The following is a 57671-nucleotide window of genomic DNA, read 5'->3' as shown; positions in this document are numbered from 1 at the left end:
CGGCTACACACGCCGGGTCTGGTTCAGCGACGACCCGGAGTGGGTCCGGACTCACCTCGCCGCACCGCACGACCGGATCTGCGCCCCGGGCCTCACCTCTGCGGACGGCGGCGAGATCGCGCTCATGGCGGCGTGCGGCGCGCGGATCGTCGCCAACAGCAGCTTCAGCTGGTGGGGCGGATTCCTCGGCCGGCCGAGCACCCCGACGCGGCCCGTCGTGGCACCCGTGGTGTGGTTCGCCGGCGGTCACAGCGACGCGCGGGATCTCATCCCCGACGGATGGATCCGAGTGTGAACAGTACGCGGGAGTCGTTCGTGGTCGTGTCGGCCGGCACGTATCACCTGCCGTTCGACCGGCTCTCCGAGTGGATGCAGCGCTGGCACGACGAGCACGCCGACGTGCGGCTTCTCGTGCAGCACGGACCGTCGAAGCCCGTCGAGGGCGCCGAGAACGTCGCCCTCCTCCCCTACTCCGAGCTGCTCGCCCGCTGCGCCGAAGCCGACGTCGTCGTGCTGCAGGGGGGAGCCGGCGGCGTCATGGACATGCGGGCACTCCAGATCGTGCCTGTCGTCGTGCCTCGCGTGCCCGGTGGCGGCGAGGTCGTTGACGACCATCAGCTCGTCTTCACCTCCGAGATGGCCAGGCTGGGGCTGATCCGCCGCGCGACGACCTACGACGACCTGGCGTCGCACCTGGCCTCCGCCCTCGGGCGGAGGGTGTCGTCCGGACCACCCACCGCCGAGGTCGCGACCCCCGGCGCGCACCGGGTGGATGAGCTGCTCAGCCGGCCGGTGCGCAAGCTCCCCTGGCCGTTCCTCGTGCGTCGTCTCGCCCGCAGCGGCCGCGCGCTGCTCGCGGCCCGCTTCACGCGAAGCGTCCGATGAATGGCACGCGCCGCCAGAGACCGGCGAGCCCGAGTCGCCGCCTCAGCATCCACAGCACGGCGGCGTAGACACCCCCGAGGATCACCACGGCAAGAACCAGCGTGGCGATGGCGATCCCTCCCCAGAAGGTGAACGCCGCTCCACCGACACCGAACACGAGCACCGGGAGGATCGAGGGCACGATCAGCCGGCGGGGCGCGAGGTGAACCCCCATCCGGCGATGCACCTGATGGGCGGCGAGCGCGTTGTCGACGACCATCACGAGCACCCAGGTGATCGCCGCACCCCACACGCCGAGGAAGGGCACGAGTGCGAGGTTGCCGCCGATGCTGAGCCCCACCGCGAGCGATTTGTTGTACATCTGCCACGTGCTCCGGCCGCCCTGCAGCAGGATGCTCTGCAACATGCCGGCCGCCGTCTGCATCATCGTGGCGGCTGCGATGAGGACCATCGGGCCCCAGCCGCGGACGAACTCCGACCCGAAGATCAGGAGCACGGAGCCCCCCATCGAGATCAGCAGCAGGAAGAACGGCCAGTTGAGCAGGATCATCGCCCTCACCACGCGCGTGTGCAGGCGGCTGGACTCCACGAGCTGGTCACGAGCGAGCAGCGCCGACGTCGTCGGCGCCACGGCGACCCTCATGGCCTTGTCGACGATGCCCCCGGCCCGGACGACCCTCGTCACGACCGCGTAGACGCCGGCGTCCGCGGGTGACGCGACCGCGGCGATGATGAGCACGTCGGCCCATTCGAGCGCCGCCTCCAGCGCCGAGTTGACGGCCCGGGGAAGGTTGAAGCGCCAGAAGGCACGAGCCGTCGGGGAGGCGGTGCGATCGAACTCGCCGCGCCGGCGGAGATCGCGCCAGAACGGAGGGGCGATCACAAGGGCGGTGACGACGAGCCAGAACGGCAGCGGCCACAACCATGCGCTGAAGGCGGTCGACGCGGTGAGCACACCGAGCGCGGCGACGACCACGGCCATGACTCGCGAAGCCGGGAGCAGAACGCTCTGCAGCACGGTGAACGTCGCGACGCCCCGCAGCATCCGCGATGCGATCTGCAGCACGCCGATCAAGGCCCCGCACAGGACGAACGGGCTCATGACCCGCAGCAGCCCCTCGAGCGCCGGCTCCTCGCCCGGCGCCGAGAGCCATACGGCGAGCGGCTCGGCGGTGAACCACAGCGCGACCGACGCGCCGATCGACACCACCGTCACGGGGACCACGGCGTACAGGACGATCCGCCACTCCGAGCCCACGCGATCGAACGCGCGTTCAGCGGCGATGAAACGCACGATCCCGCTGTTCGTGCCGAGGCGGAGCACCTGGGTGAGCACCGTGAAGATTCCCACCGCCTGGAAGAACACCCCCGTGCCGCGCGAGCCGAGCACGTTCCCCACGATGGACGTGAGCACGAGTGCGGCCAGTGCCGCGAACGCCGAGCCGAAGAGGCTGATCAGTCCGCCCAGGGCGAGCCGCTCACCGCGCATTCCCTATCCGTCCGAACGGCGTCGGCTGGGCCGCCCAATAGAGCGAACCGCCGAGATACTTCTCCCTCAGCATCATCGCCAGTGCGATGCCGACGAACACGAGCTGCCGGTCGAGGCCGTAGAAGACCGAGAGGCCGCACGCGACGACGACGCTGGCGTGCAGCCACAGGGCCGACAGGTTCGGCGCGTCGATCGTGCGCAACGCGCCGTTGAGCAGCATCAGGGCGAAGAGGGCGAGGCCGACGAAGCCGAAGCAGAACATCGCGTTCCAGATCGCTCCCTGGGTGCCGATCGAGATCTCGCTCCAGTAACTCGGGCGCGGCGCCCCGTAGCCCAGGATGGGTGAGCCCAGCGTGCGCTCGAACGTCTCGGCATACAGGTTCCCTCGTCCGGTCGTGGTGTCGGCCGCCTCCTGCCTGGCGATGATCTCGTCGAGAAATCCCGACATCGTCAGGATCAGCGCGCCGGCCACCGAGAGGATCGCCACCCACAACAGCGCCATCCACTTCCCGCGCAGGATCAGGCGGAGCATGATGTAGGCGATCGCGCCTGCAAGGCCCAGGAACAGTCCGCGGTTGCTCGTCGCGACGGCGGGCGGGATGATCGCCACGAGCCCGGCGACGAGGAACCACATCGCGCGTGCGCTGCGGTGCGCGAGCGCGGTCCCCACGGCGATCGGGGTCAGCACCGCGATCGCCGCCCCCCACCCGTTCGTGTAGGCGAACGGGGCTGACGGCCGCTCGAACGGTTCCTGCCCCCCCCACGGGGTTTGGATCTCGGCGAGCGGCGGGAACACGAGGTCGTTGACGTAGTCGTTGGACGTGAAGAAGTCGGGGAGCAGGATGCCGACGGTGTAGGTCAATCGCTCCTCGGGGAACAGCATCCCGAGGTAGCCGCCCACGATGACGAACACCCAGATGAACGTCAGCCCGTCCATGATGCGCCGTGGGGTGAGGGTCCGGCGCGCGTTGACGATGTAGATCATCGTCGTAGCCAGCGCCAGGAACTGGCTGAAGCGGATGCCGGTGCCCAGCATCCTGCCGAGGTTGTCGGCCATCAGCGAGGCCGGGATCATCCATACCGCGAACCCGATCCAGGGCAGAACGCCCGGAACGAAGCCGAGCCGGCGCCGGAACGTCAGGAAGGCGATCATCGGGATCGCCATCAGCACCACCGCGAACGGCAGCAGACCGAGCGCCCAGAAGACGGGGTACCCCCACAGCAGCACGAGCACCGGCCACGCGGGCAGCGCCCTGCTGTCGGGGTCCGCTGCTGGCCGCTCCCCGGTCGCCCGCGCCAGGGATCGGCTCCGCGGCCGGGCGAGGGACGTCACAGCGACCTCAACTGGCGGTACTTGCGACTGAGGGAGGCCCCGAATGTGAGCAGGTGCCAGAGGAAAAGGAGCGGATAGAGAAGAGCGAACACGACCGGCAGCCCGAGGAGCGCGATCACGACGTACGTCGTGGAGGGATCCTGCGGCTGCTTCACCAGAGAGTCGACGAACCCCGGCCGGCCGCGCGCAGGGCGCGCCGTGCTCTTCGGCAGCAGCTTCTCAGCGAGCAGCTGCGAAAGGAACCACGCGGAGACCAGCACGGAGAAGAGCACCGCTACGGCGATGAGGCCCGGTGGCGACTCGGCACGGAAGAGATGCGCCGCGACGGCGATGTGCACGAGCGGGGCGCGTACGCCGTCGACGACGTGATCGAGCCACTCGCCGGCGGGGCTCCCCCCACGCTGGATGCGCGAGAGCTGGCCATCGGCCGAGTCGAAGACGTAGCCGGCAAGGAGGAGCAGCGCCCCCAGCACCGGTGCCCAGGGTCCGGGCGCCAGGCCGATGAACAGCACCCCGCCGGCGCCCAGCGCGGCGCTCACGGCGGTGAGCTGGTTGGGCGTGGCGCCCAAGGTCGCCGCTTCCACGGCGACGCGCCCGCCCAGCGGCCGGTTCACCCATCTGAGATAAGCGGGGACACCGGCCGCCGGCTTCTGCGCCGAACCGAGTGCTGCCAGCGCCTGCCCCCGCGCCAGCCTCTCCATCATCTGGGCATGTTCAGCGCCAGATCGAAGCTCAGATCCGGCGTGCTGCGGTAGTTCGCGTGCGTGGATGCAGAGATGACGTTCTCGCCTTCTACGAGGAGGGCAGCCGGCACGGCGAATGTCGAGCGGCTCGCGACGGCCGTCGCGTTGCTGACCACCGCTGTCGCATAGGAGTTCTGCGTGATGGTGCCCGCCGGGAGGCGGGTGCGACCGAGCTCGACGCCGTTGAGGTACACGATGACGCCGTCGTTCGCTATGACGGTGACGGTGCCGTCCGCCACCCCCGCGGCGTCGACCACCGCGAACGACTTGCGGAACTGCGCGCTCAGCGGCTTCGTCGTGAGCCCGGTGGGGTCGATGTTGGTCGCCGCGCCGGCGACGCCGCGGGCGAGCAGGCCGTTGCCCGACGCCCAGGCCGAATCATCGAACGGGATCGCGGTCCAATCCGCCGGCAAGGGGTCGCTCGAGTAGCGGTACGACCACGTCGCACCGTTCTCGATGACGACCGGCGGTTCCCCGGGATCGGGTACGGCGGGCGTGTGCACCTGCACCGTCGCGGCCGCCGACGACCCTCCGGCACCCACCGCCACGACCCGGTAGACGTACGTCGTGTCGGCGGTCAGCCCGCCGTCGGTCCACGAGAGCTGAGACGCCGGCACCGAGGCGACGCCCGCCCCGTCGCGGCTGACCGCATACGACGCGACCGGACCGCCGGTCGACGGCGCCGACCAGTTCAGCGTGACCGAATCCTGAGTCACGTCGGTCGCTGTCAGTCCGCTCACCGGACCGGGGGGTGCAGCCGGCGCCCCCCGCTCGGCGACGAAGGACAGGTCGAAGCTCATGTCGGGTGTGCTGCGGTAGTTGGCATGTGCGGACGCCGCGATGACGTTCGTCCCCGACACGAGCATCCCCGCGGGAACGGCATAGGTGACGCGGCTTGCGGCCGCCGCCGCGTGCGTGACCACGCTGGTCGCATACGTGTTCTGGGTGATGGCGCCGGCGGGCATCCTCGTCCTGCCCAGCTCGACGCCGTTCAGGTACACGATTACGCCGTCATTGGCGATGACGGTGACCGTGCCGTCGGCGACGGTGGCGGCATCGGTCACAGTGAACTCGTGCCGGAACTGGGCGCTGAGCGGTCGGGGCGACAGCGCGGTCGGGTCGATGTTCGTCGCCGCGCCCGCGACGCCGCGAGCCAGCACGCCGTTGCCCCCGGCCCACGACGAATCGTCGAAGCCCACCGAGGCCCAGTCGGTCGGAAGCGGGTCGCTCGAGAACCGGTAGGACCACTGCGCACCGTTCGGAATGAAGGTCGTGAAGGTGTCGGCGGCGGTCTTCACCGTGACTGCGGCCGTGCTCGCCGAGCGGTTGCCCCCGGCATCCCTCGCCCTCACGAAGTACTTGGTCGCGGTGGCAGTCGCCGGCACGGTGAAGGCGGTCGATGTCGTCGAGGCGATCACGCGGTTGCCTCTGAGCACCTCATAGGTGACCCCGCCGGGGTCGCTCGACGGGCTCCAGGTGAGATCGGCCCGCGTTCCGCCGCCGGTGATGGCGACGGAGACCGGACCCGGCCGCGTCGGGGCGGCCGAGTCGCGCGGCGCGAAGCGGGCGAACCCGCCTGACCACTGGTTGATGAAGCCCGACCGGATGGTGCGCGAGATGTCACCGCCCGCCCAGACGACTCCCGTCGAATCGACGAAGAGCCCCCAGACGCCGTAACCCGCACGCGCGGTCACGATCGGGGAGAACTCGTGGACGTAGCGGTGCGTCTGCGCGTCCCATGCGCCGAACAGGCTGATCTTGTCGGCCTGCGTCCAGTTTGTCCCCACGTTCGACCACGCGTACGCGTCCTGGTAGACGAAGTCGCCGCAGTGGCAGCCGCCGTACACCAGGCCGTTGCCCGCAGCTACCGCCTGAAAGTCCCCACCGGCCTTCGTGATGCTTCCGCTGGTGAGTGCGAAGTTGCTCCGGTTGTAGGAGAACATCGAGTGCTCAGACCCGCCGAGCCAGACTTGATCGCCCGCCTCGATCACCCCCAGCTGCCACACGTTCCCGGTGATGTTGCCGGACGCATCGACCGACGACTTGCTGAACGTCGGGTTCCACTGCGGAACGGTGAGGGCGGCACCCGCCCCCGTCTGCAGGGCCGTTCCACTGGTCGCCTTCGTGTTCTCCTTCATCTTGAAATACCCCGAGTAGTAGGCGCGATCACCTTGAGCGGACGCGTCGACCGACACGGTGGTGCCGTTGAGGAAGGCGTTCCAGTCGACGTCCGGCGTGCTCGTCGCCAGCGCCACGCGCCCGCCGTTCCAGGTGCTGGCACTGGATGCGGAGCCGGCGCGTGTCAGATGCGTGAACGAGCCGGCGACGTAGAGGAGGTTTCCCTGGACGTCCAGGTCGCGCACGTACGGAACCCCGCCCGTCGTCCGATTCTCGACGACCACCTGCTGCCCGGTCAGGGCGCCGGTGGCCGGGTTGACGAAGGCGATGCCGGGCTGCGGGGCGCCGTTCACCGTGGCGAACTGCCCGCCGAGGGCGAGCCGGCCGTCCGGCAGCGCGTTGATGGCCTTCACCTGGCCATCGAGCGCCGGTCGGAAGGTGGATATCCACTCCCCTGTCGCGATGTCGAAGGCCGCGACGAAGGGCTGCTCCACCTGCCCCGATCCTGCCTGTGTGCGCTGCACGTAGCGGAAATTGCCGCCGACGTACACCTTGCCGGCCATCTCGCCGAAGGCCGCCACCTCGGTGTTGAGCTCACCGGTCGCGCCGTTGCCTGAGCCGGACACGCCCCATACGGTCCGCATCGCGTCGCTGTCCGGGATGGCCGACACCGTCGTCGCCGGTGCACCGCCATCAGGGATCGAGCCGAAGTTCATGTCGGCGAGCCGAAGCGTCGGGCGCAGGAACAGCTGAGTGAACGGGAACGCCCCGGCCTGGTTGTTGTTGGGCGTCCAGAGGTACGACGTGGCCGCGTTCTGCCCCGTCACGCTGTTCCCGTAGCCCCACCCGGCGAGCCAGTTGTGTGTGGACTTCGCCGTCGTGTCGATGCGGTTGAACGAGGTGTTGTTGCCGAAGTTGCTGGTCAAGCCCCCGCTGCCGTTCGTGGTGCCGAAGCGCCACGTGCCGACCCGGTGTTCGGCGTTGAACGTCCACACCCAGCGGTCGCGGACGACCATCTTGAAACGCGCCTCCTGCCACGTCGAGCCGGCGACGTTGGTTGCGCGACGGACGCGGATGCCGTCGGCCAGCGCGTCGACGCGCCCCTTGTTCAGCAGTCCGTCGATCGTCAGCGAGGGCAGTTGCGCGACCTGGAAGGCAGCCGTCCCGGACGGGGTGTTGGCGATCGTCGCCGCAGACTGGAGCCCCTGGTAGTAGTTCTTCCAGCCCTCGCGGCCCCGGGCGATGAGCACCCAGCCACCGCCCTCCGACTCCTGGTCGCAGTAGAACTGCTGCGGGTACACCAGTGTCGGCGTCTGCAGCCAGTACACGCCGTTCGTCGACGCGGGGTAGTTCTGCTTGACCTCCCAGCACGACCCCGCGGCCGTGGCCTCGGTCTTCCCGTCCGGCAGCGGATCGGCCGCCGTCGCAGTCACGGGCAGCGACAGGGAGCCCACCAATGCGGCGACCGCTATCGCGGCGGCCACGATCAGCCGGTGCCGCCTGCGCGTCGTGGTGCGAAGTGAGTGGAGTCCATCCGGACGGGCGATCTCGTTCATGGCAGCGGGCAATCCTGGTCATCGGGTATCTCGTGGGTGGCGAGCTTCCACACGTCGTCGGCGAATACGGCGCCGTAGACGTGCTTCACTGGCCGGCCGGGGTTGTACAGCGACGCTTTGAGCGACTTCCCGGTCTCGTCGAGCACATCGATGCCCGAGACATCGACGCACACGGTCAGGATCATGGTGGCGGGGTCGGCACCGAGGTCGACGTTCGAGGCGGTCGTCTGGGTGACCTTCGCCTCGCCGACCTGCCGATATCCGAGGTCGAACTGCTCGCGTGCAGCGGACTCGAGCTCGCCGAGCACGAACCCGGTCGCGATCTCGTCGACGCCGATGGCGGACCCGTCGGCGCGCTGGGCGATCTCGTTCGCCGCGGCGACAACGGCGACGGCGGCGGACTCGGCGCGCTCGACCTCGTCATCCTGGCTCGGGCTCAACGGTGCGGCGGTCGGCGGATCGAAGCGCAGCGGATCGGTGGAGGGCTCGTTCTCCTCGTCACCGGTGTCTTGCGGATCACCGGTCTCCGACACCCCCGTCGGCCCGTTCGGGGCAGGAGCCGACGGGGGCGCGCTGACGAGGACGACGACGGCGACGAGCGTCGCGACGAGAACCAGGAGCCCCAGGGCCACCAGCAGCCCGCGGCGCCGGCCTTGGCCTTCGGCGCGTCGAGTCTGCGCGGAGGGGGCGGTCATGCCGTCACCGCGCTCGCACGTCCACAGATGGACACCATCCGAGCACCTCCCCAGTGCTCAGCGGCGGATTCGGGTTCCGCCGTGGTCGGATGCGTCGACCGGCGCACGGACCCCAGGATTCGTGCGCCGTCGGGTGTCGACGCATGCAACATCGTAATCCGATGCCCCGGCGCGTCAAGAGGTTGTGCGGCAGCCTCTGATAGGATCCGCGGCGGTCACAGCCCGCAGGCCAGGCTCACGGCTCTCGCGGTGTGATCACAGCTCGCCGGGCTGCACGGCCTCGGCGTCGAGCTCCTCGACGAACCGGCGTGCGCGCGACGGCTCCACCCCCGGCTTGCGGGGCGCGTACACGACGAGCGAGTGGAACAGGAACCGGACGAAGAACGCGACCACGAGCGTGATGGCGGTGGCGAGCACCGCCGAGACGTGCCCCGTGGACACCATCATCGCGACGATCGGGATGCGCACCAGCGCCTCGGCGTTGTTGAAGGCGAAGGACTTCGCGAACCGCAGCCAGACGCCCGAGGCGGACTCGCGCATGTCCTGGAAGACGAAGCGCTCCTGCAGCAGGAAGTTGCCGACGATGGTCGCCTCGGCGGCGACGATCGCGGCCACGATGTAGTCGACGCCGAGCTGCGTCAGCGCCCACACGATGGCGACGTTGGCGATCGCCCCGAGACCGCCGATGATCGCGAAGAGCGACATCTTGCCGAAGCGCAGCGCCGTGAGCTGGGCGAGGAAGTGCACGCCCTGCCGCACCGACGCCTTGGACTCGCCGGCGTGCCGGTCGGCGAAGTCGAACGGGACCTCGGCCACGCGCAGCGGGCGGCGGGCGAGGATCTCGAGCAGGATCTTGAAGCCCCGCGGCTTGAGCTGCTCGGCCTCGACGGTGCGGCGATCGATGAGGAAGAACCCCGTCATGGGGTCGGAGACGTCCTTGAGCCGGATGGGGAACATCGCCCGTGTCACGGCGGTGGACGCCTTCGACACCATCACGCGCGTGCGGTCGGCGAGCCCGCTCGACGTGCCGCCGCCGGCGTACCGCGAGGCGATGACCACGTCGACGTCACCGCGCGAGAAGCGGTGCCACAGCGCCCGGATCTCTTCCGGCGGGTGCTGCAGGTCGCCGTCCATCACGACGCAGGCATCCGCCTCGGCCGCTTCGAGACCGGCGATCACCGCGCCGCCGAGGCCGCCGACGGCGCGCTCGCGGTGGATGAGCCGGACCGGCAGGGGCGCACCGGCTGCCACTTCGCGGATGACCTCGGGCGTGGTGTCGGTGCTGTCGTCGACGAAGACGATCTCGGCGTCGAGCCCCATGCCCGCGCGCCCGTCGACCACGGCCGCGACGCGACGGACGAGCTCCGCGATGTTCGGAGCCTCGTTGTACGTCGGCACGACGATCGACAGCTGCATCGTGGTTCATCCTGCCATGCGGGTGCGGGGTTCTCCCGGCGTCCAGCGAACGCTGGGGAGACGCACGGCACGCGCTCGGGCCGGCGCCGGTCCCGACCGGCCTCCACCCGGCCCCCGCCCAGGATTCCCGGGCGAGAATGGAACGATGACCTCCCCCGTCTCCTCCACCATCACCATGTTCGGCGCGGACTGGTGCCGCGACTGCATCCGCACCAAGAAGCAGCTCGACGCGCTGGGCATCTCCTACACCTACGTCGACCTCGTCGCCGACCCGGCGGCCGCCGACGTCGCGCGCGACATCTCGGGCCGGACGAACATCCCGGTGGTCGTGTATCCGGATGCCTCGCACCACGTCGAGCCCTCCAACGCCGACGTCGAGGCCAAGCTGCGCGAGCTCGCCCTCATCTGAGCCTCGCAGGAACAGCACGCGTTTCGTCTCGCGTCGCTCACTCAACGACCGGTACTCGCGTCCGGTCGTTCAAGCGACCCGACCCCAGTCTCCGGTCGTTGAGCGAGGGAGCGCAGCGACCGAGACGAAACGCCCCCGGGCCCCGGCCTCCGTTGTTGAGCGAGGGAGCGCAGCGACCGAGACGAAACGGCCCGGGGTTCGCGCAGGCCCTGACGCCGCGGCATCCGTCCGATCTAGGCTGAGCCCGTGAGCGTCGAACGCAACACCCGCGCCATCGAGGGATCGGTCGTCACCGACTTCGAGGACCGCATGAGCTACGGCGGCTACCTCGACCTCGGCACGCTGCTGTCGGCTCAGCGCCCGCTGAGCGGCGCCGACGGCCGGCCCGAGCACCACGACGAGCTGCTGTTCATCGTGCAGCACCAGACCACGGAGCTGTGGCTGAAGCTCGTGCTCCACGAGCTCGCCGCCGCGTGCCGGCTGCTGCGCGACGACGAGCTCGCACCGGCACTGAAGTGCATCGCGCGGGTCAAGCACATCCAGAAGACGCTGACCGAGCAGTGGTCGGTGCTGGCCACCCTGACGCCGGCCGAGTACGGGCAGTTCCGCGGCGTGCTCGGCAACGCCAGCGGCTTCCAGTCCGCGCAGTACCGTGCGGTCGAGTTCACGCTCGGCAACAAGAACGCGGCCATGCTCCGGGTCTTCGCCGCCGATCCGGCCGCTCACGAGCTGCTGAAAGCGGCCCTCGAAGCGCCGAGCCTCTACGACGAGTTCCTGCGGCTGCTCGCGCGCTCGGGCTACCCGATCCCCGCTGCCGTGCTCGACCGCGATGTCACGACGGCATGGACGTTCACGCCGGAGCTCGTGCCGGTGCTCGTCGAGATCTACCGTGACCCGCAGGCTCACTGGGCCGCGTACGAGACGTGCGAAGAGCTCGTCGACCTCGAGGACAACTTCCAGCTGTGGCGCTTCCGTCACCTCAAGACGGTCGAGCGCATCATCGGGTTCAAGACCGGCACCGGCGGCTCGAGCGGCGTGCCGTTCCTGCAGCGCGCGCTCGACCTCACGTTCTTCCCCGAGCTGTACGCCGTGCGGACGGAGTTGTGATGACGAACGATCCGCACGCGCTCCGCGCCCTGCTCGGACCGGGGGCCGCGCTGTGCCACCGTGCCATCACCGGCGAGCACGGCGTCTCGCTCCCGCCTTTCACCGACCACCACGTGCATCTGCACCTCATCGACGAGGCCCGGCTCGCGGAGGGGGGCATCGCCGGTGTCGTCGATCTGGGCGGCGATCCCGTCGAGCACGCGCGCCGCGAGAAACGCGGCATTCCGCGCGTGGCATATGCCGGAGCGTTCCTCACGGCGCCGGGCGGCTACCCGGTCGGAAGGTCGTGGGCACCCCCCGAGATCGCCCGCGAAGTGACCGACGCCTCGACCCACCCCGGCGTGCCGGGTGGCGCGGCCACGGCGGTCGACGAGCAGGCGTCGTTCGGGGCATCCGTGATCAAGGTCGCGCTCAACAGCGCCGCGGGCCCGGTGTTCGACGCGGCGTCGCTGGCGGCCGTCGTCCAGGTCGCGCGCGAGCGCGGACTGCCGGTGCTCGCCCACGCGGAGGGCGACGGGATGCCGCAGCTCGCGCTCGACGCGAAGGTCGACGGCTTCGCCCACACGCCCTTCACGGGGTTCGTCGGCCGCACCTTCACGGCGCACGCCGTCGCTGCGGGGCAGGTGTGGATCTCGACTCTCGCGATCCACCGCGATGACCCCGAGGCCGCCGAGTTCGCGCGTGTGAACCTCGCCGGCTTCGCGGCCGCCGGCGGCCGGGTGCTGTACGGCACCGATCTCGGCAACGGCGAGCAGCCCGTCGGCGTCAATGCCGCCGAGGTCGCGGCGCTCGATCGCGCCGGGGTGCGCGGCGCCGACCTCATCGCCGCGATGTCTGATCCGTGGCCGCTGGCCGAGCCTCCCACCGGGGTGAGCACGTTCATCCCCGGCCCGCCGCCGACGCGGCTCGACCAGGTCGCCGCCTGGCTCGCGTTCGCCACCGTCGTCCCGACCGAGGAGCTGATCCATGACGAGCACTGAGTCCGCCGGGACGGCGGTGCGGCACGGACTGGCCGCGGCCGCCGACGCCCTCGACGCGGCCGATCCGCTGCGCGCGCACCGCGACGCCTTCGTCGGCGCGGAGTCGTCGCTGGTGTACTTCGACGGCAACTCGCTCGGGCGCCCCCTGCGCGCGACCGCCGAGCGGCTGTCGGCGTTCGTGCGCGAGGAGTGGGGCGGGCGGCTCATCCGCGGGTGGGACGAGTCGTGGATGCAGCTGCCGTTCGAGCTCGGCGATGCGCTCGGCCGTGCCGCGCTCGGCGCCGCCGCCGGTCAGACGGTGATCGGCGACTCGACGACCGTGCTGCTGTACAAGCTCGTGCGCGCGGCGTTCGATGCGGCGGCCGCAGACGACCCGGCGCGCGTGGAGATCGTCGTGGACCGCGACAACTTCCCCACCGACCGCTACCTCGTCGAGGGCATCGCCGCCGAGCGCGGCGGCCGCGTGCGCTGGATCGAGGTCGACCGGGCGAGCGGGGTCTCGGCGCAGGCGCTGCGCGAGGCCGTCGGCCCCGAGACGGCGGTCGTGCTGCTGTCGCACGTCGCCTACCGCTCCGGATATCTCGCGGATGCCGCGACCCTCACCCGCATCGCACACGACGCCGGCGCGCTCATCCTGTGGGACCTCTGCCACTCCGCCGGCTCGGTGCCGGTGGAGGCCGACGCGTGGGAGGTCGACCTCGCCGTCGGCTGCACGTACAAGTACCTCAACGGAGGGCCGGGATCGCCCGCCTTCGCCTACGTCGCGTCGCGCCTGCAGAATCGGCTCGCGCAGCCGATCCAGGGGTGGATGGGCACCGCCGACGTCTTTGCGATGGGGCCGTCGTACGAACCGGCGCCGGGCATGCGGCGCTTCCTTTCCGGCACCCCGCCGATCCTCGGGATGCTCGCGATGCAAGACACCGTCGCGCTGATCGACGAAGTCGGGATCGACGCCATCCGCGCCAAGTCGGTCGGGCTCACGGAGTTCGCCGTGCGCGTCTCCGACGAGCTGCTCGCCCCGCTCGGCGTGACGGTCGCCTCGCCACGCGACGCGGCGGCCCGGGGCGGTCACGTGACGCTGTCGCACCCGGCGATGCGCTCGGTCACGGCGCGGCTGTGGACGCAGGACGTCATCCCCGACTACCGCGACCCCGACGGCCTGCGCATCGGCCTCTCGCCCCTCTCCACGTCGTTCGCCGAGACGCTCCGCGGCCTGGAGGCGGTCGAGGCCGCCGTCCGCGCCGGGTCCTGACCATCGGGCCCGGCGGATATCGCGGGTTGCGGCATCCATGTCCCGAATTCGGCCGCAAGGCGCCTCGCTATCGGTCGAAATCGGGACATGGGCGGGAGAAATCGGGACATGCCCGACGTGATCATGCCCGACGTGATCAGGGCCGACGTGATCAGGGCCGACGTGACCAGGGCCGACGTGATCAGGGCCGACGCGGCGTACGCATGGTGCGCTGTCCACAGGAGCGATCAGGCTGACGCCCTCTCACCTACACTGGCGCGATGAGCAATGAGGCTCCGCCGGCACCTGGGGCTCCGGCCGCCGTCACCTCCCGCCTGTCGCGCGGCACGATTGCGCGCTACACGACCGGCTCGCTGGGGACCGGCGGCTTCGCGACGCTGCCCGGACTGGTGCTGACCTACTACCTCACCGACTCCCTCGGGGTCGCGGCCCTCGCGGCCGGCGCGGTGATCGCGATCGCCAAGGTGTGGGACGTCATCATCGACCCCGTCATCGGCGCCCTCACCGACCGCGACCGGACGCGGCACGGCAGCCGGCGCCGCCTCATGCTCATCGGCGCCTGCGCGCTGCCGGTGCTCTTCGCCCTGACGTTCGCGGTTCCGCCGTCGCTCGGTCCTGCCGTTGCCGGAATCTGGGTGCTGGTCACGTTCATGCTGACGGCGACGGCGTTCAGCCTGTTCCAGGTGCCGTACATCGCGCTGCCCGCCGAGCTCACCCGGCGGTACGACGAGCGCACGCGCCTGCTCACGTGGCGGGTGGTGGTGCTGACGTTCGCGATCCTGCTGTTCGGTGCGGGCGGCCCGGCGCTGCGCCGCGTGTCGGACGACCCCTTCCTGCAGTACCTCGTGATGGGCGTCGTGTGCGGCCTCGTGATCGGGATCGGGATGCTGGTGGCCACGGCCGTCGCCGGGCGCGCGGCATCCGTCCCCCCTTCACCGATCGCCGAGAGTACGACTGGTCGCCGAGAGGTAGGGAACGAACCAGCATCTCGGCGACCAGCTGTACTCTCGCGGGACGATGGGGCGGCGGACGGCGGGGCCGCACCGGACGGGGGGACGGATGCTGCGGCCCCGGGCATCCGGGAGCACTTCGCGGCGGGCATCGCGGCGCTCCGGCGCAGCGCGCCGTTCCGTGCACTGCTCGGCACCTTCGTGCTGCAGGCGCTGGCGACGGGCCTCATGCTCGCCGGCGCGCAGTACGTCGCGACGTGGGTGCTGCACTCGCAGGCGGCGGTCGAGCTGCTGTTCGTCGCGCTGATCGCCCCGGCCCTGCTCGCCGCTCCGGCGTGGGGCGTGGTCGCCCGGCGCATCGGCAAGGAGCGCTCGTTCGCGATCGCGAGCGTCGTCTTCGCCGCGGCCGCGCTGTCGATCCTCGGCGTGCTCTGGGTGCCCGGTGACTGGATCTACGTCCCGGTCGGCATCGCGGGCATCGCGTACGCGGGCATGCAGTCGCTGCCGATGGCGATGCTGCCCGACGTCATCTCGCACGACGAGCGCACGAACGGCGCCGGTCGCGCCGGGGCGTTCAGCGGGGTGTGGACGGCCGGTGAGACGGTGGGCTTCGCGCTGGGCGCGACCACCCTGTCGATCATCCTCGCGGTCACGGGATACGTCTCGTCGACCGGCGGGCAGATCGTCGAGCAGCCGGATGCCGCGGTCACCGGCATCGTCGTGAGCTTCAGCGTCGCCCCGGCCGTGCTGATCGCGCTGAGCCTGCTGACGCTCGCCCGCTACCCGCTGCGCCGGGCCGACATCGAGTAGGGCTGACGACCAGCCGGCCGGGATCGAGTCGCACTCCTCCTGAGACCCCGTGCCACCCTTCGGGTGCCGTGACATAGGATGCCCGGTGACGCACTCGCCGACCCGAGTCCCGCGCGAGTTCGAAGGAGAACGCCATGTCGCCCACGTCCTCGACGACTCCGGCCACGCCACCGAAGACCGTGCGCAAGCCCCGCAGCACGGCTCCGGTGCACACTCCCGACGCGGAGCTGCCGGACGACGAGGGGCAGGCCCTCGACGACGGGATCACGCAGCTCGAGGCGGGCGCCCGCATGTGGGCGGCGCTCACGCTCGATCAGCGCGCACGTCTGCTCGGGCGCGTGCGCGACGCCGTCGGCATGGTCGCCCAGGAGTGGGTCGACGTCGCCACGACCTCCAAGGGCCTGGAACCGGGGCATCCGCTCTCCGGCGAGGAGTGGCTCGGCGGCCCCTATGGCGTGATCGGGCTGCTCGACGCACTCCGCGAGACTCTCGAGACGCTCGCGAAGGGCGGCAACCCGCTCGACGGCGTGAAGCTCGGCCAGGCTCCGGGCGGACGGCTGCGGGCGCACACCTTCCCGCTGAACGGCACCGAGCGCTTCCTGCTGTCGGGCTTCACCGGCGAGGTGTGGTTCGAGCCGGGTGTGACGGCGGCTGACGCGCGCCGCGAGGCGGGGCTCGGCCAGCTGACCCCGACCCAATCCGGCGGTGTCGGACTCGTGCTCGGCGCCGGCAACGTCACCTCGATCCCGGTGGCCGACGTGCTGTACGAGCTCTTCGCCCACAACCGCGTCGCGCTGCTCAAGGTCAACCCCACGCAGGACGCCCTCGTTCCGGTGTTCGAGCGGGCTCTGGCACCCCTCATCGAGCCGGGCTTCGTCCGCATCGCGCGCGGCGGCGCCGCCACCGGCGCGTACCTCACGTCGCACCCGCGCATCGCCCACGTGCACATCACGGGTTCGGCCGCCACGTTCGACGCGATCGTGTGGGGTCCGTCCGCCGGCGCGGAGAAGGGGACGGATGCCGCGACCCGCCGCGAGAACGCCGAACCGCGCCTGCGGGTGCCGATCACGGCCGAGCTCGGCGGCGTCTCGCCGATCATCGTGGTGCCCGGGCAGTGGACGGCCGCCGACCTGAAGTACCAGGCCGAGCACGTCGCCACGATGCGCCTCGTCAACGCCGGGCACAACTGCATCGCCGGGCAGGTCGTGATCCTGAGCGCGGACTGGCCGCAGCGCGCCGAGTTCCTCCGAGAGCTGCACGCGGCGTACGCCGCCGCGCCGCAGCGGCCGGTCTGGTACCCACGCAGCGACGAGCGACTCGCGGATGCGGCATTTGCCTATCCGGGCGCGGTGTGGTGCGCCGACCGCACCCGCGCGATCGTCGAGGTGGGCGCGGGCGAGAGGCGGGAAGCCGTCGAGACGACGGAGTACTTCGCGCCGGTGCTCGGGGTCGTCGAGCTGGCCGGCACGGGGCAGGAGTTCCTCGATGCCGCGGTCGCGCACGCGAACGAGCGGCTCACCGGCACGCTCGGCGCCAACGTCCTCATCGACCCGGCGACCGAGGCCGCGCTCGGCGAGGGCTTCGAGCGCGCCATCGCCGACCTCCGCTACGGCGACATCGCGATCAACACCTGGACCGCCTTCAACTTCCTCACCGCACGCCTCACCTGGGGCGGATTCCCCGGCGCGACCCTCGCCGACGTGTCGAGCGGCATCGGCGTCGTGCACAACGCGCTGCTGCTCGACCGCGTCGAGCGCTCGGTGGGCCGGGGCCCGTTCCGTCCCTTCCCCCGCGCGGCGGCCGACAAGGTGCGCGGCCTGCGCCTGGCGAAAGGCACGATCCTGCCGACGCCGCCGTGGTTCGTCAGCTCGCGCACGGGAGCCCAGGTCAGCGCGGGTCTCACGCGATACCTGATCGACGGCAAGCTGCCCGGACTGGTGAAGACGCTGACCAAGGCCATGCAGGCGTGAGCGGCCGGTCGGGTGCCGGGTCCGGTGGGGGCGGGATCGCGGGCGCGGGCGGCGGCTCCGGCGCGGGCGGCGGCACGGGCCCGGGCGGCGGCACGGGCGCGGGCAGCGGCACGGGCCCGAGCGGCGGCACGGGCGCGGGCGGGAGCGCCGGCGCGGGCGGCGGCACGGGCGCACCGGCGCGCGGCGGCTCGGGTGGCCGGTCGGGCGCAGCGGCGCCCGGCGGATCCGACGCGCCGGCGCGCGGCGGATTCGGCGCCGACGGACTCGAGGCCGACTACGTCATCGTCGGGGCGGGGTCGGCAGGCGCCGCCCTGGCCGCGCGCCTCAGCGAAGATCCCGGGGTCTCGGTGCTGCTGCTCGAGGCCGGCGGGCCTGACCGGGCGCTCGAGCTGCACATCCCCGCGGCGTTCTCGAAACTCTTCCGCGGCCCGTACGACTGGAACTACGACACGGTGCCGCAGCCCGCACTCGAAGGGCGCACCGTGTACTGGCCGCGCGGCAAGACGCTCGGCGGCTCGTCGTCACTGAACGCGATGATGTGGGTCCGCGGCTTCGCCGCCGACTACGACGAATGGGCGGATGCCGCGGGCCCCGCCTGGTCGTGGGACGCGCTGGTCCCCTACTTCCACCGGGTCGAGCGCACGACCGACGCCTCCCACGAGACGCACGGCGTCGAGGGTGCGCAGGCGGTCGAGCCGCAGCGGGATCCCCGGCCGCACACCGCGGCGTTCCTCGCGGCGGCGCGAGAGGCGGGGCATCCGGTCACCCCTGCGAACCTCCCGGCGGGCCAGGGCTTCTCGCAGACGATGGTGTCGGTGCGGCGTGGTGCACGCGTCTCGACGGCCGACGCCTATCTGCGGCCGGCGCGCCGCCGGCGCAACCTGCGGGTCGTGACGCGCGCGCTCGTGCGCCGCGTCACATTCGGCGCCGGGGAGGCGCCGCTCGCCGGAACGGATGCCGCAGCCACCGTCACCGCGCACGCCGGCCCACGCGCGACGGGCGTCTACGCCGACATCGCGGGGATCACCCGGCACGTGCGCGCGCGTCGTGAGGTGATCCTGTGCGGCGGCGCGATCAACACGCCGCAGCTGCTGATGCTCAGCGGTGTCGGGCCGTCCGAGCACCTCGCCGCGCACGGGATCGCGGTCGTGGCCGATGCCCCCGGCGTCGGCGCGAACCTACAGGATCATCTCGTCGCCGGCCTCGCCCCGGCCGCGCGCGGCGGCACGCTGTTCGACGCCGAGCGACCGGGGGAACTGGCCAGGTACCTGACCGGGCGCAAGGGCATGCTGACGTCGAACGTCGCCGAGGCGTACGGCTTCGTGCGGACGCCCGAGGCCGATGCCGCCGGGGTGCCCGCGGGGCTTCCCGACATCGAGATCATCTTCGCGCCGGTGCCCTACGTCGGCGAGGGGCTCGTGCCGACGCCCGCGCACGGCATCACGGTCGGCGCCATCCTGCTGAGGCCGCGCAGTCGCGGCACGATCCGCCTTGCGTCGGCCGACCCGACGGACAAGCCGGTGATCGACCCGGGTTACCTGTCGGACCCCGATGGTGTGGACGCTGCGACGATGCTCGCCGGCCTCGCCGAGTGCGAGCGCCTGATCGACACCGCCGCGCTGCGCGCGCTCACGACAGGCGGCTGGGTGCAGCCCGACGGCGGCGAGCGCATGACGCCCGCCGAGCGCGCGGAGCTCTCGCTGCGCCGGTACTCGCACACCCTCTATCACCCCGTCGGCACGGCGCGGATGGGAGCGGATGCCGCATCCGTCGTCGACCACGAGCTCCGCGTCCGCGGGGTCACGGGCCTGCGCGTCGCCGACGCCTCGGTGATGCCCACGGTGATCCGCGGCCACACCAACGCCCCCGCGATCGTCATCGGCGAGGTCGCCGCCGACCTGATCCGCGGCCGTCGTGCCTGACCCCCGGCATCCGCTGACCGCCCGGCTTCCCGCAGGCGGCCGGCCGCAGCCGTCGCGCCTGACCCCCGGCATCCGCTGGCCGCCCGGATTCCCCAAGGCCGGCCGCAGCCGACCGCCAGGTCCGCGGCATCCGACGAGCCGCCCGCGGCCGCCCGCCACGCAGTCGGAGATCTGCGACACGTCGGACGCGCTGAGGCGCATTCGTCCGACCGTGCGTAGATCTCCGACTCCGTGGCGCAGCCGTACCGGCCCTGCCACCCCGCACGCGCCTCCGACGTGGACGCCATGTCCCACTTTCGTTGCTTCCCGTCCGCCGTTGGGACCGAAAGTGGGACATGCGCCGCCGAAAGTGGGACATGGGCGCACGCCGCCGACCCGGGAACCTGGCAGCCTCTTCATCCAGCATCGAAACCTCACAAACGCACCACCCCACACCCCGCACCGGTGCATTCGTGCGGTCTCGCGTGCGCGCCGAGCGCACACGGCGAACCCCCTCCGTCCTCGGGTGAGAGCGGAGGGGGTTCGCGGTAGTTGAGGGTCAGCGGCCGCCGCGGCGGTTGGTGCCGTTGGGGCGGACGACCGAGCCGACCATGAGCTTGCCGGTGCCCGACGACGAGGCGCGGCGGCCCGACGTGCGCGGGTTGCCCTGGGGCTGCGCCGCGCGCGAGTGGCCCGCGCTCTGGTCGTGGCGCTGGTGCGAGGCCTTGTCGTGAGCGGATGCCGCGTCTCGGCGCTGACCGCCCGCGGCCTGCTGGCGTGTGCCCTGGCCGGCACCGCCCTGGCCCGAACCGCCGCGGCGGCGACGACCGCCCGAACCGGAGCCGCCGGAACCGGAGCCGCCCGAGCGGGCGCCGGTCGCGGCATCCGTCTCCCGTGCCTCGCGCGCTGCGCGCTTGCGCTGCGCGTTCGCACCCTGGCTGGTGCCGCGCGGCGTCTCGGCCACGGGGACCGGCTTGACGTACGGCGCGACCTGGCCGACGAGCTCGACGACCTCGGGCGAGGTCGCCGTCACGGCGATGGGCTCGACCGAGATGGCGGCCTTGCGCAGCAGCTGCGACACGTCGCGCTTCTGCTCAGGGAGCACGAGGGTGACGACGGCGCCCTCGGCGCCCGCGCGGGCGGTGCGGCCGGAGCGGTGCAGATACGCCTTGTGCTCCATCGGCGGGTCGACGTGGATGACGAGCTCGACGTCGTCGACGTGCACGCCGCGGGCGGCGACGTCGGTGGCCACGAGCACCTTGACGGCGCCCGACGAGAACGCCGCGAGGTTGCGGTCGCGCGCGGCCTGCGACAGGTTGCCGTGCAGGTCGACGGCCGGGATGCCCTGGCCGGTCAGCTGCTTGGCGAGCTTCTTGGCCTGGTGCTTGGTGCGCATGAACAGGATGCGGCGTCCCATGCCCGACGCGAGAGCCTTGACGACGTCCTTCTTGGCGTCGGCGTCGGCCAGCGTGAAGACGTGGTGCGTCATCGCGGCGACGGGCGAGTGCGCCTCGTCGACGGAGTGCAGCACCTCGTTCTGCAGGAAGCGATTCACGAGCTTGTCGACCCCGTTGTCGAGGGTCGCGCTGAAGAGCAGTCGCTGGCCGCCGGCGGGCGTCGCGTTGAGGATGCGCGTGACACCGGGCAGGAACCCGAGGTCGGCCATGTGGTCGGCCTCGTCGATGACGGTGATCTCGACGGCGTCGAGGTGCACGAAGCCCTGCTTCATGAGGTCTTCCAGGCGGCCGGGGCACGCCACGACGATGTCGACGCCGGCGTTGAGTGCGTTCACCTGGCGGTTCTGGTTCACGCCGCCGAAGATCGTGGTCGTGGTGAGGCCGTACGCCTTGGCCAACGGCGCCAGGGTCGCGTCGATCTGCGTCGCGAGCTCGCGCGTCGGCGCGAGCACGAGGCCGAGCGGGCGGCCCTTGCGGCGGTTGCCGCCGGCGAGCTTTCCGCCGAGGCGCGCGGCCATGGGGATCGAGAAGGCCAGGGTCTTGCCCGAGCCGGTCTTGCCGCGGCCGAGCACATCGCGCCCGGCGAGCGTGTCGGGGAGCGTGTCGACCTGGATCGGGAACGCGGTGGTCTTGCCCGACGCGGCGAGCGCGTCGACGAGGGGCTGAGGCACGCCGAGCGCGCCGAACGTGGTTTCGGTCATGGGTACATCTCCGGGCACGGTGGTGCCCTGTCGGTGGCCGGGGCGTATCTCGCCCGCGGGTCGCCGTACGAAAGTCATCACCGGCATCGCGCGGCGGTGGCCGGGCGGCGGCGGGAGGGGAAGCGTTCTACGACGCGAGAAGCGCGATGAAGCGCTGCAAGGTCTCCCACCCTAGCAGTGCCCACCTGGGGGTTCGCCGCGCCCGGCCCCGCCCGCTCGATCGGGGTGTCGGCGGAGCACCGACCTCGGAACGAGACGGATGCCGGACGCCGGAGCTCGTCGGCCCCCACCTGCGTCGAGAAGCTGCGATCTCGGCGAGACAGCACGTTGTGGGCGCCGAAAACATGGTGGCTCGGCGAGATGCCGCAATGTCGACGGAGAAGAAGGGGACGGATGCCGGGGCCGCGTGCTCTGCGGAGGCTCGGGGCGTTTCGTCTCGGTCGCTGGCGCTCCCTCGCTCAACGAACGGGAGGCAGCGGGGCGGGTCAGGGGCGAGAGCGACGGGCCGAACGGAAGCCGCCGCTCGGCTGGGTGTACTCGGTGGCCGGCTCGCCGTCGTGAGCCGACGCGTGCTCGGCCTCGCCGTCGGCGTGATGCGCGGCGTCCGATTCGCCGTCGCCGGCCTCATCCTCGGGCTCACCGTGGGAGCCGGGATCACCCGGTGTGGCGTCGTCGTCCGAGTCCGGCACATCGCCGTCTTCGGCCCCGGCCGCCTCGGCGCCGGAGTCCGCCGCCTCGGGCTCCGCGGCGTCGGGCTCGCCCTCCCTCGCCGGCTCGGCCTCCGATGCGGGCTCACCGTCTGCCTCCGGTTCACCGGCGGACTCTGTCTCGCCGTGCGTCTCGGGCTCACCGGCGGACTCGCTCCCGCCGTGCGTCTCGGGCGCACCGGCAGACTCGGGCTCGCCGTGCGCTTCGCGCTCCGCCTCGGACGCGGCCTCCCGCCCACCGTCCGGCTGCCCCGCCGACGCGGGCGCGGACACGCCGTCGCCCGCCGCGGCGTCGGCGGCGAAGCGGTCGGTGGCGGCCCGGAGCGCTGCGGCGATGCCGGGCTCGGAGGCCGCGTGCGCGGCATCCGGAATCATCTCGAATCTCGCCTCGGGCCACGCGCGATGCAGGTCCCATGCCGTCATCGCGGGCGTGCACAGGTCGTACCGGCCCTGCACGATGACGGCCGGGATGTGACGCACCCGGTCGACGCGGGCGATCAGCTGACCCTCGTCGAACCAGCCGCCGTGCAGGAAGTAGTGGTTCTCGATGCGTGCGAACGCGGTGGCGGCGCGCGGCTCGGTCATCGCCTCGACGAGGTCGGGGTCGGGAGCGATCGTCAGGTTCGCCGCCTCCCACCGCGACCAGGCGACGGCGGCCGGCACGTGCACGGCGGGGTCGGGATCGTCGAGCCGGCGGTGGTAGGCCTCCATCATCCGCGAGCGCTCGAGGATCGGGATCGGCGCGATGAAGTCCTCCCACAGGTCGGGGACGACGGATGCCGCACCGCCCTCGTAGAACCACTCGAGCTCGTGCCGGCGCAGCGTGAAGATGCCTCGCAGCACGATCTCGGTCACCGACCGGGGGTGGGCCTCGGCGTACGCCAGGGCGAGGGCGCTGCCCCACGAGCCGCCGAACACCTGCCACTTCTCGATGCCGAGGTTCTTGCGCAGGAGGTCGATGTCGGCCACGAGGTGCCACGTGGTGTTGTGACGGAGGTCGGCGTGCGGATCGCTCGCGTGCGGGGTGGATCGTCCGCACCCGCGCTGATCCATGAGGATGATGCGGTAGCGCTCGGGATCGAAGAACCTCCGGTGCCACGGCGACGCGCCGGCGCCCGGCCCGCCGTGCAGGAACACGACGGGCTTGCCCTCGGGGTTGCCGCTCTGCTCGTAGTAGACGCGGTTGCCCTCGCCTGCGATGAGCGTGCCGGTGTCGTACGGCTCGATCGGCGGGTAGAGGATCTCGTCGAGGTGCTCGTTCACAGGCTGCCCCCCGGAACGGCGAACGTGTCGCACGCCGAGACCCCGCTCTGGTAGCCCGTCTGGAACCACCCCTGCCGCTGCTCGCTCGACCCGTGCGTCCAAGACTCGGGGTTCACGAAGCCGCCCGACTCCTGCTGGATGTGGTCGTCGCCCACCGCGCCGGCCGCGTCGATCGCATCGGCGATCTGCTGCTGGGTGGGCGCCCGCAGGTACGGCACGCCGTTCTCGTCGCGCTGCTCCGTCATGTCGCCGACCCATGCCCCGGCGAAGCAGTCAGCTTGCAGCTCCATCCGGACGCCGTTGCTCTCGGGGCCGGTGCCGTTGCTCGGGTGCTGGTCCATGATCCCGGCGATGTGCTGCACGTGGTGGCCGTACTCGTGGGCGAGCACGTAGAGCTGGGCCAGGTCGCCTGCCGACGCATCGAACCGCTCGCGGAGAAGACCGAAGAAGGTGGGGTCGATGTAGACCGTCTCTTCGGGCGGACAGTAGAACGGACCGGTCTGATTGGATGCCGTGCCGCACGCCGACGACGTCTGCTGGTCCACGATCACGAGCGTGGGTGCGCGGTAGCCCTGCACCTGCGTCTCCCAGTACTGGTCGAGCACGAGGCTGCCCGCCGCGAGCCGGCAGGCGTCGTTGCGGTTGGCGTCGGCCCCCGTCTCGCACTGCTCGATCTCGGTCTCGCCGCCGGAGCCGGTCTGCGGCAGCGCGGGCGCGATGCTCGAGAGGTCCTGGCCCGTGAAGAGCTGGAAGAGCAGGAAGGCGATCGCGCCGAGACCGGCCAGGCCGCCCCCCGCGATGGCGACGCCTCCGCCTCGTCGCCGCGCCGTGTTCCCCCCGACGTTGGCGTTCTCATTGAACGTCATGAATGTCACGGTACCCCGCCCTCCCGACCGGACACAGGAGCCCGCACGGAATCCCCGGGAATAGGCTCATGCCATGGCGAGCGAACCGACGACCGTGACCATCACCGGCGGCGGCGGGCAGATCGGCTACGCGCTGATGTTCCGCATCGCGGCGGGCGACATGCTCGGACCCGACCGGCCCGTGCGGCTGCGGCTGCTGGAGATCCCGCAGGGCATGCGCGCAGCCGAGGGCGCCGCGCTCGAGCTGCAGGACTGCGCGTTCCCCCTGCTGACCGACGTCGAGGTGACCGACGACCCGCTCACGGCGTTCAACGGCGTCAGCGTCGCGATGCTCGTGGGTGCGCGTCCCCGCACGGCGGGGATGGAACGCGGCGACCTGCTGGCGGCCAACGCCGGCATCTTCGGACCGCAGGGCGCGGCGATCGGCGCGGTCGCCGCCGACGACGTGCGCGTCGTGGTGGTCGGCAACCCGGCGAACACGAACGCGCTCATCGCCGCGGCATCCGCTGCTCCTCACGTGCCCGCCGACCGCTTCAGCGCCCTCACGCGGCTGGACCACAATCGCGCGGTCGGACAGCTGGCCGAGGCGCTCGAGGTGGCGCCGGGCGACATCGCGGACGTGGTGATCTGGGGCAACCACTCGGCGACGCAGTTCCCCGATGTCTCGCATGCCGGGCTGGCGGACGGCCGCAGCGTGCTCGACGCCCTCGCCGAGCGCCTCGGCGGCCGCGACCAGGCGACCGCGTGGCTCGACGACGTCTTCATCCCGCGTGTCGCGAAGCGCGGCGCCGAGATCATCGAGGTGCGCGGCTCTTCGTCGGTCGCCTCGGCCGCCAACGCCGCGATCGAGCACGTCCGCGACGAGCAGCTCGGCACGCGCCGGGGCCGGACGTCGGCCGCGGTCGTGTCGCGCGGCGACTACGGCGTTCCCGAGGGCCTCGTGTGCTCGCTGCCGGTCGTGTCGCGCGGCGACGGCGAGGGGTATCGCGTGATCGAGGGTCTCGACCTCGACGCGCGCGGCCGGCAGCGGTTCGAGGCATCCGTCGCCGAACTCGTCGCCGAGCGCGACGCCGTGCGGGCCCTCGGCGTGGTCTGAGGCCCACCTCCGCGTTTCGAATCGCGCACTTCGCTGCTTCTGGCCGGCGAAAAGCGCCAGGTGCGCGATTCGAAGGCCACGAGTGAGGCCGGGAATAGGCTCTGACGCGTGGAAGCACTGATCGTCGTCATCGTCGCGGTGGTGGTCATCGCGCTGGCCACGGCGATCGCCCCCAAGCTCGGCATCGCGGGACCGCTGATCCTCGTGCTGGTCGGCGGCGCGGTGAGCCTGCTGCCGTTCGTCGAGGTGCCCGAGATCGATCCGGAGTGGATCCTCGTCGGCGTGCTCCCGCCGCTGCTGTACTCCGCGGCCGTTGCGCTGCCGGCGATCGAGTTCCGCCGTGACTTCGGCCCGATCGCGGGGCTGTCGTTCCTGCTCGTCATCGTCAGCTCGGTCGTGCTCGGGCTGTTCTTCATGGCCGTGATCCCCGGCATCCATCCCGCCATCGCCGTCGCGCTCGGCGCGATTCTCAGTCCGACGGATGCCGTGGCCACCTCGATCGTGAAACGCCTGGGCGTGTCGCGCCGGGTCGTGACGATGCTCGAGGGCGAGAGCCTGCTCAACGACGCGACCGCCCTGGTGCTGCTGCGCACGATGATCGCCTCGGTGGCCGTCGCCACGTCGGTCGGGGGCGACACGCGCGTCGGGGTCGGCTTCCTCCCGGCCTTCGCATGGGGCGTCATCGTCGCCGTCGCCGTGGGCGCCCTCGTCGGCTACCTCAACCTGCGTCTGCGCGCGCTGGTGCGCAACTCGGCGGCCAACACCGCCATCGGCTTCGTGGTGCCGTTCATCGCGTACATCCCCACCGAGGAGCTCGGCGGCTCGGGTCTCGTCGCCGCCGTGGTCGCGGGGATCGTGACCGGACAGGGTGCCGCACGGTGGTTCACGCCGGAGCAGCGCCGCTCGGACGAGCACAACTGGCGCACCGTCGAGCTGATGCTCGAGGGCGCGGTGTTCCTGGTCATGGGGCTCGAGCTCAATGAGATCGTCACGCAGAACGTCGAGAACCACAACGGCCTCGGCACCGGCATCGGGATCGCGGCCGGCGCGCTCGCCATCCTCATCATGGCGCGGGCGGCGTACGTGTCGATCCTCGTGTGGCTGCAGAGCCGGCGGGCCCGCGGCCGGCAGCGCCGTCGGCTCGAGGCGATGTCGGAGCGCATCGACCTGCTCGCCTCGGGCGACCTGTCGGCCTCGGGCGTCGCGCTCGGGCTGGGCGTCGCGCGCGGCCCGGGCGACGCGCACAGCCCGGGCGTCACGCTCGGCCCGGGCGTCGCGCCACCGGGGCGCGGCGCGCGTGGCGGGGCCGCGGCATCCCGCAGCCGGAGAAGGCGCGAGGCGCCCGATGTGGACAGTCCGCGCGTGCAGCGGCGGCTCGCGGCGATGCGCACCCGCATCTCACGGTCGCTCAGCGACCTCGACTACTACCAGGCGTCGCCGCTCGGCTGGAAGCACGGCGCCATCATCGTGTGGGCGGGCATGCGCGGCGTCGTCACCCTCGCGGCGGCGCAGACGCTGCCGCGCGACGACACCACCGACCGCGCGCTGCTCGTCTTCATCGCATTCGCCGTCGCGGTCGGGAGCCTCATGCTGCAGGGCTTCACGCTCCCGTGGCTCGTGCGACTGCTGCGACTGGAGCAGCCCGGCGACGACGGACTCGAACGGGCGGAGCAGTCCGCCCTCGACGACGAGCTGCGCGATGCCGCCGTCTCGGCCCTGTCGAGTCCGCTGCTGCGCCGCCGCGACGGCACCGCCTTCGCCCCGGAGCTCGTCGCGCATGTCGGCAGCCGCATGGTCGATCCTCCCGACGACGCCGAGAGCCTGCCGACCCGCGACCTGCTCGAGCTGCGCCTCGCCATGATCGAGGCGATGCGCGCGCGGCTGAACGAGCTCTCTTCCGGCGGCGGCTACAGCACGCCCGCGCTGCGGCACGCACTCGCCGAGCTCGACGCCGACCAGCTCAGCCTCGAGCTGCGCCTCGACGACGAGGACTGACGCCGGCATCCCGGCGCGGCGGCGTGAGGGCGGAGTGAGACAATGGGTGCCGAGCGAGGGGGCCTCACATGAGCGAGACGACGATGAAGACGCCGGATGCCGCGCACACGCATGCTGCGCCGGCGTCAGGGTCCGTCGGGCCCGAGACCGCGCCGCTGCACCTGCCGCACCCGGCCGCCGAGTGCCCCAAGTGCTTCACGGAGCTGCAGCAGAACCGCAACTGGTGGCTGGCCCAGCCCGCCGGCTCCCGGCTCGTCGGACTGGTCATCTCGCGCGACGACATGCCATCGGTGGTCGAGCAGCGCGCAGACCTCACGCGCTTCGGCGTGCCGATCGAGGGCTTCCGGCACCCCGCCCCCGAGACGCTCGAGTCCTGGGAGGAACGCCTGGTGCGCCTCTTCGGCACCCTGGGCCGGGGCGACGTGCTCGTCGTCGCGAACGTGCACGCCCTCGGCCGCGACATCGACGAGGAGACCCGAACGGTCGCCGAGCTGCACCGCCGCGGTGTGGTCGTCAAGGTCGTGAGCCACGGCGGCCGCCACCTCTACGACGCCGGACGCTGACGCGCCTGCGCGCGGCCGCCGCGCTGCGCCTCAACCGCTCCGCGCGCGAGCCCGCCTGCTCCGCGAGCCCGCCCAGTGCGGACGACCACCCGGGGCCGGCTGTCCGCCACCAGGGTGGATGGCATGTCCCACTTTCGGTGGCTCCCGACCGCGGTTGGGCCCGAAAGCGGGACACGCGTGGGCGGCATGTCCCACTTTCGGTGGCTCCCGGCCGCGGTTGGGACCGAAAGTGGGACATGCACCGCCGGAAGTGGGACACGCACCGCCGGAACTGGGACACCGGGCACCGAGCTGCCGCAGGCGCAGGGTCTTAGACCGCAGAGCGCGGGGCGGCGTAGAGGGCGTGTCCCACTTTCGGTAATTCCCGGCCGCGGTTGGGACCGAAAGCGGGACATGCTCCGTGGAAAGTGGGACACGCACACCGCCGGAAGTGGGACATCGGGCCCGAACTGCCGCGGGCGCAGGGCCTTGGACCGCTGAGCGGGCGAGGAGCGTCGAGGGCATGTCCCACTTTCGGTCGTTCCCGGCCGCGGTTGGGCCGGAAAGTGGGACACGCAGGGATGGCATGTCCCACTTTCTGCGCTACCCGGCCGTGGTTGGGACCGAAAGTGGGACATGCTCCGCAGAAAGTGGGACACGGGCGCACCTGCAGCGCGCAAAGCCGCAGGCGCAGGGCCTTGCGCCGCAGAGCGCCGGAAACCCGGGAGGCGGGTGCGACAGGAGCGACCGCGGGTCAGGCGTCGTCGGCGCCGGACTCCCCGGCGCCGCTGAGCGAGTTCGCCCGCTCCTCGTCGAGGAGCGGCAGGTCGTCGCGCGTCACGAGGCGGGCCGCGAGGGCGTGCTCGACGAGACGCACGCGGCGGTTCGTGGCGTACGAGCGCACACCGCCGCGCATGCCGGGCACGCCGATGCGGTCGAGCTTGTCGCACACGTTGTCGAGCTTGCGGTTGAAGCGCGTGAGCGTCCAGCCGAGACGCTCGGCGGCCTGTGCCGACGTCGGCAGCTCGCTCATGCCCGTGCCGTCGCGGCGCAGCACGGGTTCGGCCAGCGCAAGGATCATGACGCGCTGGCTGTGGGTGAGCGGCACGTCGCCGATCGTGCTGAGGCCGTCGTCGTCGGGCGTCGGCGGCGTCTCGCGGAACGTCGGCTCGGCGGCGTGGATCGTGAGCTCGTAGGTCGTCGGACCGGCGCTGAAGATGACGGATGTCGCGGCGAAGACGAGCGGCAGCCGCGCACCGGGTGCGAGCCACGCCTGCACGCGGCCGCCCGTGTCGGTGACGGTCGCCGACAGGCGCGAGCCGACGTTGGAGAGCAGCCAGAGCCCCTCGACGTGCTGGATCGTGAGGAAGTTGCGGTGCAGGAAGAGGTTGTCGTCGATGGCGAGGTCGCCCTCGCGTCCGACGGTGAACACCGTGTCGGGCGCGACGGAGAACTCCTCCCCTGCGAACTCGACGGTCAGGGCATCGGCGACGGCGGCGGTCACGGGGTGCATCCTCGGGTCGGCGTCTGCTGGAAGCGGCCGTTCTCGCGCACCAATGTGACGTCCACGCACGTCTGCCCGGTCGCGGCGGCCGGCACGACGATCTCGGCGACGTCGACCGGCTCGGACTCCGCCGTGACGTCGGTGATGGTGACCGGCGTCACGATGTAGGTGTCACCGTCCTGCGGATCGGGGTTGGTCCAGGTGAAGCGCACGCCGCCCTCGACGGGGGCTCCGGTGACGTCCTCGACGGCGGGCACCACCAGCGACAGCGGATCCTGTGGCGCGGACGAGCCGGAGGGCTGCGGCTCGGCGTCGGGCGTGCCGGCGAGGATGCCGGGCAGCGAGACCCCGACGATGACCGCGACGAGCACGAGCGCACCCACACCGAGCCCGATCCACAGTCCCGTGCGACGGCGCGGGGCCGGACCGGCACCATCGGGGACGGCGACCGGTGCGGCGGGAAGCGCGAAGGACGAGGCATCCGGTCCCGCAGTGAAGGGTGGCGCCACCGGAACCGGCGCGCGCAGCACCGTCTCGTCGAGCGGCATCGACGCCGCATCGGCCCGGCGCACCGTCTGCTCGTAGGCCGACGGAGCCATCGCCGGCCGCGCGACGGTGTCGGCCGCCGCCGGTTCGGCCGGCGGCGCGAACGCGCTCGCCGGCGGGGCGAAGGCGCTGGGCGCCGTCGTCGCCGAGGGACGGGTCATGCCGGCCGCGGGCGTGGTGTCGGGGTTGATGCTGACGACGCCGCGGACGCGGGTGAGGCCGTCGTCCTCGTCCTCCTCGATGTCGTCGGGGAGGTGATCGTCGAGGATGTCGATCGGCGTGACCGAGTGGGCCAGCTCGATCTGCACGGTCTGCAGCGCCCGGGCGAACGCCAGTGCGCTCTCGTACCGATCGGCGGGCGCCTTGGCCATCGCGCGATCGAGCACACGCTGGAGCGACACCGGCACGTCGGCGCGGCCGAGCGCGGGCAGCGCGAGCGTCTCGATGCGGTGGATGAGCTCGGCGGCGGTGTTGCGCTGGCCGGGCAGCTCGAAGGGCGAGCGCCCCGCCAGGAGCGTGTACACCGTCGCGCCCAGCGCGTAGACATCCGAGCGCGGGTCGCTGCGGGGCACGTCGGCGAACGACTCCGGCGGCGACCAGGGGATCGACAGGCCCGCGGACTCGGCGGCCGCGCTCGTGGTCGAGGCGATGCCGAAATCGGTGAGGGCGGGGCGGTTGTATTCGGTGACGAGGATGTTGGCGGGCTTGATGTCGCGGTGCAGCACCCCGGCGCGGTGCGCCGTCTCCACGGCCGCCGCGACCTGCACGCCGACCCGCAGCGACTCGGCGATCGAGAAGGGCTCGCGCCGGTACCGCACCTGCAGGTTGGGCCGCGGGCAGTACTCCATCACGAGGTACGGCCGGCCGTCCTGGGCGACTCCCGCCTGGTAGATCGTCACGATCGCCGGATGCGTCGAGAGCATGGCCATGACGTTGGCCTCGGCGGTGAACTCCTCGACCGAGCCGCTCGACATCCGGTCGGTCAGCAGCACCTTCACCGCGACGCGCCGCTTGGGCAGCTGCTGCTCGTACAGGTACACGTCGGCGAAGCCGCCCGAGCCGAGCAGGTCGACGTAGGTGAAGCCCGGAAGGTCGGGCGGCGCCATGGGCGCGCGCTTCGCGCTCACGACATCCCTTCGATCGCGACCGTGATGCCGTCGCCGAGGTCGAGCACGTCGCCGGCGATGACGACCGTCCCCTCACCGGGGTGCAGCCGCACCGGGTCGGCACCGGGGCGCAGCAGGGTCGTGCCGTTGGTCGTGCGCAGATCGGTCGCGACGATGCTCTCCCCCTCGACGCGCAGCTCGACGTGGCTGCGCGAGATGTCCTGCTGAGGGCTGTCGACGGCGACGAGGTGCGGCAGGTCGGTGCCGCTCACGCGGGTCGAACGCGGACGCCGGCCGATCACGACGGTGCGGTCGAGCGGGATCACCTGTCCGGTCGACACCCGCACCCGGCCGGGCGCCGGCGGGCGCGGCGGCGCGAGGGCGTCGGGCGTCCCGGAGGACGACACCGCCGTGCGCTCGAACTCGGCGTCGGCCGCCGCTTCCGCCCGCAGCGCGCGGGCCTGCGCGAGCGAGATGGTGGCGCCGTCGTGGTCGCCGGCCACGGGGGGCGCCGGCGCGGCGGCGGCCGGGGCGGGCGTGCCCATCGACCGGATGATCGTGGCCGCCCACGGCTCGTCGCCGCTGGGTGCGGCGGTGGCCGCGGCGTCGTCCTCGTCGAACGGCTTCTCTGCGTCGCCCCCCGATCGCGACGGCGGTGCGTCCTTCGACAGCAGCGTCGAGTCCGAGGGCAGCAGCGTCTCGGCGTCGGCGACCGACGGCACCGAGTTCGAGTCGATGAGTCCGCTACCCGGTGTGCGCGGGCCCGCGGGTGCGGCTGCCCCGGAGGGCGGCACCGGCACGCCGATGGAGGGTGCGGATGCCGCGGCCCGAGCGCCTCCGGCTGCCCCGGGCGCGACGGTGGGCGGCGCCGGCGCGGCGACCGCGGGTGCGGCGGTCGCGGCAGCGGTCGCCGCGGCCGGACCCGCCGCAGCGACCGGTGCCGGCTCCGCTGCGGGCGACGCGTCCGCGCCAGGGCGTCCGAGCGCCTCCCCGCCGGCGGGCGCCGCAGCGGGCGCGCCGGACGGGCGCGCGGAGACCGGGGCGCCCGCCACGACCGCGGGTGAGGACGAGCGGGTGGCCGCGGCATCCCACACGATTCCCGCCGCGAGCACCACGCCGTCGGCGATCTCGAACTCGGCCGGCGCGGCCGCGTCGAGGTCTTCGGTGGTGAGCGCCACGCGGGAGACCCCCGCCACGACGCGCTCGGTCCAGGTGGTGACGCCCGCACCCGAGACGCGCTCGGGCGCCGCGGCGTCGACCTCGAGGACGAGCTCGCCCCGCACCGCGAGCCGCACACCGTCGACCTCGGCGAGCGCCACCGCGAAGGAGGGGATGGCGGTGAGCGACGCGCCGTACGCGCCGGTGAGGGCCTCGATGACGCCACCCAGGCCGCGTCCGTCCGACACGACGGCGCGGATGCGCGCGAGCAGCGACGCGGAGGCCCCCGGCTCGAGCACCACGAAGCCGCGCGGCGTGACCGCGATCGGCGTCGTTCCCGGGGCGTACAGCGTCGGCATCAGAATCCTCCTGTGGCGACCGCCCGCGGCAGGGTGTCGCCGTCGATGTCGGCATCCAGGTCGGCGGGGGCGCCCACCGGCACCGTATCGCGTTCGTGTGTCCGGTTGGCGCGCGTGCGCACCGCGAGCGCGTCCACGACCAGCGCGGTGATGTTGTCACGGCCTCCGCGCACCATCGCCTCGTGCACCAGCCTCGTGGCCGCCGCCTGCGGGTCGGCCTCGGCGAGCAGGATGCCGTGCAGGGCGTCGTGGTCGAGCTCGCCCGAGAGCCCGTCGGAGCACACCAGGATGCGGTCGCCGTCCTCGGCGGGGAGGAGCCAGTAGTCAGGCTCGGCGTCGCTCCCCGCGCCGATCGCCCGGGTGATCACGTTGCGACGGGAGTCGCGCTGCGCCGCGTCGGCCGCGAGCTGCCCGCTGTCGACGAGCTCCTGCACGACCGAGTGGTCGACGCTCACCTGCTCGAAGCGGCCCTCGCTCAGCCGGTACGTGCGCGAGTCGCCGAGATTGATCGTGAGCCAGTAGCCCTCGCCGTCGACGTCGGCGATGACGACGCCCGCGAGGGTGGTGCCCGCGCCGGCCCCTCCGCCCGGCGGCAGCGCCCCGACGCGCCGGCGGGCGGCCGACACCGCGGCCTGCACCTCGTCGATCGTGAGGCTCTCGCGGCCGACGAGGGCCGCGAACTCGTCGACGACGGCCGCGCTGGCGATCTCGCCCGCGTTGTGTCCGCCCATGCCGTCGGCCACGAGGAACAGCGGCGCGGCGGCGAGGTACGAATCCTCGTTGATGCGGCGGCGCAGACCCGCATCGGTCGCGGCTCCGAACGCCACCGCGATCGCGGTGCCGGGCTCGGCCGTCACGCGGCACCCACCGCGACGCGCCGGTCGCCGAACTCGAGCTGGTCGCCCACGCGCAGGGTGGTGCGACCGGCCGGCGCGAGTGGGATGCGCACCCCGTCACGCACGAGGACGGTGCCGTTCGTCGAATGACGGTCGGCGATCCAGGCTCCGCCCGCGTCGCCGCCGATCTCGAAGTGCGTCTTCGACAGCGACAGCGTCTCGTCGCGCACGGCTACCGAGACCGCACCGGTCTCTGCAGCGGGGTTGCGCCCGTAGAGGGTGCGGCCGTAGACCGCCATGCGCGTGCCGTCGTCCCACGTGAGCACCGCGAGCACGGGCGCCTCGGCGTAGAGGGCGGCGCGTTGCGCGGGCGGCGGGACGGCGACGCGGGTCGAGTCGAGCTCGTCCGCGGGAGCGATGGTGGCGACGGATGCCGCGGCCGCGGCGACAGCGGCCCCGAGCGGCTCCGTCGTGGTCGCGGCGGGGAAGGGCATGGTGACGCTCGGGAACGCCTCCGTCGCCGGGGGCCGGTACTGCGGGGCGCGGACCATCGGAGCCGACGGTGCCTCCCCCGTCACCCAGGGCATGCCGTCGATCACCCGGGTGACGACGGGCGGGCTCGGGCGCACGGGGGCCGACGGCGCGGGTGCGGCGCCGTATCCGGGCCACGGCACCGGTGCGGCGGCGGCCACGGGCACAGCGACCGGGGGCGCCGGCGGTGCAGCGGGGGCCGAGGTGGACGTCGGGGCAGCTGCGGCCGAGGCGAGGGACGGTGCCGACGCGGCCGCCGGCGCCGACGCGCGGGCGGTGAAGTCGGGCCAGGGCAGGTACGGATTGTCGACGGCCGCCGCGGGCGACGCGGCGACGCGGGACGCGGCATCCGTCCCCCGCACGTTCACCACGACGGCGCGCGACGCCTTGTCGTGCCAGCCCTGGTGGCGACGGCGTCCGTCGAACAGCGGCGAGAAGTAGCCGATGACGATCGAGCCGGCGAGGCCGAAGACGATGTTGCGCCAGACGGCGCGCCAGAAGCCGATCGGGCCGGCGGCGTCGGCGTCGTGCAGCTGCAGCCCGAGCAGACGCTGCCCGATCGAGCCGCGTCCGCCCTGCATCGCCGAGTAGACGAGCCACCACGCGAACAGCACGAGACCGATCACGAGAGAGCCGGCCGACACCAGGATCGCGAGACCGACCGGATCGGCGTCGGCGCCGAACACGACGCCCGTCATGATGCCGATCAGCGCGGCCCCGAGGGCGTAGGCGATCGCGAGGTCGATCGCGAACGCGCCCACGCGGCGACCGATGGTCGCCGCGGGGGCGGCGACGGGCGAACTGACGGTCATGGGGTCTCCTGGGGGGCGGACGGAGCGGGGGGTTCGGTGCGCTGCGCGCGGCGCGTTCTGCGGGCGGCCCGGGGCGCGGCGGTCGACTCCGGGCGGTCCGGCGACGCCGGAGAGACCGTAGGCGCGTCGGCGGCGGCGGGCGTTGCGCGAACGGGCCGGGGCGGGAGCGCGAACCGCGTGCCGGCGAGGAGGGAGCGGATGCTGAGCCTCGCCCGCAGCCGCTGCCACAGCGAGCGCTCGCGGCCCATGTCGCCGACGATGTGGTCGACCTCGGTCCAGAAGGCTTCGATGTCGTCGGTCGTCGGCTCGGTCGGGCCGAAGACCTCGAGGTCGGCGCGGGTGGCGAGCGTCGCCACCCGGGGTTCGGCGAACACGGCAGTGAGCACGCCGGCATCCTCCTGGCGCGTCGCGCCGGGCCGCACGGGCGCCCCGTAGTCCGCGGCGCGGTCGACGAGCTCGTCCCAGCCGCCGCTGATGCGGTCGGCGGCCCGCTCGGCGGCGCGGCGCTTGCGACGGCGCGCGGCCTTCAGCACGCCGATGACGATGAACGGCGCGAGCAGCACCGCCAGGACGGCGAGCGCGCCGATGCCGATCGACAGGATCGTCCACAGCAGCCCGAGGTCGAGCGCGTCCTCGTCCTCCGAGCCGCGGTCGTCCGCGACGGTCGGCGGCAGATCGACCTGCTCCTGCGGCGGGGGCGGCGGCTGCAGCACCTGCGGCTTGGGGTCGGCCTTCGGCTTCGTCGTCTGGTCGCTGGGAACCTGGTCCTCGGGCGGCGTCGGGTCGAAGGGCACCCAGCCGGCGCCGTCGAACGCCACCTCGACCCACGCGTGGAGCGTCTCGCCCGTGGCCTCGAAGACCGGCTCTCCCGCGGCATCCTCCTCGGGGTAGAAGCCCATCACGACACGCGCGGGGATGCCGATCTCGCGGGCGAGGAGCGCCATCGCGGTGGCGTACTGCTCGTCGTCGCCCACCATCTGCTGCGAGCCGAGCAGGGTCGCGATGCGCTCGGCGCCGTGGCCTGCTCGCGAGAGGGGCTGACCGGCGAGGCCGTGGCTGAAGAAGCCGTCCTCCGAGAGCATCAGCTGCAGCGCGCGCACCTGCTCGACGGGGGTCGCCGCATCGGCCGTGGTCTCGGACGCGATCTCGGCCAGGCTCTCGGGCACCCCCTCCTGCTTGGGCAGCTTCAGCGGGGCGAAGGCGGTGTCGCCGAGCTGCTCGTCGCTCGGGACCGCGGGGATCACCGTGTCCAGCGTGTACGCGTCGTCGGCGGCGAGGCCCGCCGTGACCACGCCGGTCTGGGTGGACTCGTTGTAGTGCGCGGTGCGCCGGAGGTCGTCGGCACGGTCGCCGTCGAACGTCACGCTGCGCACGGCGCCGGCATCCGGCATCCACACGCCCTCCAGCGCGCCGATCTCGACGTGCACCGTGGCCGGCGTGCCCTCGGCGTCGGCCGACATGTTCGTCCGCGCCGGGGAGAACGCGCTCGAGGCGCCCGCACCCTCGTCCGAGACGTTGTAGACCGTGCCGTTGTAGGCGTCCATCGTCGCCAGGCGCACGCGCGCCCCCTCGGGGAGGCCGCTCACCGTGAACAGCGCCTCGTCGGGGTGGTCGCGCACGTACGACCGGAACGACTGCAGGGGGCTCGCGAACTCGCGGATGTCGAACGGCGGGATCACGACGTCGCGCAGCACGTACCGCGGGGACGACGGCGCGGCGAAGCCGCTCGTGGCGACGCCGACGACGCCCGCGATGACGACGACCGCGGCGCCCATCACCACCCGGCGGACCGCCGGCCCGCGTCGTGCGGCGCCTTCGCCCACCGAGATGGCCGCCTGCTGCGGCTGCCACGCCTGACGGATCGCGAGCCACACCACCGCGACGAGGCCGAAGACGACGCCCTGCACCACCGGCACCGCCGGCTGCGAGGTGCCGAGGGCGATCTCGACGGCGAGGAAGACGGCGGCCGGAACGAGCGCCCACGCGGCGCTGCGCAGGCGCAGCGCGAACGACGTCGTCAGCACGGCGGCGACGAGGGTGAGGAGGAAGGGCACGACGAGGTGGCCGCCGTCGGCGGCGACAGGAGCCACGGTGGTGAGCAGCTGCTTCCACGACAGCACGGCGCCGAGCGCGAGCTGGCGGATGGTGTCGAGCGTCGGCACGAAGCCCAGGACGGTCGTGTGGGGCAGGGCGAACGCGCCGCCGAAGAGGAGGTAGACCAGCACGGTCGCGCCGGCGAGGAGCAGCACGCCCCAGCGGAACATGCGCCCGAGGACCGCCAGCCCCATCCCCAGCGCGAGCGCGCCGAGCGCGGCGACGAGGTACAGCGGGCCGTCGAACGTCGGCCAGAAGCCCACGACCGGGATGAGCAGCAGCGCCGCCACGGCACTGAGGTCGAGGATCCACCGCCGCAGCGGCAGCGCCTCGGCCTTGGCGGTGCTCGCGGCGGGGGCGGCAGTCGCGGTGCGGGCTGGGCGTGCGCGGTTCGCGGCGCGGCGGGAAGGCGCGGACGTCGGTGCCGTCATGCCAGCACCTTCCGCAGGGCGCTGGGCAGCTGCTCGAGCGCGCCGACGGTGACGACGTCGGCCTCGCCGATGCGGCGCAGCGACGGCGCGGTGGCGGGCGAGCCGGCGACGACGGCCAGTACCCGGGCGCCGAACGGCAGCCGGCTGCACGCGGCCCGCAGGTCGTTCGCATCGACGCGGGTGCCGCACACCAGCACCACGACGCTCGCCAGCGGCAGGGTCGCGGCCACGACGCCCGCGAGCTCGACCACGCTGCCGGCGCGGGGCTTGGACGCCCCGAGCGCCGACAGCGCGTCGAGGAACTGCTTGCCGGTGCCCGCCGGCAGCGCGCGCTCCTGCACGCGCACCTCGACGCGGTGGGAGTCGCGCAGGGCGCGGAGCCCCAGCGAGCCGGCGGCCGAGATCGCGAGCTCGAACTCGTCGTCGTCGCGGTAGTCGCCCGGGTTCGTCGACAGCCCGATCACGAAGTGCGAGCGCCGCGTCTCTTCGAACTGGCGCACCATCATGTGGCCGGTGCGCGCCGTCGACTTCCAGTGCACGTGGCGCAGGTCGTCGCCCGGCTGGTACTCGCGCAGAGCGTGGAACGACACGTCGTCCGGTGACAGGTCGGTGGCGGGAAGGCCCTCGAGGTCGCGGAGGAAGCCGAGGGACTGGCCGTCGAAGAGCACCGTGCGCGGGTGCACGAAGAGGTCGACGGGCTCGTCACGCCGGTGCACCCGTTCGAAGAGCCCGAGCGGATCGCCGCGCACGACGCTCACCGGGCCGACCTCGACCACGGCGCGGCGGGTGGTCGGAATCGCGAACAGCTCCTCGGCGGAGTCGCCGGCGGCCAGCCGCTGCACGTCGAACACGCCGCGGCCGTTGCCGACCGGCAGCACGACCCGCGAGGGCAGGATGGCCCGCGTGCCGGTGTTCGACAGGGTCAGCGCGCCCACGGCACGCTCCCCGACCACGACGCGCGTGCGGTTGAGGTCGAGCGAGACGTCGTACGCGGTCCGCCCGATGAGGAACAGCAGGCACAGGGCGAGCACCACCGCGACCACGAGCGCTGCGACGGTGAGCTCCCACCAGCCGAGCGCCTGCCCGGCGATCCACAGCACCGCCATCGCGGCCAGCAGCACCCAGGCGGCGGGACGCACGACCGCGAACACGCGGCCGAGCACGGCCCCGGCACGGCGCAGCGCGCTCAGCGCCAGCTGCCCGTACCAGGCGCGGGGGTCCTCCGCGCCGCTCGCCTGCCCGAGTGCCTCCGTCGTCATCAGGCCGCGGACCTCGCCTGCGGTGCGGCGACCGACTCGAGCACGCGCGCGATCACCGTCTCGGCGGACGTCCCGGCGAACTCCGCCTCGGGGTCGAGCACGATGCGGTGCGTCCAGACCGGGCCGACGAGTCCCTTGACGTCGTCGGGCAGCACGAAGTGACGGCCCTGGGCGGCGGCGTAGACCTTGGCGACGCGGATCATCGCGAGCGAGCCGCGCACCGAGACGCCCACGCGCGTCGCGGTGTCGGTGCGCGTGGCCTCGGCGAGCTGCGCGGTGTAGCGCAGCACCGCCGGGTCGACGTGCACGGTGCTCGCGAGGTCGGCCATGTCGGCGACGGCGCCCGTCGTGATGATGGCGGGGAGGTGCGCCGACGGGTTGCGGTCGGCCGCGCCCGCGAGGATGCGCTCGGCGACGGCCAGGTCGGGGTAGCCGATCGAGGTCTTCACCAGGAAGCGATCGAGCTGCGCCTCGGGCAGCTTGTAGGTGCCCGCCTGCTCGATCGGGTTCTGCGTCGCGATGACGAGGAACGGGCGACCGACCTCGTGCGCCACACCGTCGACCGTCACGCGCGACTCCTCCATGACCTCCAGCAGCGCCGACTGGGTCTTCGGCGACGCGCGGTTGATCTCGTCGGCGAGCACGATGGAGGCGAAGACCGGTCCGCGATGGAACTCGAACTTGTGCGAGGCCTGGTCGTAGATCGTCACGCCGGTCACGTCGGACGGCAGCAGGTCGGGCGTGAACTGGATGCGGCTGCTCGTGCCCTGCACGGTGGCGGCGAGCGCCTTGGCGAGGCTCGTCTTGCCGGTGCCCGGGGCATCCTCCAGCAGCACGTGCCCCTCGGCGAGCATCGCCGACAGCACCAGCCCGACGACCTCGCGCTTGCCCATCAGGGCCTGGTCGACGTTGTCGACCAGGCGCGCGAAGGTGCCCTGGAACCAGGCCGCCTGTTCGGGGGTCATCGTCATGTTGCTCTCGCTTCTCGTTGATTCTCGTGCGGGCGCGGGCGCTACCACACGCGTTTTTCGCTCTCGCCGTAACCGACGATCCGCACCCAGACCTGCTCGCCGTAGTAGCCGTAGTAGCAGCCGAGCTGGACCGAGCCGTTCGCCGGCAGGTTCCACGAGGCGCCGCCCGCGAACTCGCCCTGGCCGGAGGAGTAGCAGTACACCTGGTACCTGCCGGCGGGGAAGTCCTGCGTGTTGACCTCGAAGTAGTGGCAGTTGCCCGACGAGCAGCCCGCCACCGATCCGGTCCCGGCGCCCCGGCTCACCCACGCCTTCGGCTGCGGCCGCGGCGCGGTGGTCGCCGCGTCGGAGACGACGCGCGACACCTGCTGGGGCTGCGCGGAGTCGTAGGCCCGCACGTCGATCGTGTGGCGCTGGTCGTAGTCGTTGCCCACGCGGCGGGAGCCGTTGTTCGACACGTTCTCCCAGCCACCGCCGTTGATGCGGATCTGCACCTGCGCGATCGAGCGGCCGTTCGGAGCCGGCGCGCTCCACTCGACGAGCACGCTGGTGCCGTCGCGGGTCGCTTTCACGCCCGGGTCTCGCACCGGTCCATACGGGATCGCGCCGTTGGACGGCGCGGACTCCGGGCCGGTGTACCGCACGCCGTCCATCGCCGTATAGGCGCGCACGCGGATCGTGTAGGTGGTGCCGTTCGACAGATTGCCGATCGTCTTGTTGGCCGGCATGGCGGTCCAGCCGCCGCCGCTCAGCGAGTACTCGTAGCCGATCTCGCTGGCCGACGCGCCGTTGCCCGCGGCATCGCCGTACGACACGACGACGGCGCTGTTGCCGGTCGGCGTCGAGAGCGACACACCCGTCGGCGCGCCGGGCACGCCGAACGCGCGCCGCGGCGCCGAGGGGGCGCCCCACGCGCTCCAGCCCGCCTTGTTCGAGGCGCGGACGCGGAACGTGTAGTCCGTCTGCGACGTGGCCACGTTGACCGCCTGGCGGGTCTGCGTACCCGGGATGCCGGTGACCGTGTTGACGACCGACGATCCCTGCATGACCTGCAGCTCGTAGGCCGAGACGGCGTCACCGTTGTCGACGGGCGGCGTCCACACGACTTCGAGCTGGGCCTGGTTGCCCACCGGGTCGAGGCGGTTGACCGACGGGGATGCCGGCGGCTCGGGCGCCCGGGCGGGGATCTCGCTCACCGACCACGGGCTGAAGCTCGACGGGTCGGGTGCGAGGTTGTGGGCCTGCACGCGCACCTGGTACGCGACGCCGTTCTGAAGGCCGTCCCAGACGATCGAGTTTCCGACGACATCGGTCTTCTGAGAGATGCCCGAGGGCGGCGCGGGCGAGATCTCGAGCGTGTACTTCTCCACGGGCGAGCCCGGCGTCGACGGCGTCACCCACGAGACGTTGAGGCTGCGGTCGCCGAAGACCAGCGTCGGAGCGGCCGGGGTGTCGGGACGCGCGTCCGGGCGCGCTTCCTCCGAGGGCGGAGACGCCTCGGACGGCCCGACGCGGTTCTCGGCGACGACGGTGAAGTTGTACTTCACGTTGTTCGTCAGGCCGTCGAGCGTGCACGTCGTCGCGAGGCACTCCTTCTCGTAGTTGCCCGCGGTCGACGACACGAGGTAGCGCTCGATCTCGGCGCCGTTGTTCGCCGGCGGAGTCCACGAGAGCACCACGGTGCGGTCCTGCACGCTCGAGACGGTCGGGGTGCCCGGCGCGTCGGGCTTGCCCTGCACGGTCAGGCGGATTCGTCCCTCCACCTCGCGGTCGGGATCGCCGGTGGCGTCCTGGATGCGATAGCGCACCACCATCGTCCCGAAGAACTTCTCGTCGGGCGTCACCTTCACCTGATCGCCCTCGATCACCGGGGACTGGCCTTCGCCCGTCTCGATGACCGCAGCGGTGACCTCGAGCGGCTTGTCGGGGAAAGGGTTCACATCGTTGGCGAGCACCGGCACCGTGACGGTCTTGCCCTGGTGCGCCTCGGGCACGATGTCGTCGTTCGCCGTCGGCAGTTCGCGGGTGGACGCGATGACGCGCACGTTCACGACGCCCTCGATGGGCTCGGTCGTGCCGTCCTCGATCCGCAGCCGGATGACGCCCCCGGTACCCTTCCTCGTGTCGGCTGCGGCGCTCACGCGCAGCTCGTCGCCGTCGATCGCGGCGGTCATGCCGTCGGGCGAGCCCCCGACGATCTGGTAGCGGATGCGGTCGACGTCCTCCGGGTCGGGGTCGGTCGTGAGCCCGCCGAGGTCGAGCGTCGTCGGATCCTCTCCCGGCGCGACATCCATCTGCCCGTTGACGAACGCGGGCTGCTGATTCTCGGGCGGCAGCACGGTGATCGGCAGCGTCAGCGTCGCCTTGCGCCCCTCGGGGTCGTCGGGGCCGGTGCCGTCGGTGACCTCGAACGTGATCGCGTCGGGGCCGAAGTAGCCGGCGGCCGAGGTGTAGACGAGGGTCGTCTGGTCCTTGACGAGCGTCGCGCCGTCGCTGTGCGCGGCGGTGACCTTCGCGGCCTCGGTGATGATGACCTTGCTGCCGTCGGCCGAGCGCACGTGATCGTCGAGGGGCAGCTCGACGGTCTCGCCGCTCTTCACCTCGACGGGCTCGGTCGAGAGCATCGTCGGCGGCAACGACGACAGCGCCGGGACGTGGATGAAGGCGGATGCCGCGTTCCCGTCGCGGTCGGTGATCGTGTAGGTCGCGAGGCGGCCGGTCTCACCGAGCGTGACGCGCACCGTGCCGTCCGCCAGCACGCGGGAGTCGGCATCGGCGACGGTCAGGTCGAGATCGTCGACGGTGCCGTCGGGGTCCTCGTCGTTCGCGAGCACCTCGAGGTCGACGACGCCGTCCTCGACGTCGGCCGCGCGGAGGTAGTCGTCGCGCGCGATCGGCTTCTGCAGCGGCACGTCGTCGGCGACAGTGATCTGCAGCACGGCCTTTGCCTCGGCACCCCGCGCGTCGCGGATCGTGTACTGGAGCGAGGTCTCGACGGGCTTCGACGGCGACGTCACGACGACGCGGTTGCCCTCGACCTTGGCCTTGAGGCCCGCGACGTCGGGCAGGATGAGCCCGTTCCTCACGATGCCGAACTCGTCGCCGTCGGGGTCGGAGTCGTTCGCCAGCACGGGCACGGCGACGGAGCGGTCGGGCCGCATGATCACGGTGTCCTTGACCGCGTACGGAGCCTGGTTCACGCCCTCGGGAGGCGCGATGCCGATGCGGACGCCGGCGGTGGCCTCGGCGCCGAGCCTGTCGCGCACCCGGTAGGTGAAGGCATCCACTCCCGCCGTGTCGTCGAAGGCCTCGTAGACGAGGTAGTCGGAGCCGTTCTCGACCACGCGGCCCTTGGCGGGCGACGAGGCGAGTCCCAGCAGCTCGACGGAGTCGCCGTCGGAGTCGATGCCGTCCAGCGGCACGGCGACGCGCACGCGGCTGCCGCTGAGCACGCGCGCCGTCAGGTCGCGGGGGCGCGGAGCGGCGTTGGTGTCGGCGTTGACCGGCAGCACCTGGATCGTGATGTAGCCGGCGTCCTTCTGGCCGGTGCTGTCGACCGCCTCGTAGGTCGCGTACACGGTGCCCGGCTCGTCGGAGGCCCGGAAGCGCACCGTGTCCTGCGAGACGAAGATCTCGCCGTCCTCAGGTTCGATGAGCGGGGGCACGAGGTCGGGGGCGAGGTGGATGGTGTCGCCGTTGGGGTGGTAGTCGTTGTCGAGGACCGGGATGGTCACCACGTCGCCGGCCCGGACGACGACCTGGTCGTCGTTGGCCACCGGCGGCCGCAGCTGCGCCGGCGCCGGGATGGGGATGACGATGACGTCGCCTTCGGCGGACTGCGAGCCGTTCGAGATGCGATAGGTGATGCGCACCTGCTCCGACAGGGCCGCCTGATCGCTGATGCGCAGCGTCTCGTGGTTGAGGACGGCCACCGCGATGCCCGAGCCCGGCTCGACCGTCACGGACTGGACCACCAGGATGCCGCCGGAGGGGTCGGAGTCGTTGGTGAGGACGTTCACCAGCACCTCGCCGCCGCTCGGCAGCAGCGCGACGTCGCGCACCGCGACGGGCGGCAGGTCGGTCTCGCCCTCGGGAAGCACGTCGACACGCACGATGCCGGGGATTCCGGCGGCGCCGGCCGCGACGAGGTACTGCACATAGTAGGTGCCGGGCGTCGCCGACCGGAACGTGAAGGTCTTGTTGCCGTAGTCGGGGACGATGTCGGTGCCCGGGACCGGGTCGACGCGTGCGAGACGCAACGGCTCACGCCCCGCGCCCACGTCGTTCGCGAGCGGCGACACCGTGGCGGTCTGACCGGTGCGCACGGCGACGTAGTCGGCATTGGTCACCGGGTCGATGGAGCCGACCGGGCGCACGTCGAACCGCACGATGCCGACGGTCGCATCGGTGCCGTCCGAGACGGTGATCTCGACGTCCTTGCGCCCCTGCATGTTGCCGACGGCGCGATAGGTGATGCGCCCGTCCGACGTGTAGTCGGCCTCGTCGCCGTCGGCGGTGACGACCGAGCCGAGGAAGACGTCGTCGCCGTCCGGGTCGATCCAGTCGGGGAGCACGTTGTAGGTGATCGTGCCGCCGGCCTCGACCGCGACCGTGGTGACGCGCTTCTGCGTCGGCGCCGCGTTGACGTCCCAGCCGCGCACGTTCAGTGAGACGCGGGCGGTGTCGGTGCCGCCGCGGCCGTCGGCGACCTCGTAGGTGAAGGATGCCGAGCCCGAGGCATCCTCCGGCACGGCGATCTGCAGGGCCCGGCCGTTGTCGATCGACTGCACCTCTCCGACCGACGGGCCGCCGTCGAGCACGCGTGTCGTCAGCACGTCGCCGTCGGGGTCGCTGTCGTTGTCGAGGATGGGGAGCGTGGTGGTGCGGCCCGGTCGCACGCCGAGGTCGTCGTCGTTGGCGTCGGGAGGGGTGTTGATCTCGGAGCGCTCCGGGAGCACCGTCTCGGTGGTCTCCTCGGTCGTCTGCTCCTCGTTCTCGGTCTCGCCCTCGGGCGGGGTCAGCTCGTCCCAGTTGTCGACGCGCTGCAGGTCTTCGGCCGCCATCCAGGTCGCGCCGCCGATCACGTCGTTGAGCACGACGACATCGCGGTTGACGCGGAACTGGAGCAGCGACGTCGGCTCGATGCCGTCGATGTCGGCGTCGAGGTCGTCGGCGTCGCCCGCGCAGTCGCGGACGAACCGGCCCGAGCCGCTCCATGCGGCGTACGCGCAGCCCTCGAGCCACACCGGGTCGGCCGGCGCGCCCTCGCCGCCGGAGTCGGTGGACGTCGGGTCGGAGCCGTCGAACGGCACGCGCACGAGCGCCGACGCGGTCGACACCGTGACGGCGTCCGACGCCGCGGAGGGCTGCTGCAGCACGGCGTTGCGACCGCCCTCGACTGCGGTCTCACGACCTTCGGCGATGAGCGTGCCGTCGGCGATGTCGAGCACGACCGGCTTGTCGCCGACCGCGGTGATCGACAGCTCGGAGTTCTCGTCGACCCCGGGGAGGGCGCTGCGAACCGGCTCCTCCGGCGTGTCGTCGGCGGCGAGCCGGACAGTGACGAGCTCGGCGCTCTCGGCGGACGCGCCGTGGACCACCCCGTCGACGCCGATCGCGACATCCGCCCCCTCGCCGAGGTTCGCGATGGGATCGGTGCCCTCGATCTGGAACGAGCCGACCCCCGCGGCGGGCAGCACCCAGAGGTCACCCGACGCGCGGTCGAGGATGGCGGCAGTGGACCCTCCCAGCGCGACCTTCGCGTCGCCGGGCACGCTCGCGGCGCCCGACAGCGACACCATCGCGGGGTCGACCACGCTCACCGACGAGTTGGCGTCGTCGACGACGAGGACGGTGCTGCCGGACTGGAGGATGTCGTAGTCGTCGCTCGTCGTGCGCAGCCCGCCGTCGAGCACCTGCGACTCGTGGTTGAAGTGGCCGACCATCAGGCTCGAGCGCTTCGTGACCCACACACCGCCGTCGTGCAGGTCGACCTCGGTGGTGGGCAGTCCCTCGTAGACGAACGCCAAGGTCGTGATCGTGACGGCGGCCGCCGTGACGGCACCTGCCGACGCGAGCGCGCGCGGGCGCGCGCGTAGCCAGGTGAAAGAGCTCATGAGACCTCGGCCTCCTCCGGGGCGTCGTGCGTCTTTACGTGGCGCATGACCCCGGCGAGGGGCGTCGCGAGCTCACAGAAGACCTGAGGGGACACTCCACCCTAACCCGGAGGCCCGGGTCGATCGAAAGGGGAGCATCGACTCAGGAGATCGTATTCCGCCTGATCAGAGGCCCTCCATGGGGACAAACACCCACTCCCCCGGGCCGGCCTCACCCCCGGGTCGCTGCGGCCGCCGGAATCCCGACGTACGCGCCGAGGTGCTGGGCGGTGAGCGTCTCTCCCTGCGCCACGAGATCGGCCGGCGTGCCCTCGAACACGATGGTCCCGCCGTCGTGGCCGGCACCCGGCCCGATGTCGATGATCCAGTCCGCGTGGGCCATGACGGCCTGGTGGTGCTCGATCACGATGACGCTGTTGCCGGCCTCGACGAGGCGGTCGAGCATCCCGAGCAGATTGTCGACGTCGGCGAGGTGCAGACCCGTGGTGGGCTCGTCGAGCACGTAGATCGCGCCCTTCTTCGCCATCGAGATGGCGAGCTTGAGCCGCTGCCGCTCGCCGCCCGACAGCGTGTTGAGGGCCTGACCGAGGGTGATGTAGCCGAGGCCGACGTCGATCATCCGCAGCAGGGTGGTGTGGGCAGGACCCTTCGTGAAGAAGGCGGATGCCTCTGCCGCCGACATCGCGAGCACCTCGGCGATGTTCTTGCCGTCGAGCGTGTACTCGAGCACCTCGTCGCTGAAGCCGGTCCCCTCGCACAGCTCGCACAGCGTCTCGACCGTCTGCGTGAACCCGAGGTTCGTGATGATGACGCCGAGCCCGCGGCAGGCGGGGCAGGCGCCCTCGGAGTTGGCGCTGAACAGCGCCGGCTTCACGCCGTTGGCCTTGGCGAACGCGGCGCGGATCGTGTCGAGGATGCCGGTGTAGGTCGCGGGACTCGACCGCCGGTTGCCCTTGATCGGCGACTGGTCCACGACCACGACATCGTCGAACCGTGGCACGTTGCCGTGGATGAGCGACGACTTGCCCGAGCCGGCGACGCCGGTGACGACGGTCAGGATGCCGAGCGGGATGTCGACGTCGACCTGCTTGAGGTTGTGCTGGGTCGCGCCCCGGATCTCGAGGGCCCCCGTCGCCGCGCGCGTCGACGCCTTCAGCCGGGCCCGGTCGTCGAGGTGGCGTCCGGTGATGGTGCCCGATGCCCGGAGCCCGGCGACATCGCCCTCGTACTGCACCTCGCCGCCCGCGCGGCCGGCGCCCGGGCCGAGGTCGACGATGTGGTCGGCGATCTCGATGACCTCGGGCTTGTGCTCGACCACGAGCACGGTGTTGCCCTTGTCGCGCAGCTGCTGCAGCAGCCGGTTCATGCGCGCGATGTCGTGGGGGTGAAGGCCCGCCGTCGGCTCGTCGAAGACGTAGGTCACATCGGTGAGGGCCGACCCGAGGTGACGGATCATCTTCGTGCGCTGCGCCTCGCCGCCCGAGAGGGTGCCCGACGCGCGATCGAGCGACAGGTATCCGAGTCCGATGTCGATGAACGACGCGATCGTCTGGCGGAGGCCGACCATGAGCGGCGCGACGGCGGGATCGTCCACGGTGTCGAGCCACGCCGCGAGATCCGTGATCTGCATGGCTGCGGCATCCGCGATGCTGGTGTCGTTGATCTTCGACGACCGCGCGCCCTCGTTCAGACGCGTCCCGCCGCAGTCGGGGCAGGGCAGGAACTTCACGGCGCGGTCGACGAACGCGCGGATGTGCGGCTGCAGCGACTCGCGGTCCTTCTGGAGCATCGACTTCGTGATCTTCGGCACGAGACCCTCGTAGGTCATGTTGATGCCGTTGATCTTGACCTTCGTCGGCTCCTTGTAGAGGAAGTCGGCGAGCTCCTGCTCGGAGTAGTCGCGGATCGGCTTGGCCGGATCGACGAACCCCGACTCGGTGAACCCCTTCACCATCCAGCCGTCGGGGTTGTACCCGGGCACCGTGATCGCGCCGTCCTGCAGCGACTTGCCCTTGTCGTAGAGCTCGTCGAGATCGACGTCGCTGACCTCGCCGAGGCCCTCGCAGCGCGGGCACATGCCGCCCGTGATCTCGAACGACCGGCGCTCCTTGATCTTCTTGCCGCCCTTCTCGAGCGTCACCGCGCCGGCGCCCGACACCGACGGGATGTTGAACGAGAACGCCTGCGGCGAGCCGACGTGCGGCTGCCCGATGCGGCTGAACAGCAGCCGCAGCATGGCGTGGGCGTCGGTCGCGGTGCCGACGGTGGACCGCGCATTGGCGCCCATCCGCTCCTGGTCGACGATGATGGCCGGGCTCACGTTCTCGAGCGCGTCGACCTCGGGCCGGCTGAGCTGCCCCATGAACTGCTGCACGAACGTCGGGTACGTCTCGTTGATCAGCCGCTGCGACTCGTTGGCGATCGTGCCGAACACCAGCGACGACTTGCCCGACCCGCTCACGCCGGTGAACACGGTCAACCGCCGCTTAGGGATCTCGACGTCGACGTTCTTGAGGTTGTTCTCGCGGGCCCCGACGACGCGGATGACCTCGTGCGAGTCGGCGATGTGGGGGACGGATGCCTCGGATGCCATGCGCACGAGTATGCCCGGCAACCCGGACACCGCGCTTCCTGAATCCTGCTCGATCCGCTCCGGGCCCTCCGCTCGAACCGGTCCGTCGGCTCGAACCGGTCCGTCGGCCCGAGCCGGTCCGTCGGCCCGAGCCGGTCCGTCGGCCCGAGCCGGTCCGTCGGCCCGAGCCGGTCCGTCGGCCCGAGCCGGCTGCCCTGTCCTCGAGCCGGCCGCCCTGTGCAACGCCCCGGAGACAAGGCCCCTCCCCGATGCATGTCCCACTTTCGACCCCATACCCCTCGCCATGGGGCTGAAAGTGGGACACGAGGGCGTGAAAGTGGGACATGGGCTCAGCGGGGCGCCACGCGCGGGCGGGGGCGCCACGCGCGGGCGGGGGCGCCACGCGCGGGCGGGGACGGATGCCGGGGCTCGCAGTTGTGCGCCGGGCTCAGGGCGTTTCGTCTCGCTCGCCGGCGCTCGCCCGCTCAACGACCGGCACTCGGCGGTCGTCGAGCGAGCGAAGCGACACGAAACGCACCGGCCCCCCGTCGTCGAGCGAGCGAAGCGAGACGAAACGCGCCGCGGATCGGACGGATGCCGGGGGCTCAGGCGGCGCCCGACTCCGCGGGCTCGATCGCGAAGTTGTCGCGGAAGACGCACGTCGGGTCATAGGTCGCCTTGATCGCGCGGAGGCGCGCGAGGGTCGCGGGCGGGAACGCCTCGGCGATGCGCTCCGGGCGCTCGGAGGAGTCGAAGCTCAGGTACATGCCGTCGACGTGGTGGGCGAGCGTGCGCCACTGCGCATCGAGCCGGTCGGGGTGCGATCCGAGCGCGGCGACCGAGAAGTTCGCCGAGCGGTGCGCGTAGGCCGTCTCGTCCTCGGCGACGTCGGCCACCGCGCCGCCGACCGCCCGCAGCTGGAAGAACGGCACCGCGCCGGACTGCAGCATCCGTGCCGCCGCCTCGGCGAAGGCGGGGGTGACGTGCTCGATGAGACCCGAGCGGGAGTGGGGCTCGCCGGCGCCGTGCTGGGGGCCGAGGTCGGCGTTCGCCATGACCTGCGGATACGTCGTCAGCCGCACCGACTGCTGCACGAGCGGCGCGAGCTCGGCGAAGGGCTGCAGCCGGGCGATGATCGTGTCGGGGTCATCGGAGTCCACGATCCCGTACAGCTGGACGATCTGGGGCTGGCCCGGGCGCGGGGCCCCGGTGAGCAGGAACAGCGTCAGATCGCGCGGCGACGCCTCGACCACCCGGCCGTAGCCCTCGAGGAACGCCGCGACATCGTCGACCTGGAACGCGAGCTGCGCGTGCCCGATCTGCCCCACCTCGTCGACCTCGAACTCGAAGGCGGTGACGATCCCGACGTTGGCGCCGGCCCCGCGGATCGCCCAGAAGAGGTCGGGGTGGGACGCGGCATCCGTCCGCACGATCGAGCCGTCGGCCAGCACGACCTCGGCGGCCCGCAGGTGGTCGATCGTCAGGCCGTGCTCGCGCGCCAGCAGCCCGATGCCGCCCGCGGTCGCGAGCCCGCCGACGCCGACCCCGCCGTAGTCGCCCGACGAGAGCGCCCAGCCGTGCTCGCCGAGCACCGCGGCGACCTGCGCCCACCGCGCGCCCGGGCCGATCCGCACCAGTCTGCGGCCGGCGTCGAGCACCTCGATCCCGTCGAGGCGGCGGAGGTCGATGACGATGCCGCCGTCGTTCGTGCTGCGCCCGCTGATGCCGTGGCCGCCGCTGCGCACCGACAGCGGATGCTCGGGATGCCGCCGCGCGAATGAGACCGCCTCGGCGACCTGCTGCGGCGAGTCGGGCTGCAGCACCAGGCCCGGCGCACCCCCGCGCATGTAGGTGGCGCGCACGTCGCCGTAGCCGAAGTCGCCCGGCTCGATCGCGCGGAGTCCCGCCGGGACGTCGTCGTACGCGATGCCGTCGCGGCGGGCGGCGAGGGTGGCGGACGAGCGCACCGGGCCGGCGGTGACACCACGGCGAGCGCGCTCGTCCGCGACGACCGCGCGAACCGCCGGTGCGACCTCCTCACCGAACCGCTGCAGCAGGTCGGGGTCGTCGGCGGCGATGATGAACGTGCCGATGCCGTCCTCGAGTGCGAGGCGCGCGAGGCGCTCGGCGAACTCGGCGGGATCGGCCGCGAGCTGACCGATGTTCAGCAGCCGCCGGATCTCGCGGGGGTCGCGCCCCACCGACGCTGCCGCCTCGTCGATCGCCGCGTTGCCCTTCGCAAGGTCGCCCGGCTGCAGGTAGCCGAGCGAGGGCAGCCACCCGTCGCCCTTGCGGCCGGTGAGCGAGAGCATGCGGGGCTTGTACGCGCCGATGTGGATCGGGATGTCGTGCGCCGGCCGCGGGCCGCGCTTCGCACCGTGCACCCGGTGGTAGCGGCCGTCGGTGAACACGCCGCCCCGCTCGTCGGTGCGCCAGAACTCTCGGATGAGGTCGATCGCCTCTTCCAGGGCGGTGACCGCTTGACCCGGCGTGAGGCGCGCGCCGCCCATCGCCTCGATCGCATCCCAGAACCCGCCGGCGCCGAGGCCGAGGTCGAAGCGGCCGCCCGAGAGCAGGTCCAAGCTCGCGGCTGCCCGCGCCACGACGGCGGGAGGCCGCAGCGGCACGTTCAGCACGTTGGGGGCGATCCGGATGGCCTCGGTGCGTGCCGCCACGAACGACATGAGCGTCCACGTGTCGAGGAACGCGGGCTGATACGGGTGGTCCTGGAACGTGACGAGATCGAGTCCGGATGCCTCGGCCACCTGTGACAGGATCACCGGCGCCTCGGCGGCCGCCGCCGACGGGGTGATGAACGCGCCGAATTCGAGCGGGTGTCCGTAGTCCATGGGTCCTCCGCAGACGAGAACCGGCGGCATCCGGGAATCATTCCGCCGCATGGGCCGGGCGGCGTCAGGGGATCGCGAAGACCACCTTCGCGCCCGACGGCACCGCCGAGGTGACGATCCGGGTGTCGAAGGTCGCGAGCATCGCGTCGTTCGACGCGGCCAGGTGGAGCAGGTACGTGTCGGTCACCTGCGAGCTGGCGAGCAGGCGCTCGGTGTGCACCGAGCTGTCGAGCAGGCTGACCGTGTCGGGCAGGAACGCGTGATCCGCGCGCGCCGCCAGGCTCGCGAGGCTCGCCAGCACGACGGGCGCCGGCTGCGTGTTCGGGTACTTCGGATGGCTGACCACGCGCACCACCCCGTTCTGCACGAGCGGGCACGTGTGCCAGGGCTCTCCGCCGCGCGCGGCGAACCAGCGGTGGGCGCGATCGTGGTGCACGTGGAGGGGGTCGATGAGCGCGATCACCGCGTTCACGTCGAGCAGGTGCCGCGTCACGGAGCGTCATCCCGGAGGGCGTCGACGTCGTCGAGCGTCGCACGCCCCGCATCGGGTGGCGTCGGCAGCAGGACCACGCCGTTGCGGGTTCCGCTGTGCCGCCTGCGCTCGGCGAGGGTCGCCCGCGCGAGCTGCGACAGCGCTTCGCCGAGGGTCAGCCCGCGCGCGTCGGCGAACTGCTTGGCCGCAGCGAGCACGTCGTCATCGATGGTCACCGTGGTGCGCATGCATCAAGCATCACGCATCACACATCACGCGTCAACGATCGCCAGCAACCGTCCACGTGGTCGTCGACCATGCCCGCCGACTGCATCAGTGCGTACATCGTGGTCGGGCCGACGAACCGGAAACCCCGCTTGCGCAGCGCCTTGCTCATCGCGGCGGCCTCCGGCGTCATCGCGGGGACCTCGGCGAGCGTGGCCGGGCGGCCATGGGATGCCGGGGCGAACGACCACATGAACGCATCGAGCTCGCCGGGCTCGAGGGCGAGCACCAGGCGGGCATTCGAGATCGTGGCCTCGATCTTGGCCCGGTTGCGGATGATCCCGGCGTCCGTCATCAGGCGCGCGACGTCGTCGTCGCCGAACGCGGCCACCGCCTCGGGCTCGAAGCCCGCGAACACCTCGCGGAACCGCGGCCGCTTGCGGAGGATCGTGATCCACGACAGCCCGGCCTGGAATCCCTCGAGGCTCATCTTCTCGAACAGCGCGCGGTCGCCGTGGAGCGGGAAGCCCCACTCCTCGTCGTGATAGCGGGCGTACTCGGCATCGTCGCCGACCCACGCGCAGCGCGCGCGGCCGTCGGCACCGAGTCGGACATCGGAGGGACGGACATCGGTGCTCACCGCGCCAGCCTAGGCCGACCGCCCGACATCGCTTGCCCGGCCGGTGGCCCCGACCCGCGGCATCCGTCCCCCACGCGCCATCGCGGCGTGAAAACCAGATTCGTGCCGACAAACCACGGCGAGCGTGGTTTCTCACCGCGATTGTGGTTTCTCGGGGGCGGCGGGTGGGGGCGGCGTTCAGCGGGGCGACACCTGGTGGATTCCCGGATGCCGCGTCCGTCGCTTACCGTGGAATGTCGGGCTCGTCGAGCCCGCGGGGCTGGGAGGCAGGACCATGAAGATCGTCGCGTCGGCGGATTGGCGGGACTCGGTCCCCTTCGAGAACCCCGTGCTGCTCGCAGACGTGGTCCCGGGCGAGCCGACGCGCTGCTTCTCGTGCGGCCCGGAATCCGAGCTGCTGCCCCGCACCGAGCTGTGGGCGTACAAGCACCGGCACCCCAAGAACCACGACGGGTACGTGCGCTTCTACTGCGCCTACCACGTGCCGGCCGCGGCGATCGTCCCGCAGACGGCGGCCGCGCCCGCCCGGGCGAAGTCGTCGTCACGCCCTGCCGCCGAGCGCCGCGTGGCGAAGCCGGTCGTCCCCGAGCGCGTGCGCGAGATGTGCCCGAACTGCTTCGTCGAGGTCTCGGCGACGGGCGAGTGCGGCATGTGCGGCTGGTCCGCCGCCTGACGGCTTCCCAGCCCGGCGACCCGCGCCTGCTGACTGGAGGCCCGGCCGCTCGCTGGGTTGACGGCTTCGCGCCGAGTGCACGGCGTGGCGGCGGCCACGAGCCGTGCACTCGACCGGAAGCCGTGCGCTCGCGCGGCTACTTCTTCTTGATCGACTTCTCCGACACCGGCGCCTCGCCCGACGCGGCGAGCGCGCGGTAGTACTCGCGCGCCTCGTCCTGCCGCTCGCGCTCGGCACCCGACGCGATGGGCGCGCGGACGTGCTCGGGCGCGAAGCCGTAGGCGTCGACCAGGTCCTGCGCGTGAGGCCGCAGCCGCGCCGCCAGGCGGTCGATGTAGCGGGTGACCGAGGCCGCGCGCTGCGTCGAGAGGCGGCCGTTGATGAGGTACCACGCGAGGTGCTTCTCGATGAGGTGCAGGCCGAACAGGTCGCGCAGCCACGTCAGCACCTGCTTCGTCCCCTCGTCCGGGACGCGGTGGATGCCGTCGGTGAAGGCCTCCCATTGCAGCAGCTCGCCGTGGGCCCGGGCCGCCTCGATGAGCTCGGCCTGGTGGCTGTTGAACAGCGCCGCCGCCTCGGCGGGCGACAGCTTCGACGCCGGGCGCAGCGCCGCGGCGACATCGGCAACCATCTGCTGCACGCGGCCGGCGAGCAGCTCGTGCTGCTGGTCCTCGCGCAGGCCGAACTCGACGGAACGCGCGGTCGAGCCGAAGTCGGCGACCGCCTGACCGAGCTGGCGCAGGCCCGCGCCGTGGAACAGCTTGCCCGCCGTCTGCCGGGCCGCGTAGCGGGCGAGGGTTGCGGCATCCGCCCCCTTGAACTGCCGGGCGTAGTCGGCGAGGAGCCGCTTGCCGACCAGCTGGAGCAGGACGTTGTTGTCGCCCTCGAAGGTGACGTAGACGTCGAGGTCCTGGTGGAGGCCGACCATGCGGTTCTCGGCGAGGAAGCCCGACCCGCCGCACGCCTCGCGGGCCTCCTGGATCGTCGACAGGGCGTTCCACGTCGACAGCGGCTTCAGCGCGGCGGCGAGGGTCTCGAGGTCCTCGCGCTCCTCGGGGGTGTCGGTGCGCCCCGAGAAGACGGCGTCGAACTTCTTGAGCAGCTCGTCGTGGCTGAAGAACTGCGCGTAGTTCTGGGCGAGGAGGGGCAAGAGGCGCCGCTGGTGCTTGCCGTAGTCCAGCAGCACGACCTCTTCGGTGCCGGCGCCGGAGTCGAACTGGCGGCGCTGGTTGGCGTAGGTGAGCGCGATGTGAAGGGCGAGCGCGGTGCCGGTGGTCGCGGCGCCGTCGAGCGAGACCCGGCCCTGCACGAGCGCGCCGAGCATGGTGAAGAAGCGGCGGCCCGGGCTCGGGATCTCGGACGAGTACGAGCCGTCGGCGGCCACCTGGCCGTAGCGGTCGAGGAGGTTGAAGCGCGGCACGCGCACCTGGTCGAACGCCAGCCGGCCGTTGTCGATGCCGTTGAGGCCGCCCTTGACGCCGTCGTCCTCGCTGATGATTCCGGGCAACATGCTGCCCTCGTCATCGCGGATCGGCACGAAGAAGCAGTGCACGCCGTAGTTGACGCCGCCCGTGATGAGCTGCGCGAACACCGTCGCGGCCTTGCCGTGCAGCGCCGCATTGCCGAGGTAGTCCTTGTACGCGCCGCGGAACGGCGTGTGGATCACAAACTCCTCGGTCTCGGGGTCGTACGTGGCCGTCGTGCCGATGGCCGCGACATCGGATCCGTGCCCCGTCTCGGTCATCGCGAAGGCGCCCGGCAGGCTCAGGTCGATGACGCCGGCGAGCCACTCCTCGTGGTGCTTCTCGGTGCCGAGCTGGAAGATCGCCGAACCGAACAGGCCCCACTGCACGCCCGACTTGATCTGCAGGCTCGGGTCCGCGAGCACGAGCTCCTGGAACCCGGCGAGATTGGCGCCGTTGTCGTTGTTGCCGCCGAACTTCTCCGGCATCGCGCGGCGCGAGCCGCCGTGCTCGACGAGCAGGTGCAGCTGCGTCAGCACGCGCTCGCGGTGCTCGGCCATGGGCTGGCCCTCGATGCGCCAGAAGGCGGGGTCCTTGATCATCTCGCGCGCCTCGCGGCGGGTGTCGGCCCACGTGCCGAGCAGCAGATCGGTGACCGCCGCGATGTCGATGCGGGGATCGGATGCCTCGGCCGCCGTGTGCGGGGCGGTCGGTGCGCCGCCGGCGGGAGTGCGCTTGTGAACGGCGGGCTTCTTGGAGCGGACGGCGGCGTCGGCCATGTGCATCACCTCTCGGTGCGAGGGAAAGGAAACAAGTTCCCCTCGACCGTAGGACTCCCACAAGCGACCTTCAAAGCGTATGGCGGATGTGCACAACTCTTCGCGGCGACGCCCTGCGGCCGGGTTGTGCGGGACGCACAGACGCACGCGCTTCCCGCCTGCGCGCCGTCGGCGCACGGTCGTATGCTCGGCGCCATGACGCCACCGCCGACGGCCATCACGACCGCATTCATCCCGGTCAGGGATCCTCGGTCGAGCGCCCAGTGGTACGCCGACGCCTTCGGCCTCGCGATCGTCGAGGCGACCGACTTCTCCAGCGTCCTCGCCGGCTCGCACGGACAGGTGACGCTGATGGGCCCCGAGAGCGGCATCCGCGTCGAGCCCGGTCTGCCCTGGGCGACCTGCGGCTTCCGGGTCGACGACCTCGGATCGGTGCACGAGCGGCTCGCCCGCCTCGGCGCTCATCCCGGCGACGAGCTCGGTGATCCCGACCGCTGCCTCTTCTTCACCGCGACCGATCCCGACGGAAACACGATCCTCGTCACCGACCGCTGACCGGTTCTCCGTGCGTCGCGTCATGTCGGACGGCGAGGCCATGATGGAGGCGATGACCGACGGCTCCGTGACGCTCGCCCCGTGGGGGCCCGACGACCTCCCGCTGCTCGAACGCGCGAACACTCCCGCGATGACCGCTCACCTCGGCGGCCCCGAGACCGCCGAGCAGCTCGAGGAGCGTCACGCGCGCTACCTCCGGCTCGCGGCGGCCGGCGAGGCGGCGATGTACCGGATCGAGCGCGACGGCGTTGCTGTCGGAGGGATCGGGTACTGGCAGGTGCAGCACGACGGGCTCGCCGCCTGGGAGACCGGCTGGAACGTCTTCCCCGAGTGGCAGGGCCGGGGAATCGCCCGCGAGGCGCTGCGCCTCGTCATCCGCGAGGTCGCGGCGCGGGGCGACCGCACGCTGCTGGTCGCGTACCCCGGCGTCGATAATCCGCCGTCGAACGCGCTGTGCCGGGCGGCGGGCTTCGAGCACCGCGGGTCGGGCACCATCGACTGGCGCGGCGGTGAGCTGACCTTCAACTCCTGGGTGCTCGACATGACGCCGCTCGATCTGAGCGGTCGCGTCGCCGACGTGGATGAGACGTTCGCGGGGCCGCTGCTCGACGAGACCCGGTGGTGGCCGTACTACACGCCGCACTGGTCGTCGAGGGATGCCTCGGCCGCCCGCAGCCGGGTCGGCCCGGGCGGGCTCGAGCTCATGATCGACAGCGACACCGCACCCTGGGCGCCCGAGCTCGACGGCGATCTTCGGGTCTCGCACGCGCAGACGGGGCAGTTCTCCGGCGCCGTCGGAAGCAGCACCGGACAGCACCGCTTCCGCCCGGGCCTCGTGGTGCGGGAGCAGCAGCCCGAGCGGCGGCTCTGGCTCGTGCACCACGGCGTCATCGAGGTGCGTCTGGCCGCCATCCGCCACCCCGACGCCATGGTGGCGTTCTGGCCGATCGGCTTCGAGGACCGCCCCGACGACTGCGGCGAGCTGTGCATCGCCGAGATCTTCGGGAACGAGATGGATGAGGACGGCGGGTGGGTGGGGGTCGGTGTGAAGCCGCAGAACGATCCCCGGCTGCGCGAGGACTTCGAGAAGGTCCGGGTCGACGGCGACCTCACCGACTTCCACGACTACGCGGTGGAGTGGACGCGCGATCGCGTGCGCTTCTTCATCGACGGGCGCTGGGTGAAGACGGTCGCTCAGACGCTCGACTACCCGGTGCAGTTCATGCTCGACGTCTACGAGTTCCCGCGCGCCGACGGCACGCGCGATCTGGCGGCCCTCCCTCACACGCTGCGGGTGGAGCGGGTGCGCTCGTTCCCGCCGGTGTGACCGCGGGTCCTTGGTCGGGCGGGCCGCGCCCGTCTGCGCTCCCGCCCGCCCGCGCTCCCGCCCGCCCGCGCTCCCGCCCGCCCACCCGCGCTCCCGCCCGCCCGTCTGCGGGCCCGCGCGCTCCCGCGGCCCCGCGCGCTCCCGCGGCGCCC

The 57671-nt window shown here is 72.2% G+C and carries 39 protein-coding genes and 1 pseudogene (1 of these 40 running past the window's edge); 16 read left to right on the top strand and 24 right to left on the bottom strand.

The window, feature by feature from the left end; genetic code table 11:
- Both R8Z57_RS12560 and R8Z57_RS12555 read left to right on the top strand, forming a co-directional pair.
- Positions 1-295, top strand: the 3' portion of a protein-coding gene (locus R8Z57_RS12560) for an alpha-1,2-fucosyltransferase (protein ID WP_318354129.1). Its footprint begins 629 nt before the window's first position; the window shows 295 of its 924 coding nt (coding positions 630-924); its start codon lies off the left edge, out of view; it ends in the stop codon at positions 293-295.
- Positions 292-885 carry a glycosyltransferase gene (locus R8Z57_RS12555; protein WP_318354128.1) on the top strand — a complete coding sequence of 198 codons (594 nt, stop codon included), beginning with the start codon at positions 292-294 and terminating at the stop codon, positions 883-885. Before R8Z57_RS12560 ends, R8Z57_RS12555 begins: the two co-directional genes overlap by 4 nt.
- On the opposite strand, the gene R8Z57_RS12550 is transcribed toward R8Z57_RS12555, so the two are convergent.
- From R8Z57_RS12550 to R8Z57_RS12525, 6 genes are all read right to left on the bottom strand, one after another.
- The gene (locus tag R8Z57_RS12550; protein ID WP_318354127.1) at positions 866-2374 is read right to left on the bottom strand and encodes a lipopolysaccharide biosynthesis protein; all 1509 of its coding nucleotides are present in this window, start codon (positions 2372-2374) and stop codon (positions 866-868) included. The genes R8Z57_RS12555 and R8Z57_RS12550 overlap by 20 nt on opposite strands.
- Complete coding sequence (locus R8Z57_RS12545) at positions 2364-3707, bottom strand: O-antigen ligase domain-containing protein (RefSeq protein WP_318354126.1); 1344 nt, start codon at positions 3705-3707, stop codon at positions 2364-2366. Before R8Z57_RS12545 ends, R8Z57_RS12550 begins: the two co-directional genes overlap by 11 nt.
- Positions 3704-4411 (bottom strand): CDP-alcohol phosphatidyltransferase family protein, encoded by a 708-nt coding sequence (locus R8Z57_RS12540; RefSeq protein ID WP_318354125.1) that lies wholly within the window; start codon positions 4409-4411, stop codon positions 3704-3706. Before R8Z57_RS12540 ends, R8Z57_RS12545 begins: the two co-directional genes overlap by 4 nt.
- Positions 4408-8124, bottom strand: coding sequence for a fibrinogen-like YCDxxxxGGGW domain-containing protein (locus R8Z57_RS12535; RefSeq protein ID WP_318354124.1), 3717 nt, complete (start codon positions 8122-8124; stop codon positions 4408-4410). Before R8Z57_RS12535 ends, R8Z57_RS12540 begins: the two co-directional genes overlap by 4 nt.
- Positions 8121-8819, bottom strand: a complete 699-nt coding sequence (locus R8Z57_RS12530) for a hypothetical protein (RefSeq protein ID WP_318354123.1) — start codon at positions 8817-8819, stop codon at positions 8121-8123. Before R8Z57_RS12530 ends, R8Z57_RS12535 begins: the two co-directional genes overlap by 4 nt.
- 255 nt (positions 8820-9074) lie before the next feature.
- Positions 9075-10235 carry a glycosyltransferase family 2 protein gene (locus R8Z57_RS12525; protein WP_318354122.1) on the bottom strand — a complete coding sequence of 387 codons (1161 nt, stop codon included), beginning with the start codon at positions 10233-10235 and terminating at the stop codon, positions 9075-9077.
- A 145-nt stretch (positions 10236-10380) separates the two neighbouring features.
- On the opposite strand from R8Z57_RS12525, the gene R8Z57_RS12520 reads away from it, so the two are divergent.
- The 8 genes from R8Z57_RS12520 to R8Z57_RS12485 all read left to right on the top strand — a co-directional run bounded on the left by R8Z57_RS12520 (position 10381) and on the right by R8Z57_RS12485 (position 19635).
- Entirely contained in the window at positions 10381-10644 is a 264-nt protein-coding gene (locus R8Z57_RS12520; protein WP_318354121.1) for a glutaredoxin domain-containing protein, read from the top strand.
- Positions 10645-10890: 246 nt separating this feature from the next.
- Entirely contained in the window at positions 10891-11751 is an 861-nt protein-coding gene (gene kynA, locus R8Z57_RS12515) for a tryptophan 2,3-dioxygenase (protein WP_318354120.1), read from the top strand.
- Complete coding sequence (locus R8Z57_RS12510; RefSeq protein WP_318354119.1) at positions 11751-12731, top strand: hypothetical protein; 981 nt, start codon at positions 11751-11753, stop codon at positions 12729-12731. The genes kynA and R8Z57_RS12510 overlap by 1 nt, the downstream gene beginning before the upstream one ends.
- Complete coding sequence (locus R8Z57_RS12505; RefSeq protein WP_318354118.1) at positions 12718-13983, top strand: kynureninase; 1266 nt, start codon at positions 12718-12720, stop codon at positions 13981-13983. Before R8Z57_RS12510 ends, R8Z57_RS12505 begins: the two co-directional genes overlap by 14 nt.
- A gap of 108 nt (positions 13984-14091) precedes the next feature.
- Positions 14092-14247, top strand: coding sequence for a hypothetical protein (locus R8Z57_RS12500; protein WP_318354117.1), 156 nt, complete (start codon positions 14092-14094; stop codon positions 14245-14247).
- A complete protein-coding gene (locus tag R8Z57_RS12495; RefSeq protein WP_318354116.1) occupies positions 14244-15743 on the top strand; it encodes an MFS transporter in 1500 nt (499 codons plus the stop codon). The genes R8Z57_RS12500 and R8Z57_RS12495 overlap by 4 nt, the downstream gene beginning before the upstream one ends.
- Before the next feature lie 134 nt (positions 15744-15877).
- Entirely contained in the window at positions 15878-17713 is a 1836-nt protein-coding gene (locus tag R8Z57_RS12490) for an aldehyde dehydrogenase family protein (protein ID WP_318354115.1), read from the top strand.
- 281 nt (positions 17714-17994) lie between these two features.
- The gene (locus tag R8Z57_RS12485; protein WP_412535069.1) at positions 17995-19635 is read left to right on the top strand and encodes a GMC family oxidoreductase; all 1641 of its coding nucleotides are present in this window, start codon (positions 17995-17997) and stop codon (positions 19633-19635) included.
- A 538-nt stretch (positions 19636-20173) separates the two neighbouring features.
- Here R8Z57_RS12485 and R8Z57_RS12480 read toward each other — a convergent pair.
- From R8Z57_RS12480 to R8Z57_RS12470, 3 genes and pseudogenes are all read right to left on the bottom strand, one after another.
- Complete coding sequence (locus R8Z57_RS12480; protein WP_318354113.1) at positions 20174-21772, bottom strand: DEAD/DEAH box helicase; 1599 nt, start codon at positions 21770-21772, stop codon at positions 20174-20176.
- A 1001-nt stretch (positions 21773-22773) separates the two neighbouring features.
- A pseudogene (gene pip, locus R8Z57_RS12475) lies at positions 22774-23742 on the bottom strand (prolyl aminopeptidase); the annotation flags it as partial.
- Positions 23739-24608: a neutral zinc metallopeptidase gene (locus R8Z57_RS12470; RefSeq protein ID WP_318354112.1), complete on the bottom strand. Its 870-nt coding sequence runs from the start codon at positions 24606-24608 to the stop codon at positions 23739-23741. The pseudogene pip and the gene R8Z57_RS12470, both read right to left, overlap by 4 nt.
- A gap of 73 nt (positions 24609-24681) precedes the next feature.
- Between R8Z57_RS12470 and R8Z57_RS12465 the strand changes: the two genes are divergently transcribed.
- The 3 genes from R8Z57_RS12465 to R8Z57_RS12455 all read left to right on the top strand — a co-directional run bounded on the left by R8Z57_RS12465 (position 24682) and on the right by R8Z57_RS12455 (position 28262).
- The gene (locus tag R8Z57_RS12465) at positions 24682-25704 is read left to right on the top strand and encodes a malate dehydrogenase (protein WP_318354111.1); all 1023 of its coding nucleotides are present in this window, start codon (positions 24682-24684) and stop codon (positions 25702-25704) included.
- Between the two features lie 108 nt (positions 25705-25812).
- The gene (locus R8Z57_RS12460) at positions 25813-27699 is read left to right on the top strand and encodes a sodium:proton antiporter (RefSeq protein ID WP_318354110.1); all 1887 of its coding nucleotides are present in this window, start codon (positions 25813-25815) and stop codon (positions 27697-27699) included.
- A gap of 68 nt (positions 27700-27767) precedes the next feature.
- Complete coding sequence (locus R8Z57_RS12455; RefSeq protein ID WP_378723876.1) at positions 27768-28262, top strand: recombinase family protein; 495 nt, start codon at positions 27768-27770, stop codon at positions 28260-28262.
- A 733-nt stretch (positions 28263-28995) separates the two neighbouring features.
- On the opposite strand, the gene R8Z57_RS12450 is transcribed toward R8Z57_RS12455, so the two are convergent.
- The 14 genes from R8Z57_RS12450 to R8Z57_RS12385 all read right to left on the bottom strand — a co-directional run bounded on the left by R8Z57_RS12450 (position 28996) and on the right by R8Z57_RS12385 (position 52722).
- Positions 28996-29754, bottom strand: a complete 759-nt coding sequence (locus R8Z57_RS12450; protein ID WP_318354109.1) for a hypothetical protein — start codon at positions 29752-29754, stop codon at positions 28996-28998.
- Positions 29742-31418, bottom strand: coding sequence for a serine/threonine-protein kinase (locus R8Z57_RS12445; protein WP_318354108.1), 1677 nt, complete (start codon positions 31416-31418; stop codon positions 29742-29744). The genes R8Z57_RS12450 and R8Z57_RS12445 overlap by 13 nt, the downstream gene beginning before the upstream one ends.
- Positions 31415-32914, bottom strand: coding sequence for an FHA domain-containing protein (locus R8Z57_RS12440; RefSeq protein WP_318354107.1), 1500 nt, complete (start codon positions 32912-32914; stop codon positions 31415-31417). Before R8Z57_RS12440 ends, R8Z57_RS12445 begins: the two co-directional genes overlap by 4 nt.
- A complete protein-coding gene (locus R8Z57_RS12435; RefSeq protein WP_318354106.1) occupies positions 32914-33771 on the bottom strand; it encodes a PP2C family protein-serine/threonine phosphatase in 858 nt (285 codons plus the stop codon). Before R8Z57_RS12435 ends, R8Z57_RS12440 begins: the two co-directional genes overlap by 1 nt.
- A complete protein-coding gene (locus R8Z57_RS12430; protein ID WP_318354105.1) occupies positions 33768-35093 on the bottom strand; it encodes an RDD family protein in 1326 nt (441 codons plus the stop codon). The genes R8Z57_RS12435 and R8Z57_RS12430 overlap by 4 nt, the downstream gene beginning before the upstream one ends.
- The gene (locus R8Z57_RS12425) at positions 35090-37618 is read right to left on the bottom strand and encodes a transglutaminase-like domain-containing protein (RefSeq protein ID WP_318354104.1); all 2529 of its coding nucleotides are present in this window, start codon (positions 37616-37618) and stop codon (positions 35090-35092) included. Before R8Z57_RS12425 ends, R8Z57_RS12430 begins: the two co-directional genes overlap by 4 nt.
- Entirely contained in the window at positions 37615-38877 is a 1263-nt protein-coding gene (locus R8Z57_RS12420) for a DUF58 domain-containing protein (RefSeq protein WP_318354103.1), read from the bottom strand. The genes R8Z57_RS12425 and R8Z57_RS12420 overlap by 4 nt, the downstream gene beginning before the upstream one ends.
- Entirely contained in the window at positions 38877-39848 is a 972-nt protein-coding gene (locus tag R8Z57_RS12415) for a MoxR family ATPase (protein ID WP_318354102.1), read from the bottom strand. The genes R8Z57_RS12420 and R8Z57_RS12415 overlap by 1 nt, the downstream gene beginning before the upstream one ends.
- 41 nt (positions 39849-39889) lie before the next feature.
- The gene (locus R8Z57_RS12410; RefSeq protein ID WP_318354101.1) at positions 39890-45964 is read right to left on the bottom strand and encodes an Ig-like domain-containing protein; all 6075 of its coding nucleotides are present in this window, start codon (positions 45962-45964) and stop codon (positions 39890-39892) included.
- A gap of 211 nt (positions 45965-46175) precedes the next feature.
- Positions 46176-48557, bottom strand: a complete 2382-nt coding sequence (locus tag R8Z57_RS12405) for an excinuclease ABC subunit UvrA (RefSeq protein WP_318354100.1) — start codon at positions 48555-48557, stop codon at positions 46176-46178.
- A 584-nt stretch (positions 48558-49141) separates the two neighbouring features.
- The gene (locus R8Z57_RS12400; protein ID WP_318354099.1) at positions 49142-51415 is read right to left on the bottom strand and encodes an LLM class flavin-dependent oxidoreductase; all 2274 of its coding nucleotides are present in this window, start codon (positions 51413-51415) and stop codon (positions 49142-49144) included.
- 34 nt (positions 51416-51449) lie between these two features.
- Positions 51450-51878, bottom strand: a complete 429-nt coding sequence (locus R8Z57_RS12395; protein ID WP_318354098.1) for a TA system VapC family ribonuclease toxin — start codon at positions 51876-51878, stop codon at positions 51450-51452.
- A complete protein-coding gene (locus R8Z57_RS12390) occupies positions 51875-52105 on the bottom strand; it encodes a hypothetical protein (protein WP_318354097.1) in 231 nt (76 codons plus the stop codon). The genes R8Z57_RS12395 and R8Z57_RS12390 overlap by 4 nt, the downstream gene beginning before the upstream one ends.
- A 17-nt stretch (positions 52106-52122) precedes the next feature.
- Entirely contained in the window at positions 52123-52722 is a 600-nt protein-coding gene (locus tag R8Z57_RS12385; RefSeq protein WP_318354096.1) for a DNA-3-methyladenine glycosylase I, read from the bottom strand.
- 274 nt (positions 52723-52996) lie between these two features.
- Between R8Z57_RS12385 and R8Z57_RS12380 the strand changes: the two genes are divergently transcribed.
- Positions 52997-53395: a glucose-6-phosphate dehydrogenase gene (locus tag R8Z57_RS12380; protein ID WP_318354095.1), complete on the top strand. Its 399-nt coding sequence runs from the start codon at positions 52997-52999 to the stop codon at positions 53393-53395.
- A gap of 136 nt (positions 53396-53531) precedes the next feature.
- Here R8Z57_RS12380 and R8Z57_RS12375 read toward each other — a convergent pair whose 3' ends face one another.
- Positions 53532-55637 carry an acyl-CoA dehydrogenase gene (locus R8Z57_RS12375; RefSeq protein ID WP_318354094.1) on the bottom strand — a complete coding sequence of 702 codons (2106 nt, stop codon included), beginning with the start codon at positions 55635-55637 and terminating at the stop codon, positions 53532-53534.
- A 195-nt stretch (positions 55638-55832) separates the two neighbouring features.
- Here R8Z57_RS12375 and R8Z57_RS12370 point away from each other — a divergent pair, with 195 nt between their 5' ends.
- Both R8Z57_RS12370 and R8Z57_RS12365 read left to right on the top strand, forming a co-directional pair.
- Entirely contained in the window at positions 55833-56192 is a 360-nt protein-coding gene (locus R8Z57_RS12370; protein ID WP_318354093.1) for a VOC family protein, read from the top strand.
- Between the two features lie 52 nt (positions 56193-56244).
- On the top strand, positions 56245-57519 hold the full coding sequence (locus R8Z57_RS12365; protein WP_318354092.1) for a GNAT family N-acetyltransferase: 1275 nt from the start codon (positions 56245-56247) through the stop codon (positions 57517-57519).
- Positions 57520-57671: the final 152 nt, after the last annotated feature.

It is taken from the genome of Microbacterium sp. M3 (genome assembly GCF_033548675.1).
Taxonomy (GTDB): domain Bacteria; phylum Actinomycetota; class Actinomycetes; order Actinomycetales; family Microbacteriaceae; genus Microbacterium; species Microbacterium arthrosphaerae.
Note: the sequence above shows the minus strand (reverse complement) of the source record. Positions and strands in the feature narration are given on the sequence as shown.

Coding starts and splice junctions, on each gene's coding strand:
- R8Z57_RS12500 (WP_318354117.1), top strand. CDS start 14,092: ATGCCCGACGTGATCATGCCCGACGTGATCAGGGCCGACGTGATCAGG.
- R8Z57_RS12415 (WP_318354102.1), bottom strand. CDS start 39,848: ATGACGATGACCCCCGAACAGGCGGCCTGGTTCCAGGGCACCTTCGCG.
- R8Z57_RS12425 (WP_318354104.1), bottom strand. CDS start 37,618: ATGACGGCACCGACGTCCGCGCCTTCCCGCCGCGCCGCGAACCGCGCA.
- R8Z57_RS12530 (WP_318354123.1), bottom strand. CDS start 8,819: ATGACCGCCCCCTCCGCGCAGACTCGACGCGCCGAAGGCCAAGGCCGG.
- R8Z57_RS12420 (WP_318354103.1), bottom strand. CDS start 38,877: ATGACGACGGAGGCACTCGGGCAGGCGAGCGGCGCGGAGGACCCCCGC.
- R8Z57_RS12525 (WP_318354122.1), bottom strand. CDS start 10,235: ATGCAGCTGTCGATCGTCGTGCCGACGTACAACGAGGCTCCGAACATC.
- R8Z57_RS12495 (WP_318354116.1), top strand. CDS start 14,244: ATGAGCAATGAGGCTCCGCCGGCACCTGGGGCTCCGGCCGCCGTCACC.
- R8Z57_RS12455 (WP_378723876.1), top strand. CDS start 27,768: ATGAGCGAGACGACGATGAAGACGCCGGATGCCGCGCACACGCATGCT.
- R8Z57_RS12510 (WP_318354119.1), top strand. CDS start 11,751: ATGACGAACGATCCGCACGCGCTCCGCGCCCTGCTCGGACCGGGGGCC.
- R8Z57_RS12505 (WP_318354118.1), top strand. CDS start 12,718: ATGACGAGCACTGAGTCCGCCGGGACGGCGGTGCGGCACGGACTGGCC.
- R8Z57_RS12535 (WP_318354124.1), bottom strand. CDS start 8,124: ATGAACGAGATCGCCCGTCCGGATGGACTCCACTCACTTCGCACCACG.
- R8Z57_RS12440 (WP_318354107.1), bottom strand. CDS start 32,914: ATGCCGACGCTGTACGCCCCGGGAACGACGCCGATCGCGGTCACGCCG.
- R8Z57_RS12520 (WP_318354121.1), top strand. CDS start 10,381: ATGACCTCCCCCGTCTCCTCCACCATCACCATGTTCGGCGCGGACTGG.
- R8Z57_RS12450 (WP_318354109.1), bottom strand. CDS start 29,754: ATGCACCCCGTGACCGCCGCCGTCGCCGATGCCCTGACCGTCGAGTTC.
- R8Z57_RS12410 (WP_318354101.1), bottom strand. CDS start 45,964: ATGAGCTCTTTCACCTGGCTACGCGCGCGCCCGCGCGCGCTCGCGTCG.
- R8Z57_RS12390 (WP_318354097.1), bottom strand. CDS start 52,105: ATGCGCACCACGGTGACCATCGATGACGACGTGCTCGCTGCGGCCAAG.
- R8Z57_RS12550 (WP_318354127.1), bottom strand. CDS start 2,374: ATGCGCGGTGAGCGGCTCGCCCTGGGCGGACTGATCAGCCTCTTCGGC.
- R8Z57_RS12380 (WP_318354095.1), top strand. CDS start 52,997: ATGAAGATCGTCGCGTCGGCGGATTGGCGGGACTCGGTCCCCTTCGAG.
- R8Z57_RS12375 (WP_318354094.1), bottom strand. CDS start 55,637: ATGGCCGACGCCGCCGTCCGCTCCAAGAAGCCCGCCGTTCACAAGCGC.
- R8Z57_RS12490 (WP_318354115.1), top strand. CDS start 15,878: ATGTCGCCCACGTCCTCGACGACTCCGGCCACGCCACCGAAGACCGTG.
- R8Z57_RS12405 (WP_318354100.1), bottom strand. CDS start 48,557: ATGGCATCCGAGGCATCCGTCCCCCACATCGCCGACTCGCACGAGGTC.
- R8Z57_RS12430 (WP_318354105.1), bottom strand. CDS start 35,093: ATGACCGTCAGTTCGCCCGTCGCCGCCCCCGCGGCGACCATCGGTCGC.
- R8Z57_RS12370 (WP_318354093.1), top strand. CDS start 55,833: ATGACGCCACCGCCGACGGCCATCACGACCGCATTCATCCCGGTCAGG.
- R8Z57_RS12400 (WP_318354099.1), bottom strand. CDS start 51,415: ATGCCGCCGGTTCTCGTCTGCGGAGGACCCATGGACTACGGACACCCG.
- R8Z57_RS12540 (WP_318354125.1), bottom strand. CDS start 4,411: ATGATGGAGAGGCTGGCGCGGGGGCAGGCGCTGGCAGCACTCGGTTCG.
- R8Z57_RS12470 (WP_318354112.1), bottom strand. CDS start 24,608: ATGACGTTCAATGAGAACGCCAACGTCGGGGGGAACACGGCGCGGCGA.
- R8Z57_RS12480 (WP_318354113.1), bottom strand. CDS start 21,772: ATGACCGAAACCACGTTCGGCGCGCTCGGCGTGCCTCAGCCCCTCGTC.
- R8Z57_RS12365 (WP_318354092.1), top strand. CDS start 56,245: ATGACCGACGGCTCCGTGACGCTCGCCCCGTGGGGGCCCGACGACCTC.
- R8Z57_RS12465 (WP_318354111.1), top strand. CDS start 24,682: ATGGCGAGCGAACCGACGACCGTGACCATCACCGGCGGCGGCGGGCAG.